Origin of the sequence: Malikia granosa (genome assembly GCF_002980595.1) — a bacterium.
Taxonomy (GTDB): Bacteria; Pseudomonadota; Gammaproteobacteria; order Burkholderiales; family Burkholderiaceae_C; genus Malikia; species Malikia granosa.
Window position 1 is genome coordinate 1 of sequence record NZ_PVLQ01000017.1, and the last position, 57,036, is coordinate 57,036.

Sequence of the window (57,036 nt, forward strand, 5' to 3'; positions counted from 1 at the left end):
ACGTACAGGATGGCGTTGACCACCTCGAAGTTGTCCAGCCGCACGTTGCCCCGCTGGCGTGGCAGCAGTGGAGCGATCTGTTCGAATTGCTCGCGAGTCAGTTGCATCGCAACAGTTTCGAGCCAAGTCCACTGCCTTGTCAACTTGCGTTAACAGGCCCTAGGGTTTTCCCGCGGCTCAACTGTCGGCCGCTTGACTGCCGGCCTTGACGTCTCCCGCAATGATCCGTAGCGCCGATGCAGGCAAGTCCTTGCCGCATCACCCGATCGATCGCACCGATCCATTCGCTGATCATTTGCCGGAGACCTGAACCATGAGCAAGCCCAAAGTCATCGTGACCGTTGCCCCCACCGGAGGCATGGCCAACAAGAAGATGAACCCGAACCTGCCGACGCAGCCGCAGGAAATCGCCGACGACGTCTACCGCTGCTACAACGCGGGCGCCAGCATGGTGGCCGTGCACGCGCGCCGCACCGACGACCAGGCGACCTGCGAGCCGGCGGTCTACTCGCGCATCAACCAGCTGATCCGCGACAAGTGCGACATCGTCCTGAACAACTCCACCGGTGGTGGCATCGATGGCGACATGGTGCGCGAACTGCCCAACGGCCTGTGGGAGATCATATGGGAGGAGCGCCTCAAGGGCATGATGGCCGAGGGCGTCGAGATGTGCACCCTGGATGCCCAGACCGTCATCGCCAGCTTCGACCAGAAGGAAATCCTGGTCGCCACGCCGCCGTCGCGCATCCGCCAGATGGCGCAGATGATGAAGGAGCGCGGCATCAAGCCCGAATGGGAGGTGTTCAGCCTGCATGACATCGTGCAGGACGTACCGCGCGCGCTGGCCGAGGGCGCGGACGACGAGCGCCCCTTCATCAACATCGTCATCAACGCCCGCGCCTTCCAGGGCGGACTGCCCTACACGCCCAAGCTGCTGCACACCCTGGTGGATTACCTGCCCAAGGGCTGCGTGTTCAACGTCAGCGGGATCGGTCCGGCGCAGTTGCCGGCCTCGATGCACGCCCTGCTGCTGGGCGGCCATGTGCGCGTGGGCCTGGAAGACAACCTGTACTACGAGCAAGGCGTGCTGGCCACCAACGTGCAACTGGTCGAGCGCCTGGTGCGACTGGTCCGCGAAATGGGCTTCGAGCCGGCCACGCCGGCCGAGGCACGCGAAATCATCGGCCTGCGCCCGCTGCGCTGAAACCAACCCGGATACATCATGCAAGTCATTCAAGCCCACCCATTTGAAACGGCGGAACAGTCCGTACTGCGCCCGCGCGCTTCCAGGCTGATCGCTGGCCTGGCGCTGGCCTTGCCGGCGCTGTTCGGTGCAGCCGCTGCGCAAGCGCAGACAGTGACGATCAAGTTCTCGCATTTCCTGCCGGCCAACTCCAACTTCAACCAGAAGGTGGCCCTGCCCTGGTGCGCCGCGATCGAGAAGGATTCGGGCGGCCAGCTCAAGTGCCAGCTGTATCCCTCGCTGGCGCTCGGAGGCACGCCGGCCCAGCTGGCCGACCAGGTCAAGAACGGCGTCGCCGACGTGGTCTGGACCTCGCCGAGCTATTCGACCGGCCGCTTTCCGCGCACCGAGGCGCTCGAGCTGCCGTTCACCCTGCCGGGCGATGGCCTCAAGGGTTCGCGCGCCATGTGGGAATATGTCCAGAAACACGCACAGGCGGAATACAAGGACTACAAGCTGCTGGCCATGCACAGCGGCTCGAACCTGGTCATCAGCACCGCCAGCAAGCCGATCATGTCGGCCGATGACCTCAAGGGCCTCAAGCTGCGCAGCCCGTCGCGCTTCTCGGCGCTGTTCCTGTCGGCGATCGGCAGCACGCCGGTCACCATGCCGCTGGCACAGGTGACCGAAGGCATCTCCAAGGGCGTGATCGACGGCGCCATGATCCCCTGGGAGGTGCTGCCGTCGGTCAAGGTCGACGAAGTGACCAAGTACCACATCGAAGGCGCAGCTACCCAGCCGGGCTTCGGTCAGGCACCGATGGCCTTCATGATGAACAAGGCCAGGTACGACAAGCTGGCGCCGGAACTCAAGGCCGTGATCGACAGGCACAGCGGTCAGGCGCTGGTCGAGCTGGCCGGCAAGGTCTGGGATGAAGGCAATGCCGAGGCGCGCAAGAAACTTGCCGCCCAGGGCAACAAGACGCTGGTGATCAAGGACGCCGACTACAACGCGCTCAAGAAGGCTACAGCCTCGGTCGAGGCCGACTGGATCAAGCAGGCGACCGCCCGCGGCCTGGACGGCAGCCTGCTGGCCGCCGAAGTCCACGCCATCGGCGACAAGCATCTGCGCAGCAAGTGATGCGATCGGCCCCCGCCCGCTTCCGCAGCGGGGGCCACGGGCGGCGGCCGCTTGCTACGGCCCGCCTGTGCCGTGTCTTATTCGTCCGGCGTGAAGCCCGAGGCCTTGACCACCGGGCCCCACTTGTTCAGCTCGCTCTTGACGATGCGGGCGAAATCGGCCTGGGTCTGGCCGTCGACATCGAAGGACATCTTTTCCAGCGCGTCATTGAGCTGCTTGGCCTTCAGCGCCTTGTTGACGGCCGCATTGAGCTTGGCCACCACCTCGGCCGGAGTCTTGCTCGGCACGAACACTGCAAAGTACTCATCGGCGGCGACATCCTTGAAGCCGCTCTCGGCCATTGTGGGCACGTCCGGCAGATAAGGCGAGCGCTTGCTGCCGCTGACCGCCAGGATGCGCAGGCGACCGGAGTTGGCATGCGGCAACACCTCGGACAGCACGTTGACCCCGGCCTGGACCTGGCCGCCGAGCAGGTCGCTGACCAGCGGTGCACCGCCCTTGTAGGGGACATGGTTGAGCTGCACCCCGGCAGCGCGGCCCAGCATCACGCCGACGAAATGCGGCGTGGCGCCGGCGGCAGGCGAACCGTAGTTGGCATCCTTCGGGTTGGTCTTGACCCAGGCAATGTAGTCGGACACCGTCTTCACGCGGGCCGGCACGGCCGAACTCACGCTGAAGGCAAAGGACACCGTGGCAGCCGAGGTCACCGGGATGAAGTCGGCCAGGGTGTCATAGCCCAGCTTCTTGTAGACATGCGGGTAGATGGTCAGGATCGAGGCCGGGGTCACCAGGATCTCGGAGCCGTCGGCCTGGCCAGCCTTGACCGCCTGGGCGCCAATGCGGCCCGCGGCGCCCGGCTTGTTCTCGACGATCACGGTCGGCGCGTAGCTGCCGGCGAGCTGCTGGGCCAGCTGGCGCGCCACCGCATCGGCCGCGCCGCCGGCCGGGAAGCCGACCACGATCCTGGCGGGCTTGTCGATCACGGTCTGGGCCTGGGCCAGCGGCGCGAAGGCGGTGGTGGTGGCGGCGGCGACGCTGGCAATGATGAGGTGGCGGCGATGCAACATGGGGTTCTCCTGTCGGATTGTTGTGATGGACGCCCGCATGATCGATCCAACCGTCAATGGCGACAGTCTGCGCCACGACAGTTCACACTGGGGTTAACACCCAGTCCAGCCACTTTCTTCGAGGACTGGAAAGCGCGCCGAGCAGCCGGGTAGGCCAGCAGGGGGGGTAGTCACCGGATCGGGGACTTTTCAGCCCCTCACCACCCGCAGCACCTCTTGGCCATAGGCCTCGAGCTTCTTCTGCCCCAGACCCGGAATCCCTTCGAGCTCGGACAGGCGCTGCGGCTGCTGCTCGGCGATGGCGCGCAGGGTCGCGTCGTTGAAGATGATGTAGGCCGGCAGGTTGTGCTCGCGCGCGACCTGGGCGCGCCAGGCCTTGAGCGCGGCCAGCGTCTCGCGCGCGGCCAGCGTCAGCGTGGCTTCGGCCGCAACCACGCGCTGGCGCGCAGCAGTCCGGCTGCGTCCGCCCGGTTGCGCCGTCTGCACCCGCACGAAGACCTGCTCCTCGCCCTTGAGGATGGCGCGCGCGGCCTCGCCGAGGCGCAGGGTGTTGAAATGCTCGGCATCGACCCGGATCGCCTCGCGCGCGATCAGCTGGCGCGCGAGGCTGCGCCACTCGCTCTCGCCGAGGTCGGCGCCGATGCCGAAGGTGCTCAAGGCCGCGTGGCCATGCTGCTCGACCTTCTCGGTCTTCTTGCCGCGCAGGATGTCGATCAGGTGGCCGGCGCCAAAGGCCGCGCCTCCGGCCTGCTGCACCCGGTAGATGCAGGACAGCAGCTTGCGCGCGGCCTCGGTCGCGTTCCAGGTCTGCGGCGGATGCAGGCAGTTGTCGCAGTTGCCGCAGGGCTGGGACTTCTCGCCGAAATAGGCCAGCAGCCGCACGCGGCGGCAGTCGGTCGCCTCGGCCAGCGCCAGCAGCGCCTCGAGCTTGCCGCGCAGCACCTGCTTGAATTCCTCCGCCGCCGGGCTTTCGTCGATCATGCGGCGCTGGTTGACCACGTCCTGCAGGCCGTAGGCCATCCAGGCGTCGGCCGGCTCGCCGTCGCGGCCGGCGCGGCCGGTCTCCTGGTAGTAGCCCTCGATGTTCTTCGGCATGTCGACATGGGCGACGAAGCGCACGTCGGGCTTGTCGATGCCCATGCCGAAGGCCACGGTCGCGACCATGATGAGGCCCTCCTCGCGCAGGAAGCGGTCCTGGTGCCGCTGGCGCGTGGCCTGCTCCAGGCCGGCGTGGTAGGGCAGCGCGTTGAAGCCGGCCGCCGCGAGCTGGGCCGCGACATCCTCGACCTTGCGCCGCGACTGGCAATAGACCACGCCGGCGTCATGGCCGCTGGTGCCCATGTGCTCGTTGCGGATGAAGCGCTGCAGCTGCTGCAGGCTGTCCTTCTTCTCGACGATGGTGTAGCGGATGTTGGGCCGGTCGAAGCTGGAGACGAAATGGCGCGCCTCCTCCAGCCGCAGGTGATGCACGATGTCGGCGCGCGTCAATTCGTCGGCAGTGGCGGTCAGCGCGACGCGCGGCACGTCGGGGAAGCGCTCGTGCAAGGTGGCCAGGCCGCGGTAGTCGGGCCGGAAGTCGTGGCCCCACTGGCTCACGCAATGCGCCTCGTCGATCGCGAACAGGCTGAGCAGGCCGCGCTCGTGCAGGGCCTGCAGCTGGGCCATGAAGCGCGCCGTCGTCAGGCGCTCGGGCGCGGCATAGAGCAGCGTGATCTCGCCGCGCTGCAGCTGGCGCTCGATCTCGGTCGCCTGCTCCTGCGACAGGCTCGAGTTGAGATAGGCCGCGCTGACGCCGGCCTCGATCAGCGCGCCGACCTGGTCGTGCATCAGCGCGATCAAGGGCGAGACCACGATGGTCACGCCCTGCCCCGCGCGCTGGCGCAGGATCGCCGGCACCTGGTAGCAGAGCGACTTGCCGCCGCCAGTCGGCATCAGCACCAGCGCGTCGCCGCCGGCCGAGACATGCTCGACGATGCCGGCCTGCGGGCCGCGGAAGGCCTGGTAGCCGAAGACCTCGCGCAGGACTTCCAGCGCCGCAGAGGACAGATCGGTGCTCAAGTGCGGTGCTCCAGGAAACGCTTGCGCCAGAAATAGAAGGCCAGGCTGACGGCGATCACCACCATCGCGGCCAGCGCCCACCAGAAACCCGCCTGCAGGTGAAGCAGCGGGATGAAGTCGAAGTTCATGCCGAAGATGCCCGCGATCAGGTTCAGCGGCAGGAAGATGGCGGTCAGCACCGTCAGGATGCGCATGATCTCGTTGGTGCGGTGGCCCTGGGCATTGAAATGCATCTGCACCGCGACCTCGGCGCTCTGCTCGAGCCGGCGCACATGGTGCACCACGCGCTCGATATGCTCGAGCACGTCGCGGCTGCGCACCTTGAGCAGCTCGTGCGCGCGCTGGTCGGCCGGCAGCGCGGCCTCGGGCCAGCTGTCGAGCGCCTCGATCCAGTCCTGGATCGCGCTGCGCTGGTCCTCGCAGATCTCGTCGAGCTGGTGCAAGGCCAGCCGCGCCTGCAGCAGGCTGCCCCAGTTGTTGAAGCGCGAATTCGGGCTCAGCAGCTCGGACTGCCAGTGGTCGAGCTGGCGCGTCAGCTCGCGCCGCAGCTCGAGGTAGCCGTCGACCATCTGGTTGACCAGGCGCAGCATCAGGTCGCCGCTGCTGCTGGGCATGAAGCGGATCGCCGCGCTGCGCCCGGGCTCGGTGACCTCGGCCTGGCCGCTGGCGGTCAGCGCCAGCAGGCGGGCGGCATAGCTGTCGCGCACCGCGCAATCGGTCGGATGCACGGTCAGCAGCACCTGGTCGAACAGCGCGAAGCCGACCGGGCTGGTATCGATGCGGCGCAGCACCGGCGGACCGCCGCGGCGCGGCAGATTCTCGAGCGCCGGGCTGTAGGGATCAGCCTCGATGTCGCTGCGGCCCTGGGCCAGTCGGCGGAACACCAGCAGGTCGTACTGCGCGGTGTAGTCGTAGTGCGAAGGCAGCTGGTTGTTGAGCAGGTCGGACAGGTGCAGGTCGACCAGCGCGCTGCCGCAGAGCTGCTGCAGGCAGGCCTGGACCTCGGCCTGCAGCGACTCGAATTCGCGCCGCCCGAGCGCGATCCAGAGGAAACCGTGTTCAGGCAGCGCCGTCGGCAGGACGGCGCTTTCGCGGATGCTGAGCTCGGCGAGGTGGAAGACGCGCATCGGAGCGGAGCAGCCTCAGGCCTGCTGGCGCAGCAGGCGGGCGGCGTCGCGGGCGAAGTAGGTCAGCACGCCGTCGGCGCCGGCGCGCTTGAAGGCCAGCAGCGACTCCATCATGACGGCGTCATGGTCGAGCCAGCCGTTCTGCGCGGCGGCCTTGAGCATCGCGTACTCGCCGCTGACCTGGTAGGCGAAGGTCGGCGCCTTGAACTCCTCCTTGACCCGGCGCACCACGTCGAGGTAGGGCATGCCGGGCTTGACCATCACCATGTCGGCGCCTTCGGCCAGGTCGAGCGCGACCTCGCGCAGCGCCTCGTCGGTGTTGCCCGGGTCCATCTGGTAGACCTTCTTGTCGGCCTTGCCGAGGTTGGCGGAGCTGCCGACCGCGTCGCGGAACGGGCCGTAGAAGGCGCTGGCGTACTTGGCGCTGTAGGCCATGATACGGGTGTGGACATGGCCGTTGGCCTCGAGCGCCTGGCGGATCGCGCCGATGCGGCCGTCCATCATGTCGGACGGGGCAACGATGTCGACGCCGGCTGCGGCCTGGGCCAGCGCCTGGCGCACCAGCACCTCGACCGTGGCATCGTTGATGATGTAGTTCTGGCCGTCGAGCAGGCCGTCCTGGCCATGGCTGGTATAGGGGTCGAGCGCGACGTCGGTCATGATGCCGAGGTCGGGCAGCTCGGCCTTGAGGCGGGCCACCACGCGCGGGATCAGGCCGTCGGGGTTCCAGGCCTCGCGGCCATCGGGGGTCTTGAGCGCCGGGTCGATCACCGGGAACAGCGCCATCACTGGAATGCCGAGCTCGACGCATTCGCGCGCCACCGGCAGCAGCAGGTCCAGGCTCAGGCGCTCGACGCCGGGCATGGAGGCGACGGCCTCGCGCCGGCCCTCGCCCTCGAGCACGAACACCGGGTAGATCAGGTCATGGGTGCTCAGGTGGTGCTCGCGCACCAGGTTGCGGGTGAAAACGTCACGACGCAGGCGACGCGGACGCGACAGGGGATAGGGTGCGATGTGAGTGCTCATGGCGGGTATTGTGGCAAATGTGGGATCGGGGTCAGACCGGGTCGACATGGGTCAGGATATTGAGCACCGGATGCCGCTCCAGCACGCGCGCCTGCACGGCCTCGGCGATCTCGTGGCCCTGGCGCACGCTAAGGTCGCCATCGATCTCGAGATGCACGTCGACCAGCAGCATGTCGCCGGTCTTGCGCGTGCGCAGGTCGTGCACGCCGAGCACGCCCGGAGTGGCGAGGATCTCGCTCCTGATCGCCTGCCTCTCGGGCTCGGAAGCCGCGTGATCGGTCAGGTCGTTGAGCGCGCCCCAGAGGAATTCCCAGCCCATCCTGAGCACCATCAGGCCGACGAGCAGCGCCGCGATCGGGTCGAGCAGGCCGTAGCCCAGCAGGTTGCCGCCGATGCCGAGCGCAACCACCAGCGAGGAGGCGGCGTCGGAACGCGAATGCCAGGCATTGGCCTCGAGCAGGCTGGAGCGCAGGCGGCGGGCGACCGCGAGCAGGTAGCGGAACAGGCCCTCCTTGGCGGCCAGCGTGAACAGCGCGACCCAGAGCGCGACCCGGTCCACCTGCGGGATCGAAGCCGGTGCGAGCAGCTTGACGCCGGCCGACCACAGCATGCCGACGGCGACGGCCAGCAGCAGGGCCCCGACCACCAGCGAGGCGGCATTCTCGTAGCGCTGATGGCCATAGGGATGATCGGCATCGGGCGCCTTGCGGCTGTACTGGATCGCCAGCAGCACGACGAAGTCGGACAGCAGGTCGGACAGCGAATGGATGCCGTCGGCCACCAGCGCCTGCGAGGCCGCGAACAGGCCCACCACCACCTGGGCCAGGGTCAGCGCCAGGTTGACCGCCACGCTGATCCAGGTGCTGCGCTGGGCCTCGCGCCCGCGTTCGGGATGGTCCCAGCCGGCTCCCGATTGCTGCCACTCATTGATTCCCATGCAAGGCCCTTGCTCCGACATGCCGGCGCGGACGGCCGCGCCCGCGCATCCGGCCACTATCTTAAGTATGCGCGCGTGACAGGACTGCAGGCCAGGGTCCGTCGGAAGCATGGTGCATCGACTGTGGCCAGGCAAGGTTTTTACGTAAAAATATTACGTCATTGATTTACTTATTTATGGTGCAACCAGCGTCAGGCCAGATGATCTGCGTGCTGGATGTCATTTCTCTGTCGCACGAGGCGGGATTTCAACAGCCCGATCCGGCGCAGAAAACCCCTCGGCCCGGCTCAGACCAGCCAGGCCGGCCCGGCAGGTCGCTTCCAGACTTTGTGCCTGCCGCCGTAGCGCGCCAGCGTCTGTTGCGAGGGCCTGCGACAGGGCCGCGCCGAGACCGGCGGGCCAGACGCAAGTCGGCAGGCCAGGCAGTTCCCAGGCGTCCAGGTAGGCGGCCAGCTTGCGCGACTGGCCGCTGCCGCCGGTCGGAACCAGGCTCAGGCGCGGCAGTCCGAAGGCAGTGGCGACGATGCGGGCATGCAGACTGCTCGCGACGCAGGCGCGGCTGCCGGCGATCAGCGCGCAGAGATCCCACAGCCGGCCCGACGGCAGGATGCGCAGCGATGGCGCCGGCAGCCTGGCCGCCAGGCGCCGCAGCGTCGCGGGATCGTCATGCCAGGGCGCCAGGCCGGCGCAGAACAGCACCAACCCCATGCCGGTCGCGGCCAGCAGCGGCTGCAGTTGGACGGCCAGCAGGTCCAGGCAGGCATCGTCGGCCAGTTCGGGACCGAGCTGCAGCGCCAGGTAGCCGGACGGGAAGGCCGCGCGCACGGCGGCGATCTCGCCCATGTCGGCGCGCTGGCGGACCTGCCGGCCGAACAGCTCGGCGACCCGCACCGCCGGGTCGGGCAACAGGCGGGCGGCCATGCCGGCCTGGGCCAGGGTCACCTGCGTGATGCGGTCGCGCACCGAGACGAAGGACGCCGCGCGCAGCGCGGCCAGCACCTCGGCGCGCAGGGCCTCGGGCGCCTGCGCCAGCCCGACGCCGCCGACCCCGGCGAAGGCGGTGCGGCACAGGCCAGGCAGGCGCACGGACGAGGCGACATAGGGCGCCAGCGCAGTCCCCACGCTGCCCCTGACCCAGTCCGCGCGCTCGGCGGGACGCGGCTCCAGGTAGGCGATCACGGCCTGCACCTGCTCGGGCGCCAGCAGCATGACGGCGGCCTGCCAGGCGCTGCAGTCGAGGATCTCGCCGCCGACATGCAGCAGGTCGGGCCGGCGCGGCGCGAGTTCGGCCAGCAGATCCGGCAGGGAGCGCACGGCCAGGCCGTCCCAGCGCCGCAGGTCGCGGTCCGCCAGGCCGGCGAAATGCAGCTCGCGCCCGGGCCACTGAGCGGCGGCAACCCGGGCCAGCAGCAGGTCGCCAAAGTTGTGCCGGTCGAAGGCACCGAACAGGATCAGGGGACGGTCCATGCCCCATTCTGGCCGGCAAGGCGGGGCTTGTGCAGCCTGCTGGCCAGACTCGCCAGACAAGCCATGCCGGATCGCAGGCCGCTCCCATGCAGCCTCGTGCGCCAAAAAAAACGGCGCCCCGCAGGGCGCCGTCTCATTCCACTTCAGGCCTCGATCAGGCAGCGGCCTTGACCTGCAGGCGCCAGGCGTGCAGCAGCGGCTCGGTGTAGCCGCTCGGCTGCTCCTTGCCCTTGAACACAAGGTCGAGTGCCGCCTGGTAGGCCGCGCCCTCGGGGTTGGCGACCAGGCTCTTGTAGGCCGGATCGCCAGCGTTCTGCTGGTCGACCTTGGCCGCCATGCGCTCGAAGGTCGCGCGCACCTGGGCCTCGCTCACGACGCCATGGTGCAGCCAGTTGGCCATGTGCTGGCTGGAGATGCGCAGCGTGGCGCGGTCTTCCATCAGGCCGATGTCGTGGATGTCGGGCACCTTGGAGCAGCCCACGCCCTGGTCGACCCAGCGCACCACATAGCCCAGGATGCCCTGCGCGTTGTTGTCGAGCTCCTGCTGGCGCTCCTCGGCGCTCCACTTGGCCTCGGCGACGACCGGAATGGTCAGCAGGTCGGCCATCAGCTTCTCGGCCAGCGCGGCATCGCGGGTGTCGCCGCTGGCCTCGATCTGCTGCTGCACCTCGGCCACGCTGACCTGGTGGTAATGCAGCGCGTGCAGGGTGGCGCCGGTCGGGCTGGGCACCCAGGCGGTGTTGGCACCGGCCTTGGGATGGCCGACCTTCTGCTTGAGCATTTCGGCCATCAGGTCGGGCATGGCCCACATGCCCTTGCCGATCTGGGCCCGGCCGCGCAGGCCGCATTGCAGGCCGATCAGCACGTTGCGGCGCTCGTAGGCGGCGATCCAGGCGCTGCCCTTGATGTCGCCCTTGCGCATCATCGGGCCGGCCAGCATGGCGGTGTGCATCTCGTCGCCGGTGCGGTCGAGGAAGCCGGTGTTGATGAAGGCGACCCGGCTGGAAGCGGCGGCGATGCAGGCCTTGAGGTTGACCGAGGTGCGGCGCTCCTCGTCCATGATGCCGAGCTTGACGGTGGAATCGGGCAGGCCGAGCAGCTGCTCGACGCGGCCGAACAGCTCGGCGGCGAAGCCGACCTCGGCCGGGCCGTGCATCTTGGGCTTGACGATGTAGACGCTGCCAGTGCGGCTGTTGCGGATGCCGTTGACGCCATGGCCCTGCAGGTCGTGCAGCGCGATCGTGGTCGTGACGACGGCATCCATGATGCCTTCGGGGATCTCGCGCACGCTGCCGTCGGCATCGGTCCAGAGGATGGCCGGGTTGGTCATCAGGTGGCCGACGTTGCGCACGAACATCAGGCTGCGGCCGTGCAGCCGCACCTCGCCACCGTTCGGCGCGGTGTAGAGGCGGTCCGGATTCAGGCCGCGCGTGAGCTGCTGGCCGCCCTTCTCGAAGGTCTCGGTCAGCGTGCCCTTCAGGATGCCGAGCCAGTTCGAGTAGCCCAGCACCTTGTCCTCGGCATCGACCGCGGCGACCGAGTCCTCCAGGTCGAGGATGGTCGAGAGCGCGGCTTCCATCACCAGGTCGCTGACGCCGGCGGCGTCGCTGGAGCCGATCGCGGTGCTGCGGTCGATGATCAGGTCGAAGTGGATGCCGTTGTGCTTGAACAGCAGCGACTTCGGCGCGGCGGCATCACCCTGGTAGCCGGCCAGCTGGGCGGCGTCCTTCAGGCCAGTGACGCTGCCGTCCTTCAGGCTGACCTGCAGCGCGCCATTGGCGACGGCATAGCCGGTCGCGTCATGGTGGGAGCCGGCCGCCAGCGGCGCGGACTGGTCGAGGAAGTCGCGCGCGAAGGCAATGACCTTGGCGCCGCGCACCGGGTTGTAGCCCTTGCCCTTCTGGGCGCCGTCGGTTTCGGGGATGGCATCGGTGCCGTAGAGCGCGTCGTACAGGCTGCCCCAGCGCGCGTTGGCGGCGTTGAGCGCGTAGCGCGCATTGGTGATCGGCACCACCAGCTGCGGGCCGGCCTGGGTCGCGAGCTCGGCATCGACGTTGGCGGTCGTGACCTGGGCCTCCGGCTGCGGCAGCAGGTAGCCGATCTGCTCGAGGAAGGCGCGGTAGGCCGGCATGTCGGCGATCGGGCCCGGGTAGGCCAGGTGCCAGGCATCGAGCTCGGCCTGCAGGCGATCGCGCTCGGCCAGCAGCGCGCGGTTCTTCGGCGCCAGGTCGGCGACGATGGCGTCGAAGCCGGCCCAGAAGCGGGCGGAGTCGATGCCGGTACCGGGCAGCACCTGGTCTTCGATGAACTGGTGCAGTTCCTGGGCCACCTGCAGGCGGTGGATGGTGAGGCGGGCGTTGCTGTTCGAGCGAGCGTTCATGTTCAAGTCTCCAGACGGTTTCGACCGACAAGCCAGGCAAGGTCCATGCCGACTTGTCCACAGCCCCAATGTATGCGAGTTCCGTGACTGGATTCGACGGCAGTTTGCAATTTCAGTCGTGACTTTTTCTTACATAATCCACAAAATTATCCCAAGACTCATCGATAAAAACCACCAAATCACGGGCCAGCATGGACAAGCTCAAGGCGATGGAAACCTTTGTCGCGGTGGCGGCGCGCGGCAGCCTGGCCGCGGCGGCGCGCGCCGAGGGGGTGGCACCGGCCGTGATCGGGCGCCGGCTCGACCTGCTCGAGGAGAAACTGGGCGTCAAGCTGATGCTGCGCACCACGCGCCGCATCACGCTGACGCACGAAGGGGGTGCCTACCTGGAGGACTGCCAGCGCCTGCTGGCCGAGATCGCGAGCGCCGAGGCCAGCGTGAGCGCCGGCGGCGCCCGGGCCAGCGGCCGGCTGCGGCTGACCGCGCCGGCCGGCTTCGGCCGGCGCCATGTCGCGCCGCTGGTGCCGCTGTTCCGCGAGCTGCACCCGGATGTCGCGATCTCGCTCAACCTGAGCGACCGCGTGATCGACCTCGCGGGCGAGGGCTATGACTGCGCGGTGCGCGTCGGCGACCTGCCCGACTCGTCGCTGATCAGCGTGCGGCTGGCCGACAACCGGCGCCTGTGCGTGGCGGCGCCGCGTTACCTGCAGCGCCACGGCCGGCCGGAGCATCCGCAGGAGCTGGCGCGCTTCGACTGCCTGGTGCTGTCATCCGATGCCTCGCAGACGCGCGGCTGGGCCTTCCGGCTGCCCGGGCGCGGCGGCAAGCCGGAACAGCTGGTCCACCTGCGGCCGGACGGACCGTTCGACTGCACCGACGGCCAGGTGCTGCACGAATGGTGCCTGGCCGGGCATGGCATCGCCTGGCGCAGCACCTGGGAGGTGGAATCCGACATCGCGGCCGGGCGCCTGGTCACCCTGCTCGATGACTACGCGGCGGCGCCCAACGGCATCTATGCGGTGTTCCCGCAGCGCAAGCACCTGCCGCTGCGGGTGCGGCTGTGGGTCGATTTCCTCAAGGCGCGCTACGGCCAGCCAGGCTTCTGGCAAGGACGCGGCGGCTGAACGCGGCCAGCGGCAGGCCGGCGAACAGGCCCACGCCATCGGCCAGCCAGTCGGCCCAGTCGCCGCTGCGCCAGCCGGTGGCGGCCTGGGCCAGCTCGATCGCGCCGCCGAAGGCCAGCAGGCTGAACACCAGCAGGCCGATCCGGCGCGGATAGGCCAGCGCGCCGAGCAGCGCCAGCGTGGCGAAGGCCAGCGCATGCTGCGCCTTGTCCCAGAAGGTGAAGGCCTGCTTGGGCAGATAGGCGGTGGGCGACAGGGTCAGCGCAATGACGATCAGCACCAGCAGCCAGAAAATCCGGCGGGCCCAGCGCTGCAAGGGGTCGCGGGCCGGCGCTGCGGCCGGACCGAGGTCGCGCTTCATTCCTGGCCGGCCTGTTGCAGCCGCTCGCTCTTCCAGTAGACATCGTCGCCGCCGTTCATGCGGTTGAGCACGCGCGCGAGCACGAACATCAGGTCGCTGAGTCGGTTCAGGTACTGGCGCGGGGCTTCGTTGATGGCCTCCTCGTTGCCGAGTGCCACCACCTGGCGCTCGGCGCGGCGGGCCACGGTGCGGCAGACATGGGCCAGGGCGGCGGCGCGGCTGCCGGCCGGCAGGATGAACTCCTGCAGCTTGGGCAGCTGGGCGTTGTAAGCGGCCAAGGCCTCGTCGAGCGTGAGCACAGCCTCGGCCTTGAGCAGCTCGTAGCCCGGGATGCTGAGCTCGCCGCCGAGGTTGAACAGCTGGTGCTGGATCTCGACCAGCAGCGCGCGCACATCGGCCGGCATCTCCTCGCACAGCAGCAGGCCGATCTGCGAGTTGAGCTCGTCGACATCGCCCATCGCGTGCACGCGCAGGCTGTTCTTGCTGACGCGCTGGTTGTTGCCGAGTCCGGTGGTGCCGGCATCGCCGGTGCGGGTAGCGATTTGCGTGAGTCGGTTGCCCATGGCGGTTCCGTTTCGTGAGGGATGACGTGAGGGGACCCGAGGCACCGGGCCTCAGGACTTGGACCGCTTCTGTGCGGCCGGCTTGTTCTTCCTGGCGCTGCCCTTGGCTGCCGGAGCGGCCTTGGCACGCCGGGCCTGGCTGGACTTGGCCGACGACTGGGTCGACTTGACTGCCTTGGCGGCCTTGGCAGATTTGCCACCGGCAGCGCGCAGGGCAGCCTTGCCGGTCGCCGCCTTGCCGGCCTTGGCCTGGAGCGGCTGGCAGACTGGCGGCTTGGCCTGGCGCGACTTGGTGGCGGCTTTGCCGGCGTTCTTGCCAGCGCTCTTCGCGGCCTTGACCGGACGGCAATCCTGGCTGGCGACCTGGCGTGCCGGGACTGGCGGCACGGCCGCGTGGCGGACCTGGGCCAACGGCAGGGCCGATGCCGCGGCTGGCGCCAGGGCGGCGGTGGCTGCTGCTGCTGCCGGCGCCGCATGGCGGCCCAGGCCCTGCTCGAGCGCCTGGACATCCTGGTTGGCGCTGGGGCGCAGCCGCAACAGCTCGCTGCTGCCGCTGCGCAGCAACAGGCCGCGGTCCCAGCGGAAGTTGTCCACCATCATCAGGGCCGAGTTCAGGAAGGCCTCGGAGCGCGGCGGCTTGTCGCAAGTCCGGTGGTTGCTGCCGTATTTCGAGACCCGGAACAGCCCCTGGGCATCGCGCTCGACCCGGCCCGAGAAATAGTTGCAGCCGCCATCGACCCAGAGCTGGCCGTTGGGGCGCAACACCAGCCGCGGGGGACGCGAGCTGTCGGACAGCAAGGGTTGGCCAGCCAGCTCGACCACGTCCCAGGCCTGCTCGAAGGGCTGGGCCAGGCCGGACGGCAAGGTCTGCGCCAGGGCATCGACCGGCAGCGTGGACTGCTGCGAGCTTGGGGACGGCTGCGCCCCGGCGACATTCAGGTAGGCCAGCGCCAGCAGGCCTAGCCAGCGGACAGATGCGGAGCGGAATCTCATAACAATCCTGTGCGGGAGCAACCCATGCCAACCCGCGACGCAGGTCCGATTCTCATTTTCTCAGATTGAAGATCGACATCGCCCGGTGCAGGGCTTTCATTCGCCCGGGCCGCGCAGCCGCTCGATCAGGCCGTTGAGCTCGTCGAGCGAGCCGAACTGGATCGCGAGCTCGCCCTGCTGCTCGATCTGGCCGTGGCGCTTGACGCGCTTCCTGATCCGGACCTCGACCGCCGCGGTCAGCAGGTCGGACAGCTGTTCCTCGACCCGCAACAGGTCGCGCGACTTGGCGGCCTTGGTCGTCGGCGCCGGGGTCTCGGAGCCTGCGCCGAGCTTGCGCACCAGGCCCTCGGTCTCGCGCACCGACAGCTTGCGCGCGTTGATCTGGTGCGCGGCGCTGATCTGGGCCGCGCGCTCCAGACCCAGCAAGGCGCGCGCATGGCCCATGTCGAGGTCGCCCGCCATCAGCATGGTCTGGACCGGTTCGGCCAGGTTCAGCAGGCGCAGCAGGTTGCTGGCGGCGCTGCGCGAGCGACCGACAGCCTGGGCTGCCTGCTCATGCGTGAGGCCGAACTCGCTGACCAGGCGCTGCAGGCCCTGGGCCTCCTCGAGCGGATTGAGGTCCTCGCGCTGGATGTTCTCGATCAGCGCCATCGCGGCGGCGGCCTCGTCCGGCACGTCGCGCACCAGCACCGGAACCTGCTCGAGGCCGGCCAGGCGCGAGGCGCGGAAGCGCCGCTCGCCGGCAATGATCTCGTAGACGGGCCGGGTTCCACGTGGCACCGCGGCCAGGCCCTGCTGCTGTTGCCAGGCCGCCAGTCGGCGCAGGCCCTCGGCCTCCGCGAGCGGGCGCACCAGGATGGGCTGCATGATGCCCTGCGCCTTGATGCTCTCGGCCAGCTCGTAGAGCGCGCCTTCGTCCATGCGCGTGCGCGGCTGGTAGCTGCCCGGCACCAGGTCGCTCAGGGCGAGCTGGCTCGGCAGGTCGGCGCTGGCCGCATCGAGGCTGGTGCTCTCGTCGAGCTTGGGACCGAGCAGGGCTTCCAGGCCGCGACCGAGTCCCTTGAATTTTTTCGTCGCCATGAGGGGCTCCATCTTCTGTCAGGCTGCGCCAGCCAGCCAGGGCTGGAGCAGCGCATGGCCTTCGGGCCAGTCGCCCAGGCCGGAATCGGCATTCAGGTGGCCGCGCGCGCCGGCATCGACCAGGCGGCTGCCCCAGTCCCGCGCGAGTTGCTCGGCACGCTCGAAGCGGCAGCGGGGATCGTCCCGGCTCGCGACCAGCAGGCTGGGAAAAGGCAGCGGATCGCGCAGGATCGGCGCCCAACCCGGCAACGCCGGCGCCAGGTCGGGCTGCTCGACATCGCCCGGCGCCACCAGCAGCGCGCCGCGCACCTTGTGCGCATGGCGCGAGAACCTGGCCCAGGCCGCCACCAGCACGCAGCCCAGGCTGTGCGCGACCAGCAGGACCGGCCGCTCGCTGTCGATCACGGTCTCGTCCAGCCGCGCCAGCCAGTCGCCGCGGCGCGGCTGCTGCCAGTCATGCTGCTCGACGCGGGCGTAACCGTGCAGCGCCTCCCAGCGGCTCTGCCAGTGGTCGGGGCCGCTGCCCTGCCAGCCCGGCAGCATCAGCACCTGCGGCGCGACTTGGTCGGCATTCGCCTGTTTCACGTGGAACATGGCTCAGAGGGTCTGGATGCGCTCGACCATCTCGCGCGCGAACTCGACGAAGGCCTTGCTGCCCTTGGCCGAAGGGTCGAACACCACGCCCGGCAGGCCGTAGCTCGGCGCCTCGGCCAGGCGCACGTTGCGCGGGATCACGGTCTGGAACACCTCGTCGCCGAAATGCTCGAACAGCTGGTCGCTGACCTGCTTCTGCAGCATGGTACGGGCGTCGAACATCACGCGCAGCAGGCCGATCACCTTGAGCTCGCGGTTCAGGTTGGCGCGCACCTGCTTGATGGTGTTGACCAGGTCGGACACGCCCTCGAGCGCGAAATACTCGCACTGCATCGGCACGATCACGCCATTGGCCGCACACAGGCCGTTGAGCGTCAGCAGGCTCAGCGAGGGCGGGCAGTCGATCAGCACGAAGTCGTAGTCGGCCGCGACGGCCGCCAGCGCCTGCTTGAGGCGCTGCTCGCGCTGCTCGAGGCTGACCAGCTCGACCTCGGCACCGGCGAGCTCGCGGTTGGCGCCCAGCACGCGGTAGCCGCAGGCCTCGGCAGCGACGGCGGCCTCGGCGACCGTTGCCTCGCCGAGCAGCACGTCGTAGACGCTGAGCTCGAGCTCGCGCTTGTTGACGCCCGAGCCCATGGTCGCATTGCCCTGCGGGTCGAGGTCGATCAGCAGCACGCGCTGGCCGATCCTGGCCAATCCGGCAGCGAGGTTGACGCAGGTGGTGGTCTTGCCGACGCCGCCCTTCTGGTTGGCAATGCAAAAGATCTTGGCCATGGTGGGACTAGCTAAAACGGGGAAATTGCAGGAAGAAGCACAGGGCGCGCGGGTGGAGGCGCGGTCCCGAGGTTGGCGTCGAGTTTAAGGGCTTTCCCGGATAAGGACTGCGACAAGGCGGTGACGGTTGGACGCAGCGACCGGGACGCCAAGGCGGATCGAAGGCCGGATGCCGCAGGCTGGGCTGGCGCCCGAGCCTGCGAGCAGGGGCCCGGATTCAGTCCGCCTTGGGGCGGATCCAGATGATGCAGCGCTCGGCGTCGAGTCCCGGCACCTGCAACTGTTCCACGTGGAACAGCTCGAGATCGGGTGCCAGCGCGGCGATCTCGTCGACCGGATGCTTGCCCTTCATCGCGAGCCAGACGCCCTGCTCGGCCAGCGCCTGGCGCGACCAGCTGGTGAAGTCGAGCAGCGAGGCGAAGGCGCGCGAGCTCACGACATCCCATTGCTGCTTGAGGTTCTCGACCCGGGCGTGGATGCCGTGCAGGTTCGGCAGCCGCAGCGCGGCGGCGATCTGCTGGATGAACAGCGCCTTCTTGGCCACGGTGTCGACGCAGCTGACATCGAGCTCGGGGCAGACGATCGCGAACACCGCGCCCGGCAAGCCGGCGCCCGAGCCGACGTCGAGCAGGCGCGGCTTTTCCAGCCCGGCTGCGGCCAGATGGCGCCGCAGCGGTGCCACTGCGGCCAGGCTGTCGAGCAGGTGGTGCGTCAGCATCTCCTGCGGGTCACGCAGCGCGGTCAGGTTGTAGACCTTGTTCCACTTAGCGACCCAGTCCTGGTAGGCCAGCAGCTTGGCCACCTGATCGTCGCTCAGCTCCAGGCCCAGGTCTGCGATGCCGGCGCGCAGGCCGGCTTCCAGCGGATGTGCGCTCATGCCTGCACCTCGCCGTTCTCCGCGCTGGCAGGCAGCTCGGCAAAGCCCTTGAACTTGCCGCGCTTGAGGTGGATCAGCAGCAGCGAGATGCTGGCCGGCGTGATGCCCGAAATCCGCGACGCCTGGCCCAGGGTCTCGGGCCGGTGCTTGGCCAGCTTCTGGCGCGCCTCGATGCTGAGCGCGGCAACCTGCAGGTAGTCGAGCTCGGCCGGCAGCTTGAGATGCTCGTAATAGGCGGCGCGCTCGACCTCGCCCTTCTGGCGCTCGATGTAGCCCGAGTACTTGGCCGCGATCTCGACCTGCTCGACCACCGCCTCGTACTGGTCGTCCAGTGTTTCACGTGAAACCGGGGCTGGCGCGCCGTCCCGGCCCTTGGCGGCGAAGCGGCCGCCTTCCATCGCCATCAGCTCGGCATAGCTGACGCCAGGACGGCGCAGCAGGTCGAACAGCTTGTATTCGTGGTCGATCGCCTTGCCCAGCACGCGCTCGGCCTCCGCCGCCGACAGCGTGGCCGGATTGGCCCAGGTCGACTTCAGGCGCTCGGTCTCGCGCGCCACCGCGTCGCGCTTGCGGTTGAAGGCGTCCCAGCGCGCATCGTCGACCAGGCCCAGGCGGCGCCCGGTCTCGGTCAGGCGCATGTCGGCGTTGTCCTCGCGCAGCTGCAGGCGGAACTCGGCGCGGCTGGTGAACATGCGATAGGGCTCGGTCACGCCCTTGGTGATCAGGTCATCGACCAGCACGCCCAAGTAGGCCTCGTCGCGCTGCGGACACCAGGCGCCCTCGCCGCGCACCTGCAGCGCAGCGTTGATGCCGGCGAACAGGCCCTGCGCCGCGGCTTCCTCGTAGCCGGTAGTGCCGTTGATCTGGCCGGCAAAGAACAGGCCATTGATCTGCTTGGTCTCGAAGCTGCTTTTCAGCTCGCGCGGATCGAAGTAGTCGTACTCGATCGCATAGCCCGGGCGCAGGATGTGGCAATGCTCCAGGCCCTTGATCGAGCGCACCAGCGCGAGCTGGATGTCGAACGGCAGGCTGGTGCTGATGCCGTTGGGATAGAACTCGTGCGTCGTCAGGCCCTCGGGCTCGAGGAAGATCTGGTGGCTGTCCTTGTCGGCGAAGCGGTTGATCTTGTCCTCGACGCTCGGGCAGTAGCGCGGGCCGACACCCTCGATCTTGCCGGTGAACATCGGGCTGCGGTCGAAGCCGCTGCGGATGATCTCGTGCGTGTGCTCGTTGGTATGCGTGATCCAGCAGGGCAGCTGCTGCGGGTGCATGGAGGCATGACCCATGAAGCTGAACACCGGCACCGGCTGGTCGGCCGTGGTCGAACCCGGCATGCCGTCGCCCGGCTGCTCGGTGCACTGGCTGAAGTCGATGCTGCGGCCGTCGAGGCGCGGCGGCGTGCCGGTCTTGAGCCGGCCCTGCGGCAGCTTGAGTTCCTTCAGACGCGCCGACAGGCTGACCGAAGGCGGGTCGCCGGCGCGACCGCCGGCATGGTTCTCGAGCCCGACATGGATCTTGCCGTCGAGGAAAGTGCCGGCCGTCAGCACCACCGTGCGGGCGCGGAAACGGATGCCGATCTGCGTTACCGCGCCGACCACGCGGTCGCCCTCGACCATCAGGTCGTCGACCGCCTGCTGGAACAGCGTCAGGTTGGGCTGGTTCTCGAGCATGCGGCGGATCGCGGCCTTGTACAGGATGCGGTCGGCCTGGGCCCGGGTCGCGCGCACCGCCGGCCCCTTGCTGCCGTTGAGGATGCGGAACTGGATGCCGCTCTCGTCGGTCGCCAGCGCCATCGCGCCGCCGAGCGCGTCGACCTCCTTGACCAGGTGGCCCTTGCCGATGCCGCCGATCGAGGGGTTGCAGCTCATCTGCCCCAGCGTCTCGATGTTGTGGCTCAGCAGCAGGGTCTGGCAGCCCATGCGCGCGGCGGCGAGCGCGGCCTCGGTGCCGGCATGGCCGCCGCCGACGACGATGACATCGAATTCCTGGGGATATAGCATGGAAAATGGAGTAAGTCGGAGCCTGCGCTCCCGGGAGGGACAGGCGCAATTTTACCGACGCCCTCCATTTCCTGCCCAGCCATCCGCACCAGGCAGGTTTCACGTGAAACAATGCCTGCCACCGATCCCGCGGACAGGCCCTGTCCAGGCGGGCCAGACCGCTTCCCATGACAGCCAGCATCCACAGCCATCGACCGCCCGCCCTGAACTGCCGCCCCGGCTGCGCCGCCTGCTGCATCGCACCCTCGATCAGTAGCCCGATGCCCGGGCTGCCGCAGGGCAAGCCAGCTGGTGTCCCCTGCCCTCATCTCGACGCCGAACTGCGCTGTCGCCTGTTCGGCCAGCCCGAGCGGCCCGCCGTCTGCGGCTCGCTGCCGCCGAGCCACGAGATGTGCGGCGAGTCGCGCGAGCAGGCGATGGTCTATCTGCAAAGGCTCGAAGCCGCGACCTGCCCGGACCCGGACTGACACCGGGGCGACAGGTCGCGGCCGCCCGCACCAACTTGCATCGCGGGCACCGATCCTGACCGTGCCAGGCAGTGATGCGCACAAGCCTGGGGAACAGGAGTACCCAATCCACGCATAGATTGTGTACAAAGCTGGCATGGCGCTTGCGTGGTTGGGGACATGAGCCTCACCACGCCCCCTGCCAATTCCGCACTCGAGCTGGTCGGACTGACCAAGCGCTATGGCAATGCCTTCACTGCGGTCGATGCGATCGACCTCAGGATAGCGGCCGGCAGCTACTGCTGCCTGCTCGGCCCCTCGGGCTGCGGCAAGAGCTCGACCCTGCGCATGATCGCCGGCCACGAGACGGTGTCCGAAGGCGACATCCTGCTCGGCGGACGCAACATCACGCAGGCGCCAGCGGCGCAACGCGGCACCGCGATGATGTTCCAGAGCTATGCGCTGTTCCCGCACCTGAGCGCGCTCGACAACGTCGCCTTCAGCCTCAAGATGCGCGGCATGGGCAAGGCCGAGCGCCAGCGCAAGGCGCAGGAGCTGCTCGAACGGGTCGCGCTCGGCGCGCTCGCGCAGCGCAAGCCGGCTGAACTGTCGGGCGGACAGCAGCAGCGGGTCGCGCTCGCCCGCGCCCTGATCACCCAGCCCAAGGTGCTGCTGCTCGACGAGCCGCTGTCGGCGCTCGACCCCTTCCTGCGCGTGCAGATGCGGGCCGAACTGCGCCGCTGGCAGCAGGAGCTCGGGCTGACCTTCATCCATGTCACCCACTCGCAGGAAGAGGCCATGGCGCTGGCCGACCAGATGGTGGTGATGAACCAGGGCCGGATCGAGCAGGCCGGCAGCCCGCGCGAGATCTTCAACCAGCCCGCGACCGAATTCGTCGCCCACTTCATGGGCGGCCACAACGTGATCGACAGCGACGGGCAGCGCCTCGCGATCCGCTGCGACCGGATCGCGGTGCATGACATCGCGGTGCCGCCGGACCAGCGGCCCAGCCTCGAGGGCCGGGTCTGCGACATCGAATACCAGGGCAGCCATGTGCTGCTCGGGGTCGAGACCCTGGACGGCGCATCCGAGCCACGCAAGAAGCTGCTGGTCACGCTGCCGGAAGCCGAATTCCTGCAGCAGCCGCTCGACCTGCGCCAGCCGGTGCGGCTGTCCTGGCGCCCCGAGCAGGCCCATGTGCTGGCCGCATCCGGTCTCTGAAACCGTTTCCCTCCCCGTTGCCTGACGGCCTCAGGTTCTCCCATCCTCTTCAGGAGCTTTCGTCCATGAGCCACGACACCGACAAGACCCGCAGCGAACCCCAGCGCCGCCAGATCCTCAAGGGCGCTGCCGCCGTGCTGGCCAGCGGCATGTTCCCGGCCATCCACGCGCAGGAAAAGATCACGCTGCGCTACCTGGGCACCGCAGTCAACCAGGACAAGACCATCGCCGAGAAGTTCGAGGCCGACACCGGCATCAAGATCCAGTATGTCGCCGTCACCACCGACGAGGTGGCCAAGCGCGCCATCACCGCACCGAACAGCTTCGACCTGATCGACACCGAATACTTCAGCCTCAAGAAGATCATCCCGACCGGCAACCTGCTCGGCATCGACAGCCGCCGCATCAAGAACGCCGACAAGATCACCCCGCTGTTCACCCAGGGCACGGTGGCCGGCAAGGTGGTCGGCGACCAGGGCACGGCGCCGAAGAAGGTGATGTACCTGGAAAAGCCCGACAGCAGGAAGTTCGCCAGCGCGCCGACCCCGTTCATGACGCTGATCCCGACCGTCTACAACGCCGACACGCTGGGCATCCGCCCCGACCTGATCAAGCGCCCGATCAGCTCCTGGGCCGAGCTGCTCAACCCCGAGTTCAAGGGCAAGGCCGCGATCCTCAACATCCCCTCGATCGGCATCATGGACGCCGCGATGGTGGTCGAGGCCATGGGCCTGTACAAGTACCCGGACAAGGGCAACATGAGCAAGGCCGAGATCGACCTGACGATCAAGACCCTGATCGAGGCCAAGAAGGCCGGCCAGTTCCGCGCGCTCTGGAAGGACTTCAACGAGTCGGTCAACCTGATGGCCTCGGGCGAGGTGGTGATCCAGTCGATGTGGAGCCCGGCCGTGACCGCCGTGCGCACCAAGGGCATCGCCTGCAACTTCCAGCCGCTCAAGGAAGGCTACCGCGCCTGGGCCGCCGGCTTCGGCCTGCCCAAGACCCTGTCGGGTCGCAAGCTCGATGGCGCCTACGAGTTCATCAACTGGTTCCTCGACGGCTGGGCCGGCGCCTACCTGAACCGCCAGGGCTACTACAGCGCCGTGCTCGACACCGCCAAGGCCAAGATGGAAGCCTACGAATGGGCCTACTGGATGGAGGGCAAGCCCGCCGCCAAGGACATCAAGAACCCGACCGGCGAGGTGCTGGCCAAGGCCGGCAGCGTGCGCGACGGCGGCAGCTACGAGCAGCGCATGGGCAGCATCGCCTGCTGGAACGCGGTCATGGACGAGAACGAGTACATGGTGCGCAAGTGGAACGAATTCGTCGCGGCCTGACGGCCTGAAGGTCAGCCATGAGCACCGCCGCCTCCGTTTCCACCCGCACCGACCCGGGCGTCCATCCCTGGTGGCAGGCGCTGCCTTTCGCGGCGGTGTTCCTGGCCTTCTTCGTGATCCCGCTCGGGCTGGTCCTGATGGTCAGCTTCTGGGACTTCAACGAATACGAGTTGCTGCCGGCCTTCACCTGGCGCAACTATGCCTCGATCTGGGAAGGCTGCGGCCGCCTCAACGAGTACGGCGACTTCTGCGTCACGCTCTCGACCTACCTGTCGACGCTCAAGTTCGCGCTGCTGAGCTGGGCGCTGACGCTGGTGCTGGGCTTCGCGCTGGCCTATTTCCTGGCCTTCCATGTCCATTCGGTCGGCATGCAGACCCTGCTGTTCGTGCTCTGCACGGTGCCGTTCTGGACCTCCAACGTGATCCGGATGATCGCCTGGGTGCCGCTGCTGGGCCGCAACGGGCTGCTCAACCAGGGCCTGCAGGCGAGCGGACTGAGCGGGCAGCCGCTCGAATGGCTGCTGTTCTCGGACTTCTCGGTGCTGCTGGCCTATGTCCACCTCTACACCATGTTCATGATCGTGCCGATCTTCAACTCGATGATGCGCATCGACCGCAGCCTGCTCGAGGCCGCGCGCGACGGCGGCGCCAGCGCCTGGCAGACGCTGTGGAACGTGATCGTGCCGCTGTCGCGCACCGGCATCCTGATCGGCTCGATCTTCATCATCACGATCGTGATGGGCGACTTCGTCACCGTCGGCGTGATGGGCGGACAGCAGATCGCCTCGATCGGCAAGCTGATCCAGGTCCAGACCAGCTACCTGCAGTTCCCGCTCGCGGCGGCCAATGCGGTGGTGCTGCTGCTGACCGTCCTGATGATCATCTGGGGCCTGACCCGGGTGGTCGACATCCGCAAGGAGCTCTGACATGGCCGCCACCTACCGCGAACCCCGCGCGCCCGGCTTCTGGCCGCTGGCTCTGCTGTTCGGCGCCTTCGTGCTGTTCCTCTACGGCCCGATGCTGACCATCTTCGTGCTGAGCTTCCAGGGCCCCGAGGGCGGCCTGACCTTCCCGATGCGCGGCTGGTCGCTGCACTGGTACCGCCAGCTCGCCGAAGGCCTGGGCGTGGTCGACATCGGCGCCGCCTTCCGCCGCTCGCTGGCCCTGGGCGCCGTCGTGATGGGGCTGACCGTGGCGCTGTCGCTGCTGGCCGCACTGGCTTTTCGCAAGCGGCTGCGCGGCAGCAACCTGCTGTTCTACGTCACGATTGCCAGCCTGATCATGCCGTCGATCGTGGTCTCGCTCGGCATCGGCCTGCAGTTCCGCCTGCTCGACAGCGGCATCAAGCAGCTCGCCGGCGCCTGGGGCCTGGACGACTGGCTCGAGACCTTCACCACCAGTCTGGGACTGTTCAGCTCGGCGCTCGGCGCCCACCTGACCTGGACCCTGCCGTTCGGGCTGCTGATCATGTTCGCGGTCTTCAACCGCTTCAACCCGGCCTACGAGGAAGCGGCGCGCGACCTCGGCGCCAGCCCCTGGCAGACCTTCCGCCATGTGGTGCTGCCGCTGATCGGGCCGTCGGCGATCGGGGTCGGCATGTTCGGCTTCACGCTGAGCTGGGACGAGATCGCGCGCACCTCGCAGGCCATCGGCGACGTCAACACGCTGCCGCTCGAGCTGCAGGGCCTGACCACCACCGTCACCACCCCCGCGATCTACGCGCTCGGCACCGTCACCACCGTGGTCTCGTTCGCCGTGATGGCACTGGCCATCGGCGCGACGCGCGCCCTCAAGCGGCGCCAGGGCGGCTCGCGCTGAGCTCCGACAACAAGCCGCCATGCAGCAAGTCCAAGCCATGAGCCCATCACCAGGACGCCAGCGCCGGTTGCTGGTGATCAACCCCAACACCAGCGGCAGCATCACCGAGCGGGTGCAGCAGGCGATCCAGGCCGAATCGCCGCCGGATGTCTGGACCGAGGCGGTCACGGCGCGCTTCGGCCCGCCCTATATCGGCGACCCCTGCGGCTATGCCGTGGCCGCGCACGCGACGCTCGAGAGCTGGGTCCGGCACTCGAACCAGCATGCCCTGGGCCCGGACGGCATCGTGATCGCCTGCTTCGGCGACCCGGGCCTGCTGGCCCTGCGCGAGCTGGCCAGCTGCCCGGTCACGGGACTGGCCGAGGCCGCGCTGGCCCAGGCCGCCGGCTTCGGCCGCTGCGCGATCCTGACCGGCGGCCGGGCCTGGAAACCGATGCTCGAGCGCCTGCTGCCCGAGCTCGCGCATGCCGACCGGGTCCAAGGCATCGAGACCGTCGAGCTCAGCGGCGCCCAGATCCACGCCGACCCGCAGGCGGCCGAGGCCGTGCTGCTGCAGGCCTGCCAGCGCATCGAGCGGCAGTGGCCGGTCGACAGCCTGATCCTGGGCGGCGCCGGCCTGGCCGGCATGGCGGCGCGGCTGCAGGGCCGGCTGCAGCTCAGGCTGGTCGACAGCGTGGCCGCCGCCGCGCACCAGGTCTGGCTGGCGCCGCCCAGCCTGGGCCGTGGCGCCCCACCCTGGCTGCTTCAGCCTTCACCACGGAATTCCTGACCATGAACGCGCAACTGCACCTGATCGACCATCCGCTGATCCAGCACAAGCTGAGCCTGATGCGGTGCAAGGACACCAGTACCAAGAATTTTCGCCAGCTGGCGCGCGAAATCAGCGCCCTGCTGGCCTACGAGCTCACGCGCGACATGCCGACGCAAACGGTGCGGATCGAGACCCCGCTCGAGGCCATGGACGCGCGCATGATCGACGGCAAGAAGATCGTGCTGGCCTCGATACTGCGCGCCGGCAACGGCCTGCTCGAGGGCATGCTCGACATCCTGCCGAGCGCGCGCGTCGGCCACATCGGCCTCTACCGCAATCCCGGCACGCTGGAGGCCGTGGAGTACTACTTCAAGATGCCGCAGGACATGGCGGAGCGCGACGTGATCGTGCTCGATCCGATGCTGGCCACCGGCAACTCGGCGGCGGCGGCGGTCGAGCGGCTCAAGGCCTGCCGGCCACGCTCGATCCGCTTCGTCTGCCTGCTGACCTGTCCGGAAGGCATCGCGCGCTTCCACCAGCAGCACCCTGAGGTGCCGATCTTCACGCCGGCGATCGACCGTGGGCTGGACGAGCATGGCTACATCGTTCCGGGACTGGGCGATGCGGGCGACCGCCTGTTCGGCACCCAGTAGCAAGGCCAGGCAGGGGAGCCAACCGGCGCGCAGCGATGTTTCACGTGAAACAACTGCCGCGCAGCCACCGCCTGCGCCGGAAACAGCAGCAGCCACGACTAGGCAGTCCGCGCAGCGCCTAGTACCATTGAGCCGGGAGGGGGTAGGTTCGAGCTGCCACGGGCCAGGCGCTTGATCTGCGCAGCGGGTGGCCAGGGTCGACAGGGACCCGAAGTGCAAACAACGATGTCCATCCGGTTCACGCTATCGAAAGTCGGTCGGCGCCACCTGCTCGCGCTCGGCCTGTGCTGGGCCGGCCTGCTGCTGCCGGCCACCGATGCCTTGGCCGGCGAACGCATCCTGCATGTCGTCAGCGACGACAACTACCCGCCCTACCTGTTCCGCGATGCCGACGGCCAGGTCCAGGGCTACCTGGTCGACTACTGGAAGCTGTGGCAACAGAAGACCGGGGTCCAGGTCCGGCTCAGCGCGCTGCAATGGGCCGAGGCGCAGCGCCAGCTGCAGCAGGGCGAAGCCGACGTGATCGACCTGATCTACCATACGCCAGCGCGCGAACCGCTGTTCGACTTCTCGCCGCCCTACGCCCGGCTGCCGGTCAACATCTACAGCCATGCCTCGATCAGCGGCATCAGCAACCTGCTGACGCTCAAGGGCTTCCAGGTCGGGGTGCAGAAAGGAGACGCCTGCATCGACGAGCTGACCGAGCAGGGCATCAACTCCTTGCAGCCCTACGACAACTATGCCGCGCTGCTCGCGGCGGCGCGCAGCGGCGAGATCAGGGTCTTCTGTCTCGACGAGGCACCGGCCAACTTCTACCTCTACCGGCTCGGTGCCGAGCAGGAGTTCAAGAAGGCCTTCGAGCTCTATGTCGGATCGGCCCGGCGCGCGGTGCGCAAGGGCGATGACGAAAAGCTGGCGCTGGTGCTGCGCGGCATGCAGGCCATCAGCCCCGAGGAAGACACCAAGCTGCGCAACAAATGGTTCGGCATCCCGCTGAACCCGAGCGATGCCGCCATGCTGCGCTACCTACGGCTCGGCGGCGGCATCCTGGTCGGCATCATGCTGCTGCTGGGCGGCTGGGTCTGGACGACAAGGCGGGTCGTCAAGCGCAGGACCGCCGAGCTGGCCGAGAGCGAGGACCGCTTCCGCACCTTGTTCGAGGACAGCAGCCAGGCCATCATGCTGACCGAGGCCAACCGCATCGTTGCCGCCAACCGCGCCGCAGTCGAGATGCTGCGCATGGAGAACCCGCAACAGCTGATCGGCCAGAGCAGCTGGATGATCTCGCCGCCCTGCCAGCCCGACGGGTCGCGCTCGGACGAGAAGGCGCTCGCGATGAGCCGGATCGCGCAGGAACGGGGCTTTCACCAGTTCGAATGGGTGCACCAGCGCGCCGACGGCGAGACTTTTCCGGTCCAGGTGCTGCTGACGACGATCCGGCGCGGTGGCAAGCAGCTGATGCATGCGGTCATCAACGACATCACGGCGCAGAAGCAGGCCGAGCAGACCTTGGCCGAATACCAGCAGCAACTCGAGCGCCAGGTGGCCGAACGCACTGCCGAGCTGGCCGCGACGACCGAGCGGCTGCGCAGCGCCAATGCCCAGATGCATGCCATCGTCGACGCGGCCAGCGCCGCCATCCTGCTGGTGCGCGATCGCGTGATCCTGCAGTGCAACCGGCGCACCGAGGCCATCACCGGCTATGACTGCGCCGAGCTCGAGGGCCAGTCGAGCCGGCGGCTCTACTGCGACGACGAGAGCTGGCAGCGCGAGTGCGATGCCATCTACCCCAGGCTCAGCGATGGCCGGACCAATGTGACCGAGCTGCAGCTGCAGCGCAAGGACGGCAGCCGCTACTGGGCCAGGCTGTCGGCGCGCGCGATCGACCGGGCCGATCCGACCGCCGGCATCGTCGCGCTGATCGAGGACATCACCGAGCAGCGCGCGGTCAGCGAGGCGCTGCAGCTGGCGGCTTCGGAACAACAGGCCATCCTCGAATCCGCCAGCTCGGGCATCGTGCTGCTGAAGGACCGGATCGCGACCCGCTGCAACCGCCGCATGCACGAGATCCTGGGCTGGCCCGATGGCGCACTGGTCGGCCAGCCGACCCGGCTCTGGTACGCGACAGAGCAGGACTACCGGCAGATCGGCGCGGAAGCCTATGCCGACATCTGGCAGGGCCTGACCCACCGCCGCGAGCAGCTGATGCAGCGCCGCGACGGCAGCCCGGTCTGGACCCGCATCGTCGGGCACGCGATCGATGCCGGCGACCGGGCACGCGGCTCGGTCTGGATCATCGACGACATCAGCGCCGAGCGCTCGGCGGCAGAAGTGCTGCGCCAGGCCAACGAGAAACTGGGCGTGCTGTTCGAGGCGGCGCCGGTCGGGCTGCTCTATCTGAGCGGCGACCGGCTGACCTCGATCAACCGGCGCTTCACCGAGCTGTTCGGCTACGCCCAGGACGACATTCCGACGCTGAACGACTGGTGGTCGCGGGCCTACCCCGACCCGGCTTACCGGCAACAGGTGCAGCAGACCTGGTTCGGCTTGATCGAACAGGCCCAGGCCGGCGACGGCCAGGTGCAGCCGCGGGAATACCGCGTCCGCTGCAAGAACGGCGATGACCGCAGCCTGCTGATCGGCGGCCAGCTGATCGAGGGCGGCATCATCGTGACCCTGACCGACATCAGCGCGCTCAAGCAGACCGAGCTCGAGCTCCAGCTCGCCAAGGAGGCGGCCGAGAACGCCGCCCGCGCCAAGGCCGACTTCCTGGCGAACATGTCGCACGAGATCCGCACGCCGATGAACGCGGTGATCGGCATGACCCAGCTCGCGCTCAGGGCCGATCCGCCGCCGCGGGTGCATGACTACCTGCGCAAGATCCAGTCCTCGAGCCAGCTGCTGCTCGGCGTGATCAACGACATCCTGGACTTCAGCAAGATCGAGGCGCGCAAGCTGCGGCTGGACCGGACCGGCTTCGAGCTCGACCAGCTGCTCGACGATGTCGCCACCATGGTGTCCGAGAAGGCCGCTGGCAAGGGGCTGGAGCTGATCGTCTCCGCCGCCAGCGAGGTGCCGGCCCACCTGATCGGCGATCCGCTGCGGCTGCAGCAGGTGCTGCTCAACCTCGCCAACAATGCGGTCAAGTTCACCGAGCGCGGCGAGGTCGAGCTCCGGGTCGAGCTGCAGCAACGCCAGGCTGACAGCGTCGAGCTGCGCTTCGAGGTGCGCGATACCGGCATCGGCATCTCGCCCGAGCAGCAGGCGCAGCTGTTCCAGAGCTTCCAGCAGGCCGACAGCTCGACCACGCGCCGCTACGGCGGCACCGGCCTCGGACTGGCGATCGCCAAGCGGCTGGTCGAGCTGATGGGCGGGCGCATCGGCGTGAACAGCCTGGCGGGCCAGGGCTCGACCTTCTGGTTCACCATCCGCTTCGACCTGGATGCCGACTGGCCGGCCAGTCCGCGCAGCGCGCCCGCGCCTGGCGAGCTCAAGGTGCTGCTGGTCGACGACAACGAGCAGGCGCGCGAGGTCATCGCCGAGCTGATCACGAGCCAGGGCTTCAAGGCCGTCACGGCCGCTTCCGGCAGCGAGGCGCTGGCCGAGATCGAACGCGCCGATGCCGCCGAGCAGCCCTACGAGGTCGTGCTGCTGGACTGGAAGATGCCGGGCATGGATGGCATCGCGCTGGCGCGCGAGATCCGGCAGCGCGCGCTCAGGCAGGCACCGCTGCTGCTGATGGTCACGGCCTACGACCGCGACGAGGCCCTGCCACGGGCCAGGGACGCCGGCATCAGCGAGGTGCTGACCAAGCCCGTCAGCCCCTCGGCGCTGTTCGATGCGCTGATGCGGCAGATCGGCAGCCTGGGCCAGCCGGCCAGCATCGAACTGTCCGATGGCCTGCAGCTGTCCGCCCAGCTCGCGGGCGCGCGGGCCCTGCTGGTCGAGGACAACGAGCTCAACCAGGAAGTCGCGACCGAATTCCTGCGCACCCTGGGCCTGGAGGTGGACCTGGCCCCCGATGGCGCAGTCGCGCTGCAGAAAGTGCAACAGCAAGCCTATGACGTGGTGCTGATGGACATGCAGATGCCGGTGATGGACGGCCTGAGCGCGACGCGCGCGATCCGCCAGCTGCCCGGACTGGACGCGCTACCTATCCTTGCGATGACCGCCAACGCGATGGCCGAGGACCGCGAGCGCTGCCTGGAGGCCGGCATGAACGACCATATCGCCAAGCCGATCGCGGTGCAGGAGCTGATCGACAAGCTGCGGCGCTGGGTCAGGCCGGTAGCGGGTCGCCAGCCGGCAACGGCGCCGGCCATGCCGGCCCGGGCACGCGGCCCCGCGCCCGGCTGGATCACCGAGCTGGCCGCCATCGACGGACTCGATGCCAGGCTGGGACTGGAGCAGCTGCTGGGACGCGAGGCACTGTACCGCGACATCCTGTCCCGCTTCGTCACCAGCCAGCGCGGACAGGCGGATGCGATCGCGCAGGCGATAGCCGCCGGGCAGCGCGACGAGGCGCAGCGGCTCGCGCACACGCTCAAGGGACTGGCAGCGCAGATCGGTGCGCGGACGCTGAACGAGCAGGCCGCCCGGCTGGAAGAGGCGCTGCGCCAGGGCCTGCCAGACCTGGCGCCGCTGCTGGCGGCCATCGGTCATGAGCTGCCCGGATTGATCGACGCGATCAGCGCCCATCTGCCGCCAGCCGATCCGCCTCCGGCCGAGGCCGGCTTCGATCCGGCGCAATGGCAGGCGCTGCGCAGCCGCCTGCTCGAGCTGCTGCGGGAGGACGACACCGCCTGCGTCGCGCTGTTCGAGCAGCAGCAGGCACTGGCCCAGGCAGCGCTCGGGCCGGAGTTCCAGGCCTTCGCCAACGCCATCATGGACTTCGACTTCGCAGCCGCGCTGGCCAGGCTCGAGTCCCTGCCCTGAGCGGTCGGAGCACCTGTTTCACGTGGAACAATGCCTGGCGGACCAGGGTTTTCCGGTGCCGGGAGCAGGCGGCGCGACAGCGCCGCACACGATATGGACCGATACTACGCAGGCCATGAAGTTCACCTACCCGCTCATCGCTGCCGCGCTGGCAGCCACCACCGCGGCCACGGCTGCCGGAACGGCGCAGGCCGCCCACACCGACTGCCCGCAGCATTTTGCCGGCGGCCAGCCGCCGCAGATCGTCAACCCCAAGTTCAAGCCGCGCACGCAGGAACTCTGCTTCGAGGCCTTCGCGGTACTGCACTCTGGGCTGAGCCGCACGCCGCTGTATGCCGCCGAGCGCCTGACGCGCAAGAACCTGGAAGCCGCCAAGGCGCTGTCGCGCAAGGACAGCTTCCACGCCGAGGACCGGCTGCCCGAAGGCGACCGCGCCGAGCTGTCGGACTACGCGCGCTCGGGCTACGACCGCGGCCACATGGCGCCGAACGCCGACATGCCGACGCGCAAGGCGCAGGCCGAGTCGTTCTCGCTCGCCAACATGGTGCCGCAGGTGCACGAGAACAATGCCGGCGTCTGGGCCGGCATCGAGGCGGCGGCGCGCGAGCTGGCCCGCGAAGAGGGCGAACTCTACGTGATCAGCGGCCCGGCCTTCATCGGCAAGGACATCCAGCAGATCGGCCGCGTGCTGGTGCCGACCCATGTCTGGAAGCTGCTCTACAGCCCGAAGCAGCAGCGCGCCGGCGTCTACCTGGTCACGAACGACAAGACCAAGGAATACGCAGTGCTCAGCGTCGCCGAGCTGCAGAAGCTCGCCGGCATCGACCCCCTGCCCGGCCTGCCGGCACAGGCGCGCGAGCAGGCCATGAGCCTGCCAAAGCCGCAGGGCAATCGCGGCGGCGGCAAGAAGAGCCAGCCGCAGCAGGAAGACGAGTTCACGCTGCGCGATGCCTCGCGCCTGCTGCTCGACCTGCTGCAGGGCATCCTGGGCAAGTGAGGAACCAGGCCTGTTTCACGTGGAACAGGCCCTGGACGCTCAGAGACCGAAACTCGCGCCGGCCCCAAGCAGGGTCGCCACGCCAAGCACGGCGAAGACCGCGGCTGCGATCGAATGCACCAGCTTCATCGGGATCTTGTTGGCCAGCTTGTCGCCGACGAAGACCGCCGGCACGTCCGCGATCAGCATGCCCAGCGTGGTGCCGATCACGACCAGCAGCGGGGTGGCGTAATGCGCCGCCATCGCGACGGTCGCGATCTGGGTCTTGTCGCCCATCTCGGCCAGGAAGAAGGTGACCAGGGTGGCGCCGAAGACGCCGAAGCGCTTGGCGATCTGGGTTTCCTCCTCCTCGATCTTGTCCGGGATCAGAGTCCAGACCGCCATCGCGATGAAGGAGGCACCCAGCACCCAGCGCAGGATCTCGGGGCTGATCGAGGCGGTGATCCAGGCACCCAGCGCACCCGCCAGACCGTGGTTGACGACGGTCGCGGCCAGGATGCCGAGGATGATGGGCAGGGGTTTCTTGAAGCGCGCGGCCAGGATGAAGGCCAGCAGCTGGGTCTTGTCGCCGATTTCAGCCAGGGCGACGACGCCAGTCGATACGAGAAGGGATTCCATGAATGTTCCAAGGCCGGTACAGAGACGATTGACCACGACGCATCCCCGGCCAGATCGGAGGCATCATGATCAAAGGTCTTGCCAAGCTCGGAAACCGCTTGCGCCATGTCCTGCGGGACAAGTGTGTTGACGCAAGCCTCTTCAGGCTGAAGAGAGGCTACTCCCCAATGAAGCCCCGATTATAGAAGCATGGGCGGTCGGCGCGAGGCCGACGCGCCAGCCGCTTGCTGGCACACTTGCAGCTGCAATGGTTCCCGCGCATCATGCGCGGCAGAAGGAGGCCGAGATGGACGACGAATTCCCCCCCTATGGCAATGAAAGCGACCTGGTCCGCATCGGCGGACTGGAAATCGAGAACCGGCTCGACCGCCTGGTGCTGACCGGCGACCTGGTGCTGAGCCGCGACCGCGCCGGCCTGGCGCTGGCGCGCGAGCTGCACGCGCTGCTCGGGCGCGCGATCGCGACGCTGGAGTCAGACCCCGGACTGCCGGAGCGGATCGAGGTCCTGCCGGCACGCGTGGTGCCCAACCCTTTCGCCTGAACGCAAGCGGCAGCCACGGCGCTGCCGCCCCGTGACGGGACGGCAGGAACAGGATCAGACGGGAAACAAGCCCCATGCCAGCATGGCCAGGTCGAGCCTGGACGGCAAGCGCCAGGCTGATGCTTTAAATAAGCGGGCAAAGACAGGGGATTTGTCGACTTCGACCCAGTGCCATCCGGAGGATGGCCGGCCTGGGATCGATGCTTCCGATGAGGTTCGGAACTACCTGGAAATTGGTTGCGCGGGCAAGATTTGAACTTGCGACCTTTGGGTTATGAGCCCAACGAGCTACCAGGCTGCTCCACCGCGCGTCAAGAGGATCTATTCTAGCAGAAGAACCGTGTGCGCGGCAAGAGCAGCCAAAAATGGCTTCAGGCCTTCTTGATGAACTCGGACTTGAGCTGCATCGGACCGAAGCCCTCGATCTTGCAGTCGATGTCGTGGTCGCCCTCGATCAGGCGGATGTTCTTGACCTTGGTGCCGACCTTGATCACGGTCGAGGAGCCCTTGACCTTGAGGTCCTTGACCAGCGTGACGGTGTCGCCGTCCTGCAGCAGGTTGCCGTTGGCATCCTTCCAGACCTTGGCGGCTTCCTCGGCCGGCGCGGCATCGGCCAGGCTCCACTCGTGGCCGCATTCGGGGCAGATCAGCTGGCTGCCGTCCTCGTAGCTGTACTCGGACTGGCATTTCGGGCAGGGGGGCAATGAGCTCATGAGGTTTCCTTGTTTGACGGCTTGTTAACATACCAGAACAGCGGCCCCTGCCCGCAGCACGCCCCCCCAACAGATGTCGATCCACTATGCCCGAAAATTGACCGGAAGCCGGCGCAGTGTGCAGGGCAATCGCCAGCTCGGCATGGTGCTGGCCTTCGTCGCCGGCGCCGCCAACGCGGGCGGCTTCCTGGCCGTGCACCAGTACACCTCGCACATGACGGGCATCGTCTCGGCGATGGCCGACCACCTGGCGCTCGGGCAGTTCCGCGCCTACCTGACCGGCTTCGGCGCGCTGCTGTCCTTCATCGCGGGTGCGGCCTGCAGCGCGATCCTGGTCAATTTCGCGCGTCGGCGCCGCCTGCACAGCCAGTTCGCGCTGCCGCTGATGCTGGAGGCGCTGCTGCTGCTCGCCTTCGGCGCGCTCGGCGAACGGCTGTCCCATATCTCCGGCCTGTTCGTGCCGCTGACGGTGATGCTGCTGAGCTTCATCATGGGGCTGCAGAACGCGCTGATCACCAAGCTCTCGCATGCCGAGATCCGCACCACCCATATCACCGGACTGGTGACCGACATCGGCATCGAGCTCGGCAAGATGGCGTACTGGAACTCGTCCGACCCCAGCCTGCCACCGGTGCGCGCCAACCCGGACCGGCTCAGGATCATGCTGCAGCTGGCGGTCTGCTTCTTCGTCGGCGGCGTCAGCGGAGCGCTGGGCTTCAAGCAGATCGGCTACCTGGCCACCCTGCCGCTGGCCCTGCTGCTGCTGGCACTGGCCGGCGTGCCCGCGATCGACGACCTGAGCCGGCTCTGGCGCAAGCGCTGAACGGACCGGGCCGCGAGCCCGTCCGCTGGATCGCCGGGCTGGCAGACGGACTCAGGACATCCTGGCGGCGATCAGGGGCGGCAAGCGGAAGGCGGAGGTCGCCTTGACCAGGTCGACGGCCTTGCTGTCCAGGCTGCTGGCGGCGCTGGCCATTTCCTCCACCAGGCCGGCATTCTGCCGGGTGATCTGGTCCAGGTTGGTGACGGCGCTGCCGACCTGGGCCACGCCCTGGCTCTGCTCCTGGCTGGCGACGGTGATCTCCGCGACGACCTCGGTCACCTGCCTGATGCCGGAGACGATGTCGGCCATGGTCTTGCCGGCGCTCTCGACCAGCGCCGCCCCCTGCTCGACCCGCTGCACGCTGTCGGTGATCAGGGACTTGATCTCGCGCGCCGCCGCCGAGCTGCGGCCAGCCAGGCTGCGGACCTCGCTGGCGACGACGGCAAAGCCGCGGCCCTGCTCGCCGGCACGGGCGGCCTCGACGGCGGCATTGAGCGCCAGCAGATTGGTCTGGAACGCGATGCTGTCGATGACGGCGATGATGTCCGAGATCTTGCGCGAGCTCTCGTTGATGCCCTGCATGGTATCGACCACATTGCCGACCACTTCGCCGCCATAGGCAGCGACCTGGCTGGCGCTCTGGGCGAGCTGGTTGGCCTGGCGGGCGTTGTCCGCGTTCTGGCGCACGGTGGAACCGAACTCCTCGACCGAGCCCGCCATCGCTCCCAGCGAGTGGGCCTGGGTCTCGGTGCGCGCAGACAGGTCCAGGTTGCCGGCCGCGATCTGTTGCGAGGCGGCAGACACGGCGTCGGCATCCCGGCGCACATCGGCCACGATCTCGATCAGGCCGTCCTGCATGCGCTTGACCGCCGCCAGCACGCTGCTGTTGTCGTCCGCGCGCAGCGGGATCTGGCGCGTCAGGTCTCCGGCGGCGACGGCATTGAAGATGTCGCGCAATTCCCGCGGTTCGGTGCCGAGGTCGGCCGCCAGGCTGCGCTCGATCAGCAGGGCCGCCGTGACCGACAGCACCAGCGCCAGCAGGACGCCGGCGATCAGTCCGTTGCGCTGGGCCACGTAGGAGTCGTGGGCCTCGCTCAGCAGGGTGTTGGAACGATGCTGGGCGAACTCGGCGTAGTCCTTGGACGCCTTGATCAGCCTGGCCAGCAGGGGACGGCATTCGTCGTTCATGCGCTGGATGGCCGTTTCGTGTTCCCCCTCGAGGGCCAGGTCCACGATGCCCAGGGCGACCGGTGCATAGAGCTTCTCGGTCGCCTCGATCGCATCGATCAGCCGGCGCTCCTCGGGCAGGGCATCCGCCCCCTCGGCCAGCTGCTTGAGCCGCGCCAGCGCCTCGGAGACATCGGCATGCGCCTGGTCGACCGCGCGCTTTTCCTGGTTCAGGTCCTCGAACCGGGTCACGAGCACCAGGTTGCGCGCCGCGATCGCACGCTGCTCGACCCCCTCCCGGATACGCTCGGCGGCATAGAGGCGGGCATTGATGCCGTTGACGAGAAGCTCGAAACGCTCATTGGCGTTCGACAGCAGCATGATGCCAGCCGTCGATATGATGATGACGATCGCAATCAGCGCACTGAAAACCAGCACCAGCCGGCTTCTAATTGATAAATTTGCCACGGCATTTGTCCTAGGGGTTGTCAGGTGTCGACATTATGAAAACCGAACCTGAAAACTGCCGGCCAGGGGTCATTGCTCATCCCGCCAGCCGCCGCGCCGCGAACCGGTATGATTTGGGTTTCGGGTGCGTTCGCTCGGTTGCCGGGCGACGTTGAACGGGAAGCCGGTGAAGCTGCCCCAGGCAGCCAGTCCGGCGCAGCCCCCGCTGCTGTAAGCCTGACGACTCCGCCTGTTGCCACTGTGTGCAAGCATGGGAAGGCGCGGAGAAGGATGAGGGCAAGCCAGAATACCAGCCCGGAAAAACCGCCAGCACCATTCCCCGGGGTGACGGGAAGAGCGGCCGCATCGCCTGGGCAGTAGCCCGGCAGGCGGCCTTTTTTCATCTCCCGCCTGGTGCCGTTTCCGGAACCATTCGACGGGAGGATTCGAATGCATGTCTTTGCTCACCACCGCCTGCCCGGGCCAGCGCCCGAGCGGCCTGCCCGCTCACCGGCCCTGAAGGCCGGCAGCCCGCCCTTGCCGCGGACGGCCCGCTAGCCGACCGCCCATCGCCATTTCGGACCGACCGCCCCGGCTGCTGCCGGCAGGTGGCAGGTCCCCTGTTTTTTTCTGCATCACCTCCATGGACGTCATCAAGCGCAACGGCTCGCGCGAAGCCTTCGACTTCGCCAAGATCGAGCGACTCAACGAATTTGCCACCCAGGGCCTCAATGTCGACCTGGGCCTGTTGCGCAGCCAGATCAAGCTGCTGGTCTACGATGGCATGCACACCCACGAGATCTTCCAGGCGCAGAACAAGGCCGCCGCCGGCCTGATCTCGACCGAGAATCCGGACTTCACCTTCGTCGCGGCGCGCTACCTGCTGGCCGAGACCATGAAGCATGTGACGCCCGATGGCCGCTACCCGGCGCTCGCCGAAACGATCGCGCGCGGTGTCGCCGCCGGTCGCTACGCGCCGCGCATGGCCGAGGCCTTCGACCTGGAGGCGCTGGCCGCCGCGATCAAGCCCGAACGCGACTACCAGTTCGACTACTACGGCCTGCAGAACCTGGTCGACCGCTACCTGATGCGCGACCGCGAACAGAAGCTGATCGAGCTGCCGCAGCATTTCTTCATGCGCGTCGCGATGGGCGTTTCGCTGCAGGAGGACAACCCGACCGCGCGCGCCGTCGAGTTCTACGATCTGCTGTCGAGCTTCGACTACATGGCCTCGACGCCGACGCTGTTCAACTCGGGCACGGTGCACTCGCAGTTGTCCAGCTGCTACCTCAACACGGTCAACGACCAGATCAGCGCCGACATCGACGAGGGCGAGCACCGCTATGCCTCGATCTTCGGCACCATCGAGGAATCGGCCCGCCTCTCCAAGTACGCGGGCGGCATCGGCACCGACTGGACCCGGGTGCGCGCGGCCGGCTCGCATATCCAGTCGACCAACGGCAAGAGCTCGGGCGTCATCCCCTACCTGAAGATCTACAACGACACCGCGGTCGGCGTGAACCAGGGCGGCCGGCGCAAGGGCAGCTTCGCGCCCTACCTCGAAGTCTGGCATCCGGACTTCTGGGACTACTGCGAGGTCAAGAAGGAATTCGGCGACGACCGGCTGCGCGCGCACGACATCTTCCCGGCGGCCTGGATCGCCGACCTGTTCATGGAGCGGGTCGAGAACAACGGCATCTGGAGCGAGTTCCAGCCCGAGCGCTTCCCCGAGCTGCACGAGCTCTACGGCGACGCCTTCAAGGCCCGCTACGAGCAGCTCGAGCGCGAGGGCAAGGCCTACAAGCAGCGCCCGGCGCTCGAGGTATGGAAGCGCATCCTGACCAACCTGTTCGAGACCGGCCACCCCTGGATCACCTTCAAGGACGAGTGCAACCGCCGCAGCCCGCAGGACCATGTCGGCGTGGTGCACAGCTCGAACCTCTGCACCGAGATCACGCTCAACACCAGCGACACCGAGACCGCGGTCTGCAACCTGGGCTCGGTCAACCTGGCGCGCCATGTCAAGGGCGGCCAGCTCGACGCCGACAAGCTCGCGCGCACGGTCAAGACCGCGCTGCGCATGCTCGACAACGTGATCGACCTGAACTTCTACCCGTCGGACCGCGCCAAGGCATCGAACCTGCGCCACCGCCCGGTCGGCCTGGGCCTGATGGGCGAGACCGAGGCCAAGGTCGCCTGCGGCATCGATTTCGCCAGCGCCGCCGGCGTGGCGTTCTCGGACCGCGCGATGGAGCTGATCAGCTTCCACGCGATCCAGGCCTCGAGCGAACTGGCGCAGGAGCGCGGCGCCTACGAGACCTTCCCGGGCTCGAAGTGGAGCCGCGGCCTGCTGCCGATCGACACCGCGCGCCGCCACGAGACCAGCCTGGGCGAGGCGGCCTGGGCCGGCCTGCGCGCCCAGGTCCAGCGCAACGGCATGCGCAACAGCAACGTGATGGCGATCGCGCCGACCGCGACCATCAGCATCATCACCGGCACCACGCCCTGCATCGAGCCGATCTTCGAGATCGAGCGCTCGGAAAAGAACATGAGCGGCCAGTTCAAGGTGGTCGATCCCTGCGTCAAGTACGGCCGGCCCGACCTGCTCAAGACGGTGTGGGAGATCGATCCGGGCTGGATCCTGCAGAGCGCGGCCGCGCGCCAGAAATGGATCGACCAGTCGCAGAGCGTCAACATCTTCGTCAAGCAGGGCACCAAGGGCCGCGAGCTGGCCGAGATCTACCTGAGCGCCTGGAAGCTCGGCCTCAAGACCACCTACTACCTGCGCGGCCAGACCAAGACCAAGGAAGTGGCCAAGCCGGCGCTGGCCAATGCCGCGCTGCCGGCCGGCGACGTGGCCGAGGCCGAACTGCCGACCAATTTCTGCTCGATCGACAACCCGAACTGCGAGGCCTGCCAGTGAGTACCGCCGTGACCCCGAACAACACCACCCGCATCACCAACGAGCGCCGCATCGCCTTCGGGCCGCAGGACCAGCTCATGAACATGTCGCGGACCAAGTACAAGTGGGCGACCGAGATCTACGACCGCATGGAGGCCAACACCTGGTTCCCGAAGTCGATCCCGCTGGTGGCCGACCGCGAGACCTACCGCAGCGGCGCGCTCAACGCGCGCGAGCGCAATGCCTATGACAAGGCGCTGGCCTTCGTGTCGAACCTGGACGGCATCCAGTTCAACAACCTGATCCACAACATCGGCCAGCACATCACGGCGCCCGAGGTCAGCCTGGCGATCGCGCGCCAGGCCTCGGAGGAAGGCGTGCATGTGCGCAGCTACCAGTTCCTGATCGAGGCGGTCTCGCTCGACCCGGAATCGGTCTACATGATGTTCGAGCATGACGGCATGCTGGCGAAGAAGAACGAGTTCATCATGCGCAGCTCGGCGGTGCTGAAGGACGAGCCGACCCCGGCCAACTTCGCGCGCGCCATCGTCGGCAACGTGATCCTGGAAGGCATCTACTTCTACTCGGCCTTCCTGGTGTTCTACACGCTGGCGCGCAACGGCAAGATGCTGGGCAGCGCGGACATGATCAAGTACATCAACCGCGACGAGGGCGAGACCCATCTCGACCTGTTCACCAACCTGCACCACGCCTTCCAGGCCGAGAACCCCGAGCTCTACGACGACCAGTTCCGCCACGATGCGATCCAGCTGATCAAGGACGCGGTCGAGCTGGAAGTGGCCTGGGGCCAGTACATCATCCAGGGCGGCATCCTGGGCCTGACCGACGAGGTGGTGGAGAACTTCGTCAAGGGCCTGGCCAACAAGCGCGCGCTGGCGCTCAACCTGGGCCTGATCTATCCGGGCGTGGTCAATGCCGTGCCCTGGTTCGACGACTTCAGCAAGCCCAACGGCACGCGCAGCAACTTCTTCGAGAGCAAGCCGACCGACTACGCGACCGACGGCCTCGAGTGGTAATCTGAGCCATGGCCTACGGCATCACCGACCTCGCGACCTTCATCCTCGGCACGGTCTTCATCGTGCTGCTGCCGGGGCCGAATTCGCTCTATGTGATGACGCTGGCCTCGCGCCACGGGGTGGCGGCTGGCTACCGGGGCGCGGCCGGCATCTTCACCGGCGACCTGGTGCTGATGCTGCTGTCGACCGCCGGCGCAGCCTCGCTGCTACGCAGCACGCCGCTGGCCTTCATGGTGGTGAAGTACGTCGGCGCGGCCTACCTGGCCTGGCTCGGCCTGGGACTGGTGCGCGCGGGCTGGCAGCAATGGAAGGCAGGACTGGCCGCTGCGGCAAGGCCGGCGGCATCGAGGCTGGACCCGGGCCGCCCGTTCCGGACCGCCTTCCTGATCAGCCTGATGAACCCGAAGGCGATCCTGTTCTTCGTCTCCTTCTTCATCCAGTTCGTCGATCCGGGCTATGCCCATCCGGCGCTGTCCTTCCTGCTGCTCGGGCTGATCGTCCAGGCCTGCAGTGCGCTCTACCTGAGCGCGCTGATCTTCGGCGGGGCGCGGCTGGCCGAGCGCTTCGGCCGTCACCAGCGCCTGGCGGCCGTCGGGATGGGGGCGATGGGCGCACTGTTCGTCGGCTTCGCGCTGCGGCTGGCGAGCGCTTCGCTGGGCTGAAGCCCGGCCTGGGCCTGCGCCGACAGGCCGGCCCGGGCTAGCGGCTGGCCTGGAACAGCACCGCCAGCAGGTCCGAGGGCGTCACCATGCCGACCACGCGCTGCTGCTGGTCGAGCACCGGCATGTGGTGCAGGCCGCCATCGGCAAAGGCCCGGGCCAGCTCGGGAATCGGCTGCTGCGGGCTGGCAGTCACGACCCGGGTGCTCATGATGTCCTCGACGCGGCGGGCCTGGCTCAGGCGCGGCAGGCGCCTCGGGTCGGCCGTGGTCTGTCCGACGACGAAGTCGGTCAGCGACAGCAGGCCGAGCAGCCGGCCTTGCTCGTCGGTGACCGGCAAGGCGTTGATGTGATGGCTGGTCAGTCGACTCCAGGCCAGGTCGATGCCGTCCTGCGGCCCGATCCGGATCACGTCGCGCGACATCAGGTCCTGGCAACGCATGTCGCCCCAGCGCCGGTTCTGCGCCTGCAGGCTGGCGCGCACCACGATCTCTTCCAGGTCCTCGCGGTCGATGTCGAGCCGTTCGCCGAACGAGGCAAGCGCCAGGTCGAGGTCCTCCTTCAGGCTGCCGCGCAGGCTGGGCGCCGGATCGCGGGTGCCACGGGCACGGCCGCCGGCTCCGCCGCGATGCGGATAGCGGTGGCCGCTCAGGTTGTTGAACAGCAGCGCCACCAGCAGCATGAAGGCGGAATTGATGCCGACCGGCCAGAACACGAAGCCATAGCCCAGCAGCTGGATGCCCGGGCTGCCGAGCACCGCGGTCAATGCCACCGCGCCCCCGGGCGGATGCAGGCAGCGCAGCGCCAGCATGGCCGCGGCGGCCAGGGCGCCGGCCAGCGCGGCCACCGGCACGCTGTGGCCAAGCAGCTTGGCGCAGCTGACGCCGATCAGCGCCGAGACCAGGTTGCCGCCCAGGATGGACCAGGGCTGGGCCAGCGGACTGGCCGGCAACAGGAAAAGCAGGACGGCCGAAGCCCCCATCGGGGCGATGAACCAGGGGTCCATGCCGCCCAGGGCCTGCTGGCTGAGCCAGCCGGTCAGCCACAGGCCCTGGCCTATGCCCAGGCTGCCGAGCCAGAGCTCCCGCAGCCCCATCGGCAGGGCCGCGGGACAGCAGGCCCGCAAGCGATCCCACAACTGAGTCACGGCAATCAGGCCTGGGTCGATTTCAGTTCAGCGCCGCGGCAGGACCGAAGAACTCGAAATGGGTCTGCGCCGGCGGCACGCCGAGCGCCTCCAGCTGGCGCTTGACCAGCGCCATGAAGGGCTTGGGACCGAGGAAATAGGCGTCCAGGTCGCGGCTGGCCGGCAGCCAGTCGGCCAGCCGCTGCAAGTCGAGCAGGCCGACCGCATCGACCTGATCGGCAGCATCGGCCTGGTCGTAGCAGTAGAAGCGCTGCAGCTGGGGATGGCGGGCGGCCAGGCCATCGACCGTCTCGCGGAAGGCGTGGCTGGCGCGGTCGCGGGCGCAGTGGATGAAATGGACCGGGCGCTCGGTGCCCAGCGCCGCCTCCAGCATGGCCAGGGTCGGGGTGATGCCGACCCCGCCGCTGATCAGCACCAGCGGCTTGTCGCTGTCGCGCAGCACGAAGTTGCCGGCCGGCGGGAACAGCTGCAGCACATCGCCGACCGCGACCTGGTCGTGCAGATGCTCGGACACCCGGCCACCGGGCTCGCGCTTGACGCTGATGCGCAGTTCGCTGCCGTTGGCGGCCGACGAGAGCGAGTAGTTGCGCCGCTGCTCCTGGCCGTCGAGGACCAGGCGCAGGCCGATGTACTGGCCCGGCTGGTGCGCGATCACCGGGCCGCCATCGACCGGGCTCAGGTAGAAGGAGGTGATGACGCTGCTCTCGGCCTGCTTGCGCGTGACGCGGAAGGCGCGCTCGCCGCGCCAGCCGCCCGGGGCAGCCTCGATCGCGGCATAGGTCTGCTCCTCGGCGCCGATCAGGATATCGGCCAGCTGCTGGTAGGCCGCGCCCCAGGCGTCGATCACGGCATCGGTGGCGATCTCGGCCCCCAGCACCTCGCGGATCGCGCGCAGCAGGCAGGCGCCGACGATCGGGTAATGCTCGGGCTTGACCTGCAGCGACACATGCTTGTGCACGATCTGCGCCGGCAGATTGCCCAGCGCCTCGAGGCGGTCGATATGCTTGGCATACATCAGCACGCTGTTGGCGAGCGCGCGCGGCTGGTCGCCGCTGGCCTGGTGGGCCTGGTTGAACAGCGGGCGCACCTCGGGATACTCGCCGAGCATGATGCGGTAGAAATGCTGGGTCAGGGTCTCGCCGCCGGTTTCAAGCAACGGGACGGTCGATTTCACAATGGCGCGCTGGGCGTCGGTCAACATAGGAGCTCCTCATCGGTGGGTTCGGTCAGGCCGGCTGGCCCTGCCCTCTCAAGGCAAGCGACATGCCAGGCGCAGGGGCGATACCGATCAAGCACTTGGCACGGACCGAGTCATATCGACTCAAAGTCTGTTAGAGTCATATTGACTACATCTGGTGTAAAAATGACTCCATCCGAATGGCTCAATGCCGTCGTGCCGCTGGTCGCCAACCTGCCGCAGAAGATGCCGGCGTCCGAGCGCTACCGGCGCCTGCTGGAAACGGTGCGGCGGCTGTTTGCCTGCGATGCGGTCGCGCTGCTGCGGCTCGAGAACGACTTCCTGCTGCCGCTGGCCATCGACGGCCTGAGCCCGGACACGCTGGGCCGGCGCTTCCGCATCGCCGAGCATCCGCGCTTGCAGCGCCTGCTCGAGGCCGGGCAGGCGACCCGGTTTCCGCCCGACAGCCCGCTGCCCGATCCCTACGACGGCCTGGTCGAGGCCAGCCAGGGCCAGCTCGAGGTGCATGACTGCATGGGGGTGGTGCTGCAGATGGAAGGCGAGCCCTGGGGCCTGCTGACGCTCGACGCGCTGACGCCGGGCCGCTTCACGCCGGCCCAGGTCGAGAGCCTGGGCGCCTTTGGCAGCTTCGCCGCCGCCACGGTCGCCGCCGCGACCCGCATCCAGCGGCTGGAGCAATGGGCCGAGAGCGAACACCTGCAGGCCGAGCGCTACCGGCGCGCCGCCAGCCAGGCCAGCCGACCCTTGCTCGGCCAGAGCCCGGTGTTCCGGCGCATGCTGAAGGAACTCGACCTGGTCGGCGCCAGCGACCTGACGGTGCTGATCACCGGCGAGACCGGGGTCGGCAAGGAGCTGGTGGCGCAGGCGCTGCACCAGCGCTCGGCCCGGCGCGACCAGGCCTTCGTCAGCCTGAACTGCGCCGCCCTGCCCGAGACCCTGGTCGAGAGCGAGCTGTTCGGCCATGTGCGCGGTGCCTTCACCGGCGCGGTCACGGAGCGGCAGGGCAAGTTCGAACTGGCCGATGGCGGCACCCTGTTCCTCGACGAGGTCGGCGAGCTGTCGCTGGCGGTGCAGGCCAAGCTGCTGCGCGTGCTGCAGAGCGGGCAGCTGCAGCGGCTCGGCTCCGACCGGGAGCACCGGGTCGACGTGCGCCTGATCGTCGCGACCAACCGCGACCTGGCCAGCGAGGTGCGGGCCGGCCGGATGCGGGCCGACATCTACCACCGGCTCAGCGTCTACCCGCTGCCGGTGCCGCCGCTGCGCGAGCGCGGCCGCGACGTGCTGCTGCTGAGCGGCTTCTTCCTGGAGGAAAACCGCTGCCGCCTCGGCATAGGCAGCCTGCGGCTGGAGCCGGACGCGCAGGAGGCGCTGCTGGCCTACGACTGGCCCGGCAATGTGCGCGAGCTCGAGCACCTGATCGGGCGCAGCGTGCTGAAGGCGCTCGGACGCCAGAGCCCGCGACCGCGCATCCTGAGCCTGAGCGCGCAGGACCTGGGCCTGCCCGGCCCCGACCCGATGGCGCGGCGCTGGGATGACGACTCGAGCTCGCTCGGCGCCCCGGCGCTCGCGCCGTCCGCTGCCCCGGCCCCCGGACTGCGCCAGGCCGTCGAGGCCTTCGAGCGCCGCCTGATCGAGCAATGCCTGCAGCGCCATCGGCACAACTGGTCCGCCGCCGCCAAGGAGCTGCAGATGGACCGCGCCAACCTGGCCCGGCTGGCCAGGCGGCTGGGCTACAACAGCCCGCCGCCGGCCAGCGGTACGTCGTGCGGCCGCGGCGCCGACAGGCCGTAGACTCGGGATCTTTTGGACTGCCGCCGATGGACCCCGCTTTTCGACAAGGTGCCCGCGAGGGCCTGCGCACCGTGCTGCCGTTCTCGGTCGGCACCCTGCCCTGGGCCATCGTGACCGGGCTGGCGATGCGCTCGACCGGGCTGAGCGAGCTCGAATCGATGGGCATGAGCCTGCTGGTGTACGCCGCCACCGCCCAGCTCGGCGCGCTGCCGCTGATCGCCTCGGGCGCGCCGCTGTGGCTGATCTTCCTGACCGGACTGGTGCTGAACCTGCGCTTCCTGATCTTCAGCGCCAGCATCGCACCGGCCTTCCACGACCGGCCCTGGGCCCAGCGCCTGGCCAGCAGCTACCTGCTGACCGACAGCGCCTTCACGCTGCTGTCGCCGCGCCTGCTGACGGCTGCGGCCCCGCAGTGGCGCTGGGGCTACTACATCGCGCCGGCGATCTACGGCTGGCTGCTGTGGCATGTCGGGGTGCTGATCGGCGTCTTCGGCGCCGACATCCTGCCGCGCGACTGGTCGCTCGAGTTCATGGCGACGATCGCGCTGATGGTGATGCTGGTGCCGATGGCGCGCACCCGCCCGATGCTGCTGGCGGCGCTCGCGGGCGGCATCTCGGCGGTGCTGCTGCGCGGCCTGCCGCTGCGGCTGGGCCTGTTCGCGGCGATCGCGATCGGCATCGCCACCGGCTTCGCGGCCGAACACTGGCAGACCCGGGGAGAAGAAAAATGATCGAAGGCTTCTGGCTCTGGCTCGCCTTCGGGCTGCTGTCGGCAACCACCTTCCTGACGCGCGGCAGCTTCATGCTGCTCGGGGAAAAAGGCCGGCTGCCACCGGCCTTGCAGCGCGCGCTGCGCTACGCCCCGGCTGCCGCGCTGGCGGCGCTGGTGGCGCCCGACCTGCTGCTGGTGCAGAACGAGATCCAGCCCTTCAATCCCAAGCTGCTGGCCGGGCTGGCGGTGATCGCGGTGGCGCTGCGCATGCGCAAGCCCTGGCTGCCCTTCCTGCTCGGCATGGCGGTGCTGATCGGCCTGCGCCAGGGCCTCGGAATGGGCGGCTGAGCCGTCACAAACCAGAGAGGACTCACATGACCTATCCCAGCTCCGACCGGACCCGGGTCTTCGGCATCGCCGGCCATTCCGGCATGGGCAAGACCACCCTGCTCGAGCGCCTGCTGCCCGAGCTGCGCGCGCGCGGCCTGACGGTGTCGCTGATCAAGCACAGCCACAAGGACATCGAGATCGACCGGCCCGGCAAGGACTCCTACCGGCTGCGCGAGGCCGGCTGCCACGAGGTGCTGCTGCTCGGCAACCAGCGCTGGGCGCTGATGCACGAGCTGCGCGGCGCCCCGGAACCCGCGCTCGAGGAGCTGCTGGTCCACATGCAGGCCTGCGACCTGGTGCTGGTCGAGGGCTTCAAGGGTGGCAACTTCCCCAAGCTCGAGGTCTGGCGTGCCGAACCGGGCCGCGAGCCACTGGCGGGCGCATGGCCGGGCATCATCGGCCTGGCGAGCGACGGCCCGCTGCCGGATGGCATCCCGCCGGGGCTGGCCAGGCTGGACCTGGCCGACATCGGCTCGATCGCCGACTTCGCGCTCAGGCACGCCGCGCAGCGCTGAACGCCGGACGGGTCCGGCCGGCACGGGGCCCGCCAGCCAGAACCCGACTGATCAGCGCGGCTGGTAGCCCGCGTTCTGCACCATCTGGCTCCAGGTGGCCCGGGTCGACTGCAGGCGCGCACCCAGCTGGGCCGGCGTGCTGCTGGCGGGGATGACGCCGAGCGCGCTCATCTTGTCGCCGAACTCGGCCGACTTGACGACCTTGGTGATCGCGCGGTTGTAGCGCTGCAGCAGCGCGGGCGGCAGGCCGGCAGGCGCGTACACCGCGGTGAAGATGACCTCCTCGTAGCCCTTGATGCCCTGCTCGGCATAGGTCGGCACATCGGGCAGCTGCGGCAGGCGACGGGTGCCGTTGACCGCGACGATGCGCAGCTTGCCGGCCTGGGCCTGCGGCAGCATGACGGCGACCGAGCCGATGCCGGCAGCGATCTGGCCCGCCACCAGGTCCTGCACGATGGGGGCATCGCCGCGATAGGGCGCCGAGACGAAATCGGTGCCGAGCGCGCGGCCGACGATGCCGACCGCGAAGTCGGGCGCGCTGGCCAGCGCCGGCACGCCGATATTGGCCTTGTCCGGATTGGCCTTGGCCCATTGCGCCAGCACGCGCAGGCCGCTGCCCTTGGTGCCGAGCAACGCGGTGCTGACCGCCATCAGGTCCGGGTTGATCGCGACCAGGCCGACCGGCGCGAAATCGCGCGCCGGATCGAAGCCGGGGTTCAGCAGCGTCAGCGGGATCATGGCCACGGTGTGGCTGTTCGAGACGAACAGGGTGTTGCCGTCCGGGCGCGCCGCCTTCAAGGCCTGGGCGGCGATCTGCCCGCCAGCGCCGGGCTTGTTCTCGACCAGCACATTGCGGCCGAGCTCCTGCTGCAGGCCATGGGCCAGATGGCGGGCGATGGCGTCGGTGCCGCCGCCGGCCGGGAAGCCGACCAGCAGCTTGATCGGCGCGGCATCGGTCTGGGCGGCAGCAGGCTGCAGCAGGGTGGCAGCCAGCAGGCAGGCGCCGGCCAGGCAGGACAAGGGCTGGGACAGGACTGGGAATCTCATGCGGACCTCGTGCGAAGAAAACAGGAAAACCATGGCGACAGGATTCAGGGCGAACCCGGATAGCTGCCCGGCAGCAGGATGTCGCGGCCGACGCGATCGATCCGGGTCTGGCCGCACAGCGCCATCGTGACGTCGAGCTCCTTGTGCAGGATCTCGAGGCAGCGGGTCACGCCGGCCTCGCCCAGGGCGCCCAAGCCGTACAGGAAGGGCCGGCCGATGTAGCAGCCGCGCGCGCCCAGGGCACGGGCGCGCAACAGGTCCTGGCCGCTGCGCACGCCGCCGTCCAGATGGACCTCGATGCGGTCGCGCACCGCGTCGACGATGGCCGGCAGCGCGCGGATGCTGGACTCGGCGCCGTCGAGCTGGCGCCCGCCATGGTTGCTCACGATCAGCGCATCGGCGCCGACCTCGAGCGCCAGCCGGGCGTCCTCGGGGTCGAGGATGCCCTTGAGGATCAGCTTGCCATCCCAGAGGCGGCGGATCCAGCGCACCGCGTCCCAGTCGAGCGTGGGATCGAACTGGCTGGCGGTCCATTCGGACAGCGAGCCCATGTCCTCCACCCCGCTGACATGGCCGACGATATTGCCGAACTGGCGCCGCCGGGTAGCCAGCATGCCGAGCGCCCAGCGCGGCTTGGTCGCGATGTCGAGCAGGTTGGCCAGCGTGGGTCGCGGCGGCGTCGAGAGGCCGTTCTTGATGTCCTTGTGGCGCTGGCCCAGGATCTGCAGGTCCAGCGTCAGCACCAGCGCCGTGCAGCCGGCGGCCTTGGCGCGCGCGATCAGGCGCTCGATGAAGGCGCGGTCCCGCATCACGTAGAGCTGGAACCAGAAGCCCGCTCCAGCCTGCTCGGCCACGTCCTCGATCGAGCAGATGCTCATGGTCGAGAGCGTGAACGGCACGCCGAACTTGCGCGCCGCGCGCGCGGCCAGGATCTCGCCGTCGGCATGCTGCATGCCGGTCAGGCCGGTCGGCGCCAGCGCCACCGGCATGGCGACCTCTTGCCCAACCATGGTGGTGCGGGTGCTGCGCCCCTCCATGTTGATCGCCACCCGCTGGCGGAACTTGATCGCCTGGAAATCGGCCTCGTTGGCGCGGTAGGTGCTCTCGGTCCAGCTGCCGGAATCAGCGTAGTCGTAGAACATGCGCGGCACCCGCTTGCGGGCGAGACGGCGCAGGTCGTCAATGTGGGTGATCGGGGTCATGACCCGAGCTTAAACCAGCCGGAAGCTCACTCACCCATCATCCCGATCCCGCCGGTTGCTGGCCCAGATCGACAGGATCAGCCAGATGCTGCCAAGCCCGGCGCCCAGGAAGCCGAGCAGGCCGAACACCGGCAGGCCGAGCCAGCTCGGGCCGCCCGGCACCGTCATGACGATGGCCGAGCCGATGATCAGCGCCGCGATCACGATGCCGACCACCAGTCGGTTCGCCGCGCGGTCGAGCTGGTTGCCGATCCGGCGCAGGTCGAGCACGTCGATGTGGATGTCGAGCCGGCCCTTGCGCGCCGCGCGCAACAGGCGCGACAGGTCCTGCGGCAGTCCGGTCAGCAGGCCGAGCAGCTCGCTGATGCTGCGCCAGCCGCGCCCGAGCAGGGCCGCGGGCTGGTAGCGTTCGCGCAGCAGCTGGCGCAACAGCGGCAGCGCCTCGCCGGCCATGTCGAAATCCGGGTCGAGCTCGCGGCCCATGCCCTCGAGCGTGACGAAGGCCTTGACCAGCAGGCTCAGGTCGGCCGGCAGCGCGACATGGTGGCGACGCAGGATGGCGACCACATCCGACAGCAGCGCCGCCAGCTTGAGCTGCCGCAGCGGCAGGCCGCGGTATTGCTCGACGAAGGCCTCGATCTCGGCCACCAGCGCCTCGTGGTCGACCGCACCGTCGCCGCTCCAGTCGGTCAGCACGTCGGCGACGCGGGCCGGCTCCTGCTGCACCAGGCCCAGCAGCAGCGCCATCAGCTGCTCGCGCCGCGGCTCGGACAGGCGCCCGACCATGCCGAAGTCGATGAAGGCGATCCGGTTGCCCGGCAGGTAGAACACGTTGCCCGGATGCGGATCGGCATGGAAGAAGCCGTCCTGCACGATCATCTTGAGCACCGCGCGCGCGCCCCGGCGCGCCAGCACCTTGCGGTCCAGCCCGGCGGCATCGACCTCGGCCAGCTTGCGCCCCGGTATGCCGGCGATGTAGTCCTGCACGCAGACCCGCTCGCCACTCCATGGCCAGTGCACGCGCGGCACCACGATCAGCGGCGCGGCCTGCAGCAGCTCGCCGCCGCCGGGCCGGGGCTGGCTGGCGTCGACATCGGCATAGCCCTCGAACTGCTGGGCAATCCGGCTCGCGTTGCGGCATTCGACCGCGAAGTCGAGCTCGTTGCGCAGCGACTTGCCGAACTGCTGCACCACCTGCTGCGGGCTGAAGGTGCGCAGCTCGGGGCTCTCGGACTCGGCCAGCTGCGCCAGCCGCAGCAGCCAGCGCAGGTCGGCCTCGATCACCGGCCGGATGCCGGGCCGGCGCACCTTGACCACCACCTCGGTGCCGTCTTGCAGCCGGGCCCGGTGCACCTGGGCGATCGAGGCCGCCGCCAGCGGCTCCGGATCGAAGGCCGCGAACACCTGCTCGGGCGGACCACCGAGGTCCTCGACGAGCTGCGGCAGCAGCCGCTCGTAGGGCACGGGCGGCGCGCTGTCCTGCAACTGGCTGAATTCGGCGATCCACTCGGGCTCGAACAGGTCGACCCGGGTCGCCAGCACCTGGCCCAGCTTGACGAAGGTCGGCCCGAGCTCCTCGAGCACGCGCCGCAGCCGCTGCGGCGGCGTCAGATGGGTCAGCTCATGGCTGTCGCGCCAGTGCAGCGCGCGGCCAGCGTCCTCGAGCGCGTCGGACAGGCCGAAGCGCTGCACCAGGTCGCCAAAGCCGTAGCGGATCAGGACCGAGGCGATGTCATGCAGGCGGCCCAGGTCGCGGACCGAGGCGAGCGCCTGCCACAGCATCAGGCGTCCTTGCCGCCTGCGCTGCCTGCACCGCCCTTGCCGGCCTGGGCATCGGCCTTGGCCGCCGGCTTGATCTGCTCGGCCAGGCCGCCCAGCACGCCGGCGGCGATCTGGCGCAGCAGGTCGCTGCTGGCCTGGGCCAGCTTGAGCCCGGCGTCGAGCTGGGCCCGGCCAACCTCGCCGAGCTGCTGCGCCGTCGTCAGCCAGCCCTGCTGCAGCTGGGCCCCGACGGCCGAACCGTGCAGGCGGGAATGGGCCAGCAGCTCGGACAGGATGACGCCGGCCGCGTCGCGCGTGCGGCTGGCGGTGGACTGCAGGGTCTCGAGGAACATCTGCTCGAGCTGCTCGAAATCGGAGCGGGCGCGGCTCAGGTCGGTGGCCGAGAAGGCCTGCGCCTTGCCGGCCGCCTCCTGCAGCGCCAGGCTGGCGCCCTGCGCCAGCTGGGCCAGCGCCGCGTCGAGTCCGGCGACGACCTGCTGCAATTGCTCCTTGGCCTGGCCGGTCTGGGCCAGCGCCGGCTGCAGCAGCGGCTGGGCACCCGCCAGCGCGCCATTGAGCACGGCCTGGCTCAGCTCGCGCAGCGCGGCCAGGTCGAACTTGCCGCTGCTGATCTGGGCCAGGGTCAGCTGCCGGACCTGCTCCTGCAGATCCAGGCCCTGCTCGACCGCACGCTTGACATCGGCCTCGAGTTGCGAGGCGGCGCTGTTGCCGGCCTGAGACTGTTCGGACTGCTGTTTCGGGTTTGCCATCGCATGTTCTCCGGGTAGTGGCCTATGAGATTACAGGATATCGATGGCGAGTCTCGCCCATCGCGCCAGGACTGGCAAGAAGGAGGCGCTCGCCGGCTCAGGCGATCAGGCGCACGGCATTCCTGCCATCGGCCTTGGCCTGGTAGAGCGCGAGATCGGCACGCTTGATCCAGCTCTGCGGCGAGTCGTCGGGCCGGCATTGCGCCACGCCGAAGCTGGCCGTCACCTGGCCCACGGTCTCGAAGGGCTGTTCGGCCAGCAGGACGCGCAGCTTCTCGGCCAGGCGGACGGCCTCGTCGGCGTCGCAATGCGGCATCATGACGACGAACTCCTCGCCGCCCCAGCGCGCCAGCGTATCGGCCGCCCGCAGGTTGCACTGCACCAGCCGGGTCAGGCCGACCAGCACCGCATCGCCTGCCGGATGCCCGTAGCGGTCGTTGACATCCTTGAAATGGTCGATGTCGAACATCAGCAGCGACAGCGGCTCGCCGTAACGGCGCGACTGGGTCAGCTCGCGCTGGAGTTCCTGCTCGAAATAGCGCCGGTTCCAGGCCCCGGTCAGGGTATCGGTGGTGGCCAGGTTGCTGAGCTGGGCGTTGGCGATCTGCAACTCGCGGTTGGCGGCCTCGGCGGCGTCGCGCGCCTGGCGCAGCGCCAGCTCGTTGGCCTTGCGCCGGCTGATGTCGCGGGTCACGCCCAGGATGCCGCTCGGGCACTGCTGCTCGTCGAGCAGCAGCGTCAGGCTCGAGGTATGCCAGCACCAGCCGCCCTCGGCATGGCGGATCCGGTACTCGAGGCTGCTGGTCTTCTCGCGCAGGCTGCTATGCCAGGCAGGCCAGTCGTCCGGATGCACGAAGCGGGTGTAATGCTGTCCGATCACAGCGGCGGGGTCGGTGCCGAGCTGGTCGCGCCAGTTGGGCGAGACATACTGGAAGCAGCCCTGCAGGTCCAGGGTGTAGATGATGTCGTTGGCCTGCTCGACGAAGGTGCGGAACTTCTTCTCGCTGATCTTGAGCTCGTCTTCGAGCCGCTGCCGCTGGGCGATGTCCTGCTCGAGCCGGGTCGCCAGGTCGAGCTGGGCCCAGTGGCCGCGCAGCAGCAAGGCGGCAATGCCCAGCAGCAGCAGCGCGGCGAGTCCGATCTTCCAGATCCGGGCATACCAGTCGCGCAGCCAGACCCGGTCATGCTCGCCCTGATAGACGATCAGCGGCAGCCCCTCGACCTTGCGCAGCACGCCCAGCTGCGGCTGGCCATCGAGTTGCGAGACACGGCGGCCGACACTGACATCGACATTGCCTTCGATGAAGGCCCGGATCATAGGACTGTCGATGGACTTGCCGACCACGCCGGCCAGCGCCGGCTTGCGCGCCACCACCTGCAGCTGGGAATCGATCAAAGTGATCACCCCATGGGGGCCGGTGTCGATGCGGTCGAGCAGCGCCGAAAACATCGTGGTGTCGAGCCCGATGACCGCAAAGCCATTGCCCATCGGACCCGGTCCCGGAATGCGCCGGGCCTGGGCCACGGCGTAGCGACCGAAGTTCGACATCACCATCGGCGAAACCACCGATTCGATCGCCGGGTACTGGCGCAACTTCACGCAATAGTCGCGCTCGCTGGCATCGAAGTAGGACTGGAAGCGGGCGTCATGGGTGTAGCGCCGGATGCAGGCCGGGCTGAACAGGCCCAGGCTGTGGGCATGCGGCAAGGTCTGCCGCTTGGCATCGAGCCAGTTCACCCAGCGGGCCCGCTGCTCGGCAGAAACGCGCTCCGGGTCGAGTTCGGACTGCGGAAAGTTGGTGACGACATCGCGCAACAGGTAGTCCGAGGTCTGGAAGGCCCCCTTGACCCATTCGCTGACCAGCAGGGCGTCGTTCTGCAGCCGGAGCGCGGTCCTGGCATAGGCGTTTTCATGGAGGCGCTTGAGCTCCCAGACCGCCATCATCACGACCAGCAGGCAGAACGCGAGGAAAAGCAGCAGGCTGCGCACATACGGTTGCCTGTTCAGTCTTGGCTCAGTCCCCACTGCTTGTCTCTGTTTTTTATTTGAGAAATTTGATTGTAAGCATAAGTTTTGAACGGCGAAAAAAAACCCGCCACGGTGGGCGGGTTTAACTCGGCCGCCACCCTGACCAGGGTGGCTGTGGCAGTCGATTACTGCTTGACGGCCTCGACCTGCAGCACGATGCGGACATTCTTCGGGAAGCCCCAGTCGATGCCGTAGTTGACGCCGAAGGCGGAGCGGTCGATGGTCGCCTCGAAGTCGCCACCGCAGACTTCGCGCTTGAGCATCGGGCTTTCGTAGCAGTTGAACTGGTTGGCCTTGAAGCTCACCGGCTGGGTCTTGCCGAGCAGGGTCAGCTGGCCCTGGACCTCGCTCACCTTGTCGCCGTTGAAGACGAACTTGTCGGACACGAAGCGGGCCTTGGGGAACTGGGCCGCGTTGAAGATGTCGGCGCTCTGCAGGTGCTTGTCGAAGGCGGCGGTGCCCGAGTTGACCGAAGCGATGTCCAGGCTGATGTCGACCTTGCCGGTCTTGGCGGCGCGGTCGAACTCGATCGTGCCTTCCTTCTTGTCGAAGCGGGCGCGGTTGACCGAGGCGCCGAAGTGGCTGATCTCGAAGGTCGCGAAGGTGTGGGTCGGGTCGATGGTGTAGGTGGCGGCCTGGGCGGCACCGGCCGACAGCAGGGCAGCGGCGATCAGGGTCAGGGACTTGCGCATGGGGTGAACTCCAGTAAGGATGAAACGGAAGGAATGGATGGATTTACAGCTTGCCCACGCCGGTCAGCGCGAGCTTGAACTTGACCTGCACCTCGTCGGCCACCATCGAGGTGTCGGCCCACTCGTTCTCGCCGATCTTGAACGCCAGGCGCTTGATCGGGAAGGCACCGGTGGCGGTGGTGACGGCGCCGCTCTGCGTCAGCGTGACGGGCACGACGACATCGCTGCTGGCGCCCTTGATCGCGAGCTTGCCGGCGATCTCGAACTTGCCGCCGCCCAGGGCCTTGACGGCGCCGGACTGGAAGGTGGCCTTCGGGAACTTGGCGGTGTTGAACCAGACCGGCTTGGGCAGCTCGGCATCGGCTTCCTTGCTGATCGAGACGCTGGCCAGGTCGACGCTGAAGGCGATCTTGGTCGCGGCGGGCTTGGCCGGCTCAAAGGCGATCTGGCCGTCGAACTGGCGGAAGCGCCCTTCGACCGGAACGCCCATCTGCTTGCTGACGAAGGTGATCTCGCTTTGCGCCGGCACCAGCTTCTGCTGGGCATGGGCGGGGCCGAAGGCGGCAGCAGCCGCCAGGGTCAGGATCACGGCAAAAAACTTCTGCTTCATGGGAAACGCTCCAGAAAAATCCAGTTCAAACCAGGGGCCGGCTGCGTTCAGCGGCCAAACCACATGCGCTGCAGCAGGCCGTCGCGGTCGATCAGCACATGCTTGAGCGCGCCGGCCACATGCAGGCCCGCCAGCAGCAGCATCGCGACCGCCGACAGCTCATGCCAGGGCTTGATGAACTCGGCCAGCGCCTTGTCGACCGGCACGAAGTCGGGCAGCGGCAGCACGCCAAACAGCACGATCGGGAAACCGGCCGCCGAGCTGTAGGCCCAGCCGATCAGCGGCACCGCGAAGAACAACAGGTACAGGCCATGGTGGGTCGCATGGTGGGCGACCGTCTGCCAGCGCGGCATGGCCTGCTCGATCTTGGCCGGCAGCGCGGGCGGGCGATGGGTCAGGCGCCAGAGCAGGCGCAGCGCGGACAGCAGCAGGATCACGACGCCGGCCCATTTGTGCCAGCTGTAGAGCTGCAGCCGCTGCGGCGAGAACGGCAGGTCGGCCATGTAGGAACCGAGCACGAAGATGCCGATCAGCGCTGCGGCCAGCAGCCAGTGCAGCAGGACGGCAAAGCCGTGGTAGCGGGCGATGGGTGAGGAGGTACTCGACATGCAAACTAGTTTAGGAACTGGGCCTGGCCGGTGGAGACAAGCCGCTTGAAGCCTTGATTCGAAAAATTCGAATACCAATGGGTAGAAAACAACCCGAAATCTGCGCAGGCCGCAGCACCGGGCCGCGCTCGACCGGCAAGCGCCTCAGGAGCGGTAGAGGGAGGCCGCGCCGTCGGGACGGGTCTTGAAGCGGCGATGCAGCCAGTGATACTGGCCCGGCATGGTCCGGACATAGCCCTCGAGCTGCTGGTTCATGAAGCGGGCATCGACCAGGTCGTCGCCGCTCGGATAGCCGGTCCAGGCCGCCATGACCTCGACCTGGTAGCCGCCCGGCACCAGGCGGCAGATCCAGGGCACGACCGGCACGCCAGCGGCCTTGGCCAGCCGGGGCAGCGAGGTCACGGTGGCCGCTTCCTGCCCGAAGAACTCGACGAACACCGAATCGCGCGCGCCGAGGTCCATGTCGGGCAGCAGGCAGAGCGCCGCGCCTTCGCGCAGACCCTTGAGCAGCGGACGCACCCCTTCCCTGCGCGACACCAGCCGGGGCGCGGCGTAGCGCTGCCGGCCCTCGCGTATCCAGCGGTCCATGCCGGGCTTGCGCTGCGGCGCGTAGAAGGTCCACCAGTTGCGCTTGATCGTATGCGTCAGCCGAGTCCAGCCGGCATCCATGCCGTAGAAATGCGGCACGAAGCACAGCACGGCATCACCTTGCTCGAGCTGCTCGACCCGGCCGGTCAGCGCGACGCGC

49 protein-coding genes, 1 tRNA gene, 1 pseudogene and 2 riboswitches (1 of these 53 only partly in view) are annotated in these 57,036 nt (G+C 68.4%); of the genes and pseudogenes, 21 read left to right on the forward strand and 30 right to left on the reverse strand.

The window, feature by feature from the left end:
• The first annotated feature begins 313 nt into the window (after positions 1–313).
• Together C6P64_RS05450 and C6P64_RS05455 are read left to right on the forward strand one after the other, a co-directional pair.
• Entirely contained in the window at positions 314–1,204 is an 891-nt protein-coding gene (locus tag C6P64_RS05450; protein ID WP_105747585.1) for a beta-keto acid cleavage family enzyme, read from the forward strand.
• A gap of 18 nt (positions 1,205–1,222) precedes the next feature.
• On the forward strand, positions 1,223–2,323 hold the full coding sequence (locus tag C6P64_RS05455) for a TRAP transporter substrate-binding protein (RefSeq protein ID WP_105747586.1): 1,101 nt from the start codon (positions 1,223–1,225) through the stop codon (positions 2,321–2,323).
• A gap of 77 nt (positions 2,324–2,400) precedes the next feature.
• Here the strand turns inward: C6P64_RS05455 and C6P64_RS05460 are convergent, their stop codons facing one another.
• From C6P64_RS05460 to C6P64_RS05490, 7 genes are all read right to left on the reverse strand, one after another.
• Complete coding sequence (locus C6P64_RS05460) at positions 2,401–3,390, reverse strand: Bug family tripartite tricarboxylate transporter substrate binding protein (protein ID WP_170073047.1); 990 nt, start codon at positions 3,388–3,390, stop codon at positions 2,401–2,403.
• Between the two features lie 189 nt (positions 3,391–3,579).
• Positions 3,580–5,448 carry a DNA helicase RecQ gene (gene recQ / locus C6P64_RS05465; RefSeq protein ID WP_245911636.1) on the reverse strand — a complete coding sequence of 623 codons (1,869 nt, stop codon included), beginning with the start codon at positions 5,446–5,448 and terminating at the stop codon, positions 3,580–3,582.
• A complete protein-coding gene (locus C6P64_RS05470) occupies positions 5,445–6,575 on the reverse strand; it encodes a magnesium transporter CorA family protein (RefSeq protein ID WP_105747588.1) in 1,131 nt (376 codons plus the stop codon). The genes recQ and C6P64_RS05470 overlap by 4 nt, the downstream gene beginning before the upstream one ends.
• Positions 6,576–6,590: 15 nt before the next feature.
• Positions 6,591–7,601, reverse strand: a complete 1,011-nt coding sequence (gene hemB, locus C6P64_RS05475) for a porphobilinogen synthase (RefSeq protein WP_105747589.1) — start codon at positions 7,599–7,601, stop codon at positions 6,591–6,593.
• A gap of 31 nt (positions 7,602–7,632) precedes the next feature.
• Positions 7,633–8,538: a cation diffusion facilitator family transporter gene (locus C6P64_RS05480; protein WP_105747590.1), complete on the reverse strand. Its 906-nt coding sequence runs from the start codon at positions 8,536–8,538 to the stop codon at positions 7,633–7,635.
• Positions 8,539–8,757: 219 nt separating this feature from the next.
• Positions 8,758–10,005, reverse strand: coding sequence for a polysaccharide pyruvyl transferase family protein (locus C6P64_RS05485; RefSeq protein ID WP_105747591.1), 1,248 nt, complete (start codon positions 10,003–10,005; stop codon positions 8,758–8,760).
• Positions 10,006–10,159: 154 nt separating this feature from the next.
• Positions 10,160–12,385, reverse strand: a complete 2,226-nt coding sequence (locus tag C6P64_RS05490) for a malate synthase G (RefSeq protein ID WP_105747592.1) — start codon at positions 12,383–12,385, stop codon at positions 10,160–10,162.
• A gap of 191 nt (positions 12,386–12,576) precedes the next feature.
• On the opposite strand from C6P64_RS05490, the gene C6P64_RS05495 reads away from it, so the two are divergent.
• On the forward strand, positions 12,577–13,509 hold the full coding sequence (locus C6P64_RS05495) for a LysR family transcriptional regulator (RefSeq protein ID WP_105747593.1): 933 nt from the start codon (positions 12,577–12,579) through the stop codon (positions 13,507–13,509).
• Here C6P64_RS05495 and C6P64_RS05500 read toward each other — a convergent pair.
• The 8 genes from C6P64_RS05500 to mnmG all read right to left on the reverse strand — a co-directional run bounded on the left by C6P64_RS05500 (position 13,460) and on the right by mnmG (position 20,751).
• Positions 13,460–13,870: a VanZ family protein gene (locus C6P64_RS05500; RefSeq protein WP_105747594.1), complete on the reverse strand. Its 411-nt coding sequence runs from the start codon at positions 13,868–13,870 to the stop codon at positions 13,460–13,462. The genes C6P64_RS05495 and C6P64_RS05500 overlap by 50 nt on opposite strands.
• Positions 13,867–14,433: a cob(I)yrinic acid a,c-diamide adenosyltransferase gene (locus tag C6P64_RS05505; RefSeq protein WP_105747595.1), complete on the reverse strand. Its 567-nt coding sequence runs from the start codon at positions 14,431–14,433 to the stop codon at positions 13,867–13,869. Before C6P64_RS05505 ends, C6P64_RS05500 begins: the two co-directional genes overlap by 4 nt.
• A gap of 51 nt (positions 14,434–14,484) precedes the next feature.
• Positions 14,485–15,426, reverse strand: a complete 942-nt coding sequence (locus C6P64_RS05510; RefSeq protein ID WP_105747596.1) for an META domain-containing protein — start codon at positions 15,424–15,426, stop codon at positions 14,485–14,487.
• 96 nt (positions 15,427–15,522) lie between these two features.
• Positions 15,523–16,506 (reverse strand): ParB/RepB/Spo0J family partition protein, encoded by a 984-nt coding sequence (locus C6P64_RS05515; RefSeq protein WP_105747637.1) that lies wholly within the window; start codon positions 16,504–16,506, stop codon positions 15,523–15,525.
• A gap of 18 nt (positions 16,507–16,524) precedes the next feature.
• Positions 16,525–17,100 (reverse strand): RBBP9/YdeN family alpha/beta hydrolase, encoded by a 576-nt coding sequence (locus tag C6P64_RS05520; RefSeq protein WP_105747597.1) that lies wholly within the window; start codon positions 17,098–17,100, stop codon positions 16,525–16,527.
• Between the two features lie 3 nt (positions 17,101–17,103).
• Positions 17,104–17,874: a ParA family protein gene (locus C6P64_RS05525; RefSeq protein WP_105747598.1), complete on the reverse strand. Its 771-nt coding sequence runs from the start codon at positions 17,872–17,874 to the stop codon at positions 17,104–17,106.
• Between the two features lie 217 nt (positions 17,875–18,091).
• Entirely contained in the window at positions 18,092–18,751 is a 660-nt protein-coding gene (rsmG, locus tag C6P64_RS05530; protein ID WP_105747599.1) for a 16S rRNA (guanine(527)-N(7))-methyltransferase RsmG, read from the reverse strand.
• A complete protein-coding gene (mnmG, locus tag C6P64_RS05535; protein WP_105747600.1) occupies positions 18,748–20,751 on the reverse strand; it encodes a tRNA uridine-5-carboxymethylaminomethyl(34) synthesis enzyme MnmG in 2,004 nt (667 codons plus the stop codon). The genes rsmG and mnmG overlap by 4 nt, the downstream gene beginning before the upstream one ends.
• 167 nt (positions 20,752–20,918) lie before the next feature.
• On the opposite strand from mnmG, the gene C6P64_RS05540 reads away from it, so the two are divergent.
• The 9 genes from C6P64_RS05540 (at position 20,919) to C6P64_RS05580 (ending at position 32,909) form a co-directional block, all read left to right on the forward strand.
• Positions 20,919–21,218: a YkgJ family cysteine cluster protein gene (locus C6P64_RS05540; RefSeq protein ID WP_105747601.1), complete on the forward strand. Its 300-nt coding sequence runs from the start codon at positions 20,919–20,921 to the stop codon at positions 21,216–21,218.
• A gap of 159 nt (positions 21,219–21,377) precedes the next feature.
• The gene (locus C6P64_RS05545; RefSeq protein ID WP_105747602.1) at positions 21,378–22,418 is read left to right on the forward strand and encodes an ABC transporter ATP-binding protein; all 1,041 of its coding nucleotides are present in this window, start codon (positions 21,378–21,380) and stop codon (positions 22,416–22,418) included.
• A gap of 65 nt (positions 22,419–22,483) precedes the next feature.
• On the forward strand, positions 22,484–23,755 hold the full coding sequence (locus C6P64_RS05550) for an ABC transporter substrate-binding protein (protein ID WP_105747603.1): 1,272 nt from the start codon (positions 22,484–22,486) through the stop codon (positions 23,753–23,755).
• A gap of 17 nt (positions 23,756–23,772) precedes the next feature.
• Positions 23,773–24,681: an ABC transporter permease gene (locus C6P64_RS05555; RefSeq protein ID WP_105747604.1), complete on the forward strand. Its 909-nt coding sequence runs from the start codon at positions 23,773–23,775 to the stop codon at positions 24,679–24,681.
• Position 24,682: 1 nt separating this feature from the next.
• Complete coding sequence (locus C6P64_RS05560; protein ID WP_105747605.1) at positions 24,683–25,573, forward strand: ABC transporter permease; 891 nt, start codon at positions 24,683–24,685, stop codon at positions 25,571–25,573.
• A gap of 37 nt (positions 25,574–25,610) precedes the next feature.
• On the forward strand, positions 25,611–26,342 hold the full coding sequence (locus C6P64_RS05565) for an aspartate/glutamate racemase family protein (protein ID WP_105747638.1): 732 nt from the start codon (positions 25,611–25,613) through the stop codon (positions 26,340–26,342).
• Between the two features lie 2 nt (positions 26,343–26,344).
• Positions 26,345–26,977, forward strand: coding sequence for a uracil phosphoribosyltransferase (upp, locus tag C6P64_RS05570; RefSeq protein WP_105747606.1), 633 nt, complete (start codon positions 26,345–26,347; stop codon positions 26,975–26,977).
• A gap of 225 nt (positions 26,978–27,202) precedes the next feature.
• Entirely contained in the window at positions 27,203–31,912 is a 4,710-nt protein-coding gene (locus tag C6P64_RS05575) for a response regulator (protein WP_105747607.1), read from the forward strand.
• A gap of 115 nt (positions 31,913–32,027) precedes the next feature.
• The gene (locus C6P64_RS05580) at positions 32,028–32,909 is read left to right on the forward strand and encodes a DNA/RNA non-specific endonuclease (protein WP_105747608.1); all 882 of its coding nucleotides are present in this window, start codon (positions 32,028–32,030) and stop codon (positions 32,907–32,909) included.
• A gap of 39 nt (positions 32,910–32,948) precedes the next feature.
• Here the strand turns inward: C6P64_RS05580 and C6P64_RS05585 are convergent, their stop codons facing one another.
• Entirely contained in the window at positions 32,949–33,527 is a 579-nt protein-coding gene (locus tag C6P64_RS05585) for a TMEM165/GDT1 family protein (protein ID WP_105747609.1), read from the reverse strand.
• 1 nt (position 33,528) lies between these two features.
• Positions 33,529–33,709, reverse strand: a riboswitch (yybP-ykoY riboswitch).
• A gap of 104 nt (positions 33,710–33,813) precedes the next feature.
• Here C6P64_RS05585 and C6P64_RS05590 point away from each other — a divergent pair.
• Positions 33,814–34,068 (forward strand): hypothetical protein, encoded by a 255-nt coding sequence (locus tag C6P64_RS05590; protein WP_105747639.1) that lies wholly within the window; start codon positions 33,814–33,816, stop codon positions 34,066–34,068.
• Positions 34,069–34,302: 234 nt separating this feature from the next.
• Here the strand turns inward: C6P64_RS05590 and C6P64_RS05595 are convergent.
• Positions 34,303–34,379 (reverse strand) — tRNA-Met (locus C6P64_RS05595).
• A 60-nt stretch (positions 34,380–34,439) separates the two neighbouring features.
• Positions 34,440–34,781 carry a zinc ribbon domain-containing protein YjdM gene (locus C6P64_RS05600; protein WP_105747610.1) on the reverse strand — a complete coding sequence of 114 codons (342 nt, stop codon included), beginning with the start codon at positions 34,779–34,781 and terminating at the stop codon, positions 34,440–34,442.
• Between the two features lie 73 nt (positions 34,782–34,854).
• On the opposite strand from C6P64_RS05600, the pseudogene C6P64_RS05605 reads away from it, so the two are divergent.
• Positions 34,855–35,598 (forward strand): annotated as a pseudogene (locus C6P64_RS05605) (YoaK family protein); the annotation flags it as partial.
• 57 nt (positions 35,599–35,655) lie between these two features.
• On the opposite strand, the gene C6P64_RS18695 reads toward C6P64_RS05605, so the two are convergent.
• A complete protein-coding gene (locus tag C6P64_RS18695) occupies positions 35,656–37,239 on the reverse strand; it encodes a methyl-accepting chemotaxis protein (protein WP_211296799.1) in 1,584 nt (527 codons plus the stop codon).
• A gap of 105 nt (positions 37,240–37,344) precedes the next feature.
• Positions 37,345–37,551: riboswitch (cobalamin riboswitch) on the forward strand.
• Between the two features lie 310 nt (positions 37,552–37,861).
• Between C6P64_RS18695 and C6P64_RS05615 the strand changes: the two genes are divergently transcribed.
• The 3 genes from C6P64_RS05615 to leuE are packed head-to-tail and all read left to right on the forward strand — an operon-like array spanning position 37,862 to position 41,819.
• Positions 37,862–40,141, forward strand: coding sequence for a ribonucleoside-diphosphate reductase subunit alpha (locus C6P64_RS05615; protein ID WP_105747612.1), 2,280 nt, complete (start codon positions 37,862–37,864; stop codon positions 40,139–40,141).
• Between the two features lie 8 nt (positions 40,142–40,149).
• Positions 40,150–41,157: a ribonucleotide-diphosphate reductase subunit beta gene (locus C6P64_RS05620; RefSeq protein ID WP_105747613.1), complete on the forward strand. Its 1,008-nt coding sequence runs from the start codon at positions 40,150–40,152 to the stop codon at positions 41,155–41,157.
• Positions 41,158–41,165: 8 nt separating this feature from the next.
• Positions 41,166–41,819 (forward strand): leucine efflux protein LeuE, encoded by a 654-nt coding sequence (gene leuE, locus C6P64_RS05625; protein WP_105747614.1) that lies wholly within the window; start codon positions 41,166–41,168, stop codon positions 41,817–41,819.
• A gap of 37 nt (positions 41,820–41,856) precedes the next feature.
• Here leuE and C6P64_RS05630 read toward each other — a convergent pair whose 3' ends face one another.
• Both C6P64_RS05630 and hmpA read right to left on the reverse strand, forming a co-directional pair.
• Positions 41,857–42,963, reverse strand: a complete 1,107-nt coding sequence (locus tag C6P64_RS05630) for an HPP family protein (RefSeq protein ID WP_245911637.1) — start codon at positions 42,961–42,963, stop codon at positions 41,857–41,859.
• Positions 42,964–42,985: 22 nt separating this feature from the next.
• Positions 42,986–44,164: an NO-inducible flavohemoprotein gene (hmpA, locus tag C6P64_RS05635; RefSeq protein ID WP_105747616.1), complete on the reverse strand. Its 1,179-nt coding sequence runs from the start codon at positions 44,162–44,164 to the stop codon at positions 42,986–42,988.
• A gap of 162 nt (positions 44,165–44,326) precedes the next feature.
• Here hmpA and norR point away from each other — a divergent pair, with 162 nt between their 5' ends.
• The 4 genes from norR to mobB are packed head-to-tail and all read left to right on the forward strand — an operon-like array spanning position 44,327 to position 47,569.
• Positions 44,327–45,952: a nitric oxide reductase transcriptional regulator NorR gene (norR, locus tag C6P64_RS05640; RefSeq protein ID WP_105747617.1), complete on the forward strand. Its 1,626-nt coding sequence runs from the start codon at positions 44,327–44,329 to the stop codon at positions 45,950–45,952.
• Positions 45,953–45,978: 26 nt separating this feature from the next.
• Positions 45,979–46,683, forward strand: coding sequence for an AzlC family ABC transporter permease (locus tag C6P64_RS05645; protein ID WP_105747618.1), 705 nt, complete (start codon positions 45,979–45,981; stop codon positions 46,681–46,683).
• Positions 46,680–47,012, forward strand: a complete 333-nt coding sequence (locus C6P64_RS05650; RefSeq protein WP_105747619.1) for an AzlD domain-containing protein — start codon at positions 46,680–46,682, stop codon at positions 47,010–47,012. The genes C6P64_RS05645 and C6P64_RS05650 overlap by 4 nt, the downstream gene beginning before the upstream one ends.
• Before the next feature lie 26 nt (positions 47,013–47,038).
• The gene (mobB, locus tag C6P64_RS05655) at positions 47,039–47,569 is read left to right on the forward strand and encodes a molybdopterin-guanine dinucleotide biosynthesis protein B (RefSeq protein ID WP_105747620.1); all 531 of its coding nucleotides are present in this window, start codon (positions 47,039–47,041) and stop codon (positions 47,567–47,569) included.
• A gap of 51 nt (positions 47,570–47,620) precedes the next feature.
• On the opposite strand, the gene C6P64_RS05660 is transcribed toward mobB, so the two are convergent.
• The 9 genes from C6P64_RS05660 to C6P64_RS05700 all read right to left on the reverse strand — a co-directional run.
• A complete protein-coding gene (locus tag C6P64_RS05660) occupies positions 47,621–48,616 on the reverse strand; it encodes a tripartite tricarboxylate transporter substrate-binding protein (RefSeq protein ID WP_105747640.1) in 996 nt (331 codons plus the stop codon).
• A gap of 44 nt (positions 48,617–48,660) precedes the next feature.
• Complete coding sequence (locus C6P64_RS05665; RefSeq protein WP_105747621.1) at positions 48,661–49,818, reverse strand: alpha-hydroxy acid oxidase; 1,158 nt, start codon at positions 49,816–49,818, stop codon at positions 48,661–48,663.
• Positions 49,819–49,848: 30 nt separating this feature from the next.
• Entirely contained in the window at positions 49,849–51,600 is a 1,752-nt protein-coding gene (locus C6P64_RS05670; protein WP_105747622.1) for an ABC1 kinase family protein, read from the reverse strand.
• Positions 51,600–52,349: a DUF6781 family protein gene (locus tag C6P64_RS05675; protein ID WP_146115861.1), complete on the reverse strand. Its 750-nt coding sequence runs from the start codon at positions 52,347–52,349 to the stop codon at positions 51,600–51,602. The genes C6P64_RS05670 and C6P64_RS05675 overlap by 1 nt, the downstream gene beginning before the upstream one ends.
• A 97-nt stretch (positions 52,350–52,446) precedes the next feature.
• Positions 52,447–54,339, reverse strand: coding sequence for a diguanylate cyclase (locus C6P64_RS05680; RefSeq protein ID WP_105747623.1), 1,893 nt, complete (start codon positions 54,337–54,339; stop codon positions 52,447–52,449).
• A 164-nt stretch (positions 54,340–54,503) separates the two neighbouring features.
• The gene (locus C6P64_RS05685) at positions 54,504–55,070 is read right to left on the reverse strand and encodes a YceI family protein (protein WP_105747624.1); all 567 of its coding nucleotides are present in this window, start codon (positions 55,068–55,070) and stop codon (positions 54,504–54,506) included.
• Positions 55,071–55,113: 43 nt separating this feature from the next.
• Positions 55,114–55,680 carry a YceI family protein gene (locus C6P64_RS05690; protein WP_105747625.1) on the reverse strand — a complete coding sequence of 189 codons (567 nt, stop codon included), beginning with the start codon at positions 55,678–55,680 and terminating at the stop codon, positions 55,114–55,116.
• A gap of 47 nt (positions 55,681–55,727) precedes the next feature.
• A complete protein-coding gene (locus tag C6P64_RS05695) occupies positions 55,728–56,288 on the reverse strand; it encodes a cytochrome b (protein WP_105747626.1) in 561 nt (186 codons plus the stop codon).
• A 144-nt stretch (positions 56,289–56,432) separates the two neighbouring features.
• On the reverse strand, positions 56,433–57,036 hold the 3' portion of the coding sequence (locus C6P64_RS05700; protein ID WP_170073048.1) for a lysophospholipid acyltransferase family protein. 278 nt of this gene lie beyond the right edge of the window; only the last 604 of its 882 coding nucleotides appear in the window; the start codon falls outside the window, past its right edge; it ends in the stop codon at positions 56,433–56,435.

Coding starts and splice junctions, on each gene's coding strand:
- C6P64_RS05450 (WP_105747585.1), top strand. CDS start 314: ATGAGCAAGCCCAAAGTCATCGTGACCGTTGCCCCCACCGGAGGCATG.
- C6P64_RS05455 (WP_105747586.1), top strand. CDS start 1,223: ATGCAAGTCATTCAAGCCCACCCATTTGAAACGGCGGAACAGTCCGTA.
- C6P64_RS05460 (WP_170073047.1), bottom strand. CDS start 3,390: ATGTTGCATCGCCGCCACCTCATCATTGCCAGCGTCGCCGCCGCCACC.
- C6P64_RS05470 (WP_105747588.1), bottom strand. CDS start 6,575: ATGCGCGTCTTCCACCTCGCCGAGCTCAGCATCCGCGAAAGCGCCGTC.
- hemB (WP_105747589.1), bottom strand. CDS start 7,601: ATGAGCACTCACATCGCACCCTATCCCCTGTCGCGTCCGCGTCGCCTG.
- C6P64_RS05480 (WP_105747590.1), bottom strand. CDS start 8,538: ATGGGAATCAATGAGTGGCAGCAATCGGGAGCCGGCTGGGACCATCCC.
- C6P64_RS05485 (WP_105747591.1), bottom strand. CDS start 10,005: ATGGACCGTCCCCTGATCCTGTTCGGTGCCTTCGACCGGCACAACTTT.
- C6P64_RS05490 (WP_105747592.1), bottom strand. CDS start 12,385: ATGAACGCTCGCTCGAACAGCAACGCCCGCCTCACCATCCACCGCCTG.
- C6P64_RS05495 (WP_105747593.1), top strand. CDS start 12,577: ATGGACAAGCTCAAGGCGATGGAAACCTTTGTCGCGGTGGCGGCGCGC.
- C6P64_RS05500 (WP_105747594.1), bottom strand. CDS start 13,870: ATGAAGCGCGACCTCGGTCCGGCCGCAGCGCCGGCCCGCGACCCCTTG.
- C6P64_RS05505 (WP_105747595.1), bottom strand. CDS start 14,433: ATGGGCAACCGACTCACGCAAATCGCTACCCGCACCGGCGATGCCGGC.
- C6P64_RS05510 (WP_105747596.1), bottom strand. CDS start 15,426: ATGAGATTCCGCTCCGCATCTGTCCGCTGGCTAGGCCTGCTGGCGCTG.
- C6P64_RS05515 (WP_105747637.1), bottom strand. CDS start 16,506: ATGGCGACGAAAAAATTCAAGGGACTCGGTCGCGGCCTGGAAGCCCTG.
- C6P64_RS05520 (WP_105747597.1), bottom strand. CDS start 17,100: ATGTTCCACGTGAAACAGGCGAATGCCGACCAAGTCGCGCCGCAGGTG.
- C6P64_RS05525 (WP_105747598.1), bottom strand. CDS start 17,874: ATGGCCAAGATCTTTTGCATTGCCAACCAGAAGGGCGGCGTCGGCAAG.
- rsmG (WP_105747599.1), bottom strand. CDS start 18,751: ATGAGCGCACATCCGCTGGAAGCCGGCCTGCGCGCCGGCATCGCAGAC.
- mnmG (WP_105747600.1), bottom strand. CDS start 20,751: ATGCTATATCCCCAGGAATTCGATGTCATCGTCGTCGGCGGCGGCCAT.
- C6P64_RS05540 (WP_105747601.1), top strand. CDS start 20,919: ATGACAGCCAGCATCCACAGCCATCGACCGCCCGCCCTGAACTGCCGC.
- C6P64_RS05545 (WP_105747602.1), top strand. CDS start 21,378: ATGAGCCTCACCACGCCCCCTGCCAATTCCGCACTCGAGCTGGTCGGA.
- C6P64_RS05550 (WP_105747603.1), top strand. CDS start 22,484: ATGAGCCACGACACCGACAAGACCCGCAGCGAACCCCAGCGCCGCCAG.
- C6P64_RS05555 (WP_105747604.1), top strand. CDS start 23,773: ATGAGCACCGCCGCCTCCGTTTCCACCCGCACCGACCCGGGCGTCCAT.
- C6P64_RS05560 (WP_105747605.1), top strand. CDS start 24,683: ATGGCCGCCACCTACCGCGAACCCCGCGCGCCCGGCTTCTGGCCGCTG.
- C6P64_RS05565 (WP_105747638.1), top strand. CDS start 25,611: ATGAGCCCATCACCAGGACGCCAGCGCCGGTTGCTGGTGATCAACCCC.
- upp (WP_105747606.1), top strand. CDS start 26,345: ATGAACGCGCAACTGCACCTGATCGACCATCCGCTGATCCAGCACAAG.
- C6P64_RS05575 (WP_105747607.1), top strand. CDS start 27,203: ATGTCCATCCGGTTCACGCTATCGAAAGTCGGTCGGCGCCACCTGCTC.
- C6P64_RS05580 (WP_105747608.1), top strand. CDS start 32,028: ATGAAGTTCACCTACCCGCTCATCGCTGCCGCGCTGGCAGCCACCACC.
- C6P64_RS05585 (WP_105747609.1), bottom strand. CDS start 33,527: ATGGAATCCCTTCTCGTATCGACTGGCGTCGTCGCCCTGGCTGAAATC.
- C6P64_RS05590 (WP_105747639.1), top strand. CDS start 33,814: ATGGACGACGAATTCCCCCCCTATGGCAATGAAAGCGACCTGGTCCGC.
- C6P64_RS05600 (WP_105747610.1), bottom strand. CDS start 34,781: ATGAGCTCATTGCCCCCCTGCCCGAAATGCCAGTCCGAGTACAGCTAC.
- C6P64_RS05615 (WP_105747612.1), top strand. CDS start 37,862: ATGGACGTCATCAAGCGCAACGGCTCGCGCGAAGCCTTCGACTTCGCC.
- leuE (WP_105747614.1), top strand. CDS start 41,166: ATGGCCTACGGCATCACCGACCTCGCGACCTTCATCCTCGGCACGGTC.
- hmpA (WP_105747616.1), bottom strand. CDS start 44,164: ATGTTGACCGACGCCCAGCGCGCCATTGTGAAATCGACCGTCCCGTTG.
- norR (WP_105747617.1), top strand. CDS start 44,327: ATGACTCCATCCGAATGGCTCAATGCCGTCGTGCCGCTGGTCGCCAAC.
- C6P64_RS05645 (WP_105747618.1), top strand. CDS start 45,979: ATGGACCCCGCTTTTCGACAAGGTGCCCGCGAGGGCCTGCGCACCGTG.
- C6P64_RS05650 (WP_105747619.1), top strand. CDS start 46,680: ATGATCGAAGGCTTCTGGCTCTGGCTCGCCTTCGGGCTGCTGTCGGCA.
- mobB (WP_105747620.1), top strand. CDS start 47,039: ATGACCTATCCCAGCTCCGACCGGACCCGGGTCTTCGGCATCGCCGGC.
- C6P64_RS05660 (WP_105747640.1), bottom strand. CDS start 48,616: ATGAGATTCCCAGTCCTGTCCCAGCCCTTGTCCTGCCTGGCCGGCGCC.
- C6P64_RS05665 (WP_105747621.1), bottom strand. CDS start 49,818: ATGACCCCGATCACCCACATTGACGACCTGCGCCGTCTCGCCCGCAAG.
- C6P64_RS05670 (WP_105747622.1), bottom strand. CDS start 51,600: ATGCTGTGGCAGGCGCTCGCCTCGGTCCGCGACCTGGGCCGCCTGCAT.
- C6P64_RS05675 (WP_146115861.1), bottom strand. CDS start 52,349: ATGGCAAACCCGAAACAGCAGTCCGAACAGTCTCAGGCCGGCAACAGC.
- C6P64_RS05685 (WP_105747624.1), bottom strand. CDS start 55,070: ATGCGCAAGTCCCTGACCCTGATCGCCGCTGCCCTGCTGTCGGCCGGT.
- C6P64_RS05690 (WP_105747625.1), bottom strand. CDS start 55,680: ATGAAGCAGAAGTTTTTTGCCGTGATCCTGACCCTGGCGGCTGCTGCC.
- C6P64_RS05695 (WP_105747626.1), bottom strand. CDS start 56,288: ATGTCGAGTACCTCCTCACCCATCGCCCGCTACCACGGCTTTGCCGTC.